The sequence below is a fragment of the Nocardia sp. CY15 genome, assembly GCF_009829295.1.
GTDB classification, from domain to species: domain Bacteria; phylum Actinomycetota; class Actinomycetes; order Mycobacteriales; family Mycobacteriaceae; genus Nocardia; species Nocardia sputi.
Map to the genome: position 1 here is coordinate 1 of NZ_VUOT01000006.1, position 57,671 is coordinate 57,671.

Here is a 57,671-nt window from a genome sequence, read left to right on the forward strand (position 1 = left end):
GGCACCGCCCTCGTACCCGTCGGCACCGCCCTCGTACCCGTCGGCACCGCCCTCGTACCCGTCGGCACCGCCCTCGTACCCGTCGGCACCGCCCTCGTACCCGTCGGCACCGCCCTCGTACCCGTCGGCACCGCCCTCGTACCCGTCGATGCCGGCTCCGGAGCCATCCGTTCCGCCCTATCCAGGACCATCCGCACCGCCGTATCCGCCGTCGCTCCCGGGTTGGCCCGGTCACTCGAACGGCCCGTGTCATCCCGACGGCACGGTCCCGCCGATGCCACCGGGTATGCCGGTGCCCCCGATCCCGCCCGGCATGCCGCCGCCACCGGCGGGCGGTAGCCGACGGACCAACGGCCGCGGGCCGCACGGAAACGGGCACAGCCAGGATTCGGCACGGGCTCTCTTCGTCCGCCCGTTCGCGGGCTTCGGTGTGCCCGCCGAGTTCGACCCGACGACCGGCGCGTTGCGTGCCAACCCGTCCGAGGCGAGCGGGCACAGCGGCGTCTACGGTGAACTCGGCGGGGTCTCGGTGGTGTTCTATCGGCACGGCGGCAAGCTCGCGCTGCGTGTCGGTCATCGCACTGTCGACCTCGACGGGCCCGTCGAGGTCGAATGGGGCACCGTCGGGTGGCGGACCACCCGCTTCGCGGTGGTCGTCGGTGGTGTCGTCTTCTGCGAGCTGACCTATCGCTCGGTGCCGGAAGAGATGGACATCGGCGCGCTGGTCCGAGCCGTGGTGGCCGACCCCTTGCGACGCACCGAGATCTTCGCCGGATGACCGGAAGCCGACGATGCGGAAAGGTAACCATCGACGTGAGGAGGAATGATGCGTATCGACCATCCGACCGATGACGAACTGCGGGAGAATTTCGACGAAATGCTCCGCTCCGTGCTGACCGGCGGTGGCATCCGCACGGAGACCGGTCTCGACATGAAGACCGAGGACGCGCTGTGGGCGATCGCCCGCGCGTATCCCGACGTGCCGGACGCGCTGGTCGACATTGCGCGCGCGGCCTTCGCCGGCCAGCTCGACGGCTCGAATGCCCGCGAGCGCAAGGAGGCGCTGGCCCGCAAGATCGAGGAGCTCAACCGGCGTCGGCAGGCGCGGTGATCGGCCGGTGGTCACCGATGTCACGACCTAAGGTGGGCTCATGACCGAATGGCGCGCGTTGACAGACAGTGAAATCGTCGACCTGGCCGTCGGCCTGCGGGCGCTGGACGCCTCCCAGCCGATGGACGCGATACCGCGCCTGGCGGAGTCTTTCGGCTGGAAAGTGCTGACCGTCCATCCGGACCGGGCGATGCTGGACGCCGGATTCGGGATGGCCAGCGGCAAGATCCATGGGCGTTCGGGCTCGATCGCCGACATCAAGTTGCGCGTCACCGATTTCGCCCCGAACGACGCGGAGGGGCAGGCCCGTTCGAGGGACGCATTCGTGGCGATGGTCGCGGCCTTGACCGGCGCTCTCGGTGAACCGACCGCTCGGATCCCCGGCCCCACCGCCGAGGTCCGGTGGGCGGGGCCGGAAGCGACTTTGGTGCTGGAGGATCTGGGACGATCGGTTCAGCTGTCCCTGGTGGCCAACTATTGGCTGAAGCTGCACGATCAGGCCGTTGAGTTGGAGGGGCAGGAACAGAGTTGAGCGGGTGGGGAGACCTTGCCGCAGGCCTGGCCGCGGAACTCGCCTCCCTGCGCGCGGGTTCCATCGTCAAGCTGGTTGAAACAGAGACAGGGGCGCGGCGGCGATACGCCCAATTCCTACAGCTCGACGACGCGCTCTCGGCCGAGTTGGTCGATGACGAATGGCTCGACCCCGCCTTGCGCGCCGGTGCCACGGGACGCGCGCTGATCGCCGATTCGGGTTGGCGGGCACGCGATGCCGACCACAGCAACTGGTGGGCCGAGCTGCCCTGGCCGAGTTCCTCGGCCGATTACCAGCGGCTGGCCGACATGGTCGTCACCGGGTTGCGCGACGGGTTCGGCATCCGAGCGCCCAGCGTCCTGGCCTACACCGCATGGAATGAACGCTTGGAAAATCGCAAGCTGGACCTGCCGCTGCTGGGCCTGCGGCAGGAGCCCTGACGCGCGCCGCGCGCGAACCGGCGCTGTGCCAGGATGAACGACGAACCAGGACGAACACAGCTCAGGCATCGTGGCGTGCGCGCCTGCTCCGATGCGGTAGATGAGGGGATTTCCGCGACGTGACCAGATCAGGCGGCGAGGCATCCGGTGACGAGCCCCGCGCCGCGTCGGCTCCGGACCACGACGATCCCGCCGATACTTCCGCGACACCGCCCGCAGGCGAGAAGCGGTCGGCCGAAGTGGTAGCCACCGGTCCGGCCGACCCGTCGGCGGAAGACGCCGAGTCGGGGGAAGAGCCCGATGTGGGCTTCACTCTCTCCGAAGCCCCGCCCGTGGCGGATGCCGCCGAGCGAGCCAAGGCGCTCATGCATCAACTCGCTCGCGAGCTGGGGGCGGGCGGTCCGCCGGGCTGGCAGCGGGTGGATGCGGTGTTCGCGCTGACGGTGGCCGCCGAGGTGGCGTTGGCCGTCTACTCCGCCGATCAGGAACGCGTCGTACGGGTGACCCCCGAGCCGGAGATCATGGCGCTGGTCCGGGAGCACCGGCAGTTGTCGGCCGGGATGGGCGACGGACCTTGGTGGCGTTTGCTGTTCACGCTGACCGGTACGGGCCGGATGGAAGTCGACTACGACTACGGCGACGAGCCGTTCCCGGATGATCAGCTGTTCCCGCCCGAGGTCTACCTCGCGGATCTGGTGGCGTTTCCCCGGAATTCGCTGCCCGTGTGGCTCGGCGCCTACCTCGGTCATGACGACCGTCAGTTGCGGCCTCCGCAGGTCGCCGCGGCGCAGGCGCGGGCGGACCGGGAGGCGGGTGTGCGCGCCGTACCGTGCGAGGACGACCTGCCCGCGTTCCCGTTGATGGCCGCCCGGTGGGCGGTGCTCGCCGCGGCGTTCGTGGCGGCCGGGTCGCAGTGGGGCCCACGTCTGCTGCCGTCTCTGAGCTGGTTCGAGGGCAGCAAGCGCAGCGGCTGTTCGCTGTACGCGCTGCCCGGTGGGCGGGCCGTCCTCTCGGGCGGAGTGTGGAACGCGCCGGAACTGGCGGCGGCGTACAACGGCGGCGTCCGGTTGCCCGACCTGTACGCGGGCGCGCCGGAGTGGGTGGCGAGTCAGGTGGTGAACCACCGCGCCGCCGGCGGCTTGCTGTCGTTCTGCTACTGGTGGGAGAAGGGCCGCTGGCACCGCGGCGAGTCACCGGGGCCGGACCGGTTCGTGGAAGCGGTGCCGGGCGTGTGGACCTCGGACACGGTTGTGGACATCGTGAGCGGCCTGCTCGGCGACGACTCGACCGCCGAGCAGCGCGTCGCCGTCGCCGGCCTCGTGTCCGCGGCCGAGGCGGGTGTCGTCACACGGGACATCCTCGCGGAGGTGTTCGGTGACGACGGCGAGTTCGACGTCGACGCCGCTTTCTTCCAGCTCACCATGGCCGGGGTGACCATGACAGCACCGGGGCCGATGGCGCGGGAGGATGCGATGGCCCGGGTCGAGCGATTCATCCGGCGCAGCGGCGCCGACACCGCGAACTATGCGCTGGAGGACTTGCGCGCCGATCGGATCAGCGTCGGCTGGATGGTGTACGTCCCGGTCCAACCGGGCGAGATCGCGATCGGCCGGGCGATCTACTACGTCGCGGACGACGGTGTGCTGGAACGGTCTTCGTCCTCGGTGGCGCCATCGGTATACATCGCCGAGTTCGAGCGCCGGTTCCGGGACCGGCACGGTCCGGTGGGAGCGTCGTGGTCGAACAGCGAAAAGCGTTGAGCCGCAATCGGTCGAACCCATAACCTCACGGTTTTTGCCCACCGCCGGTCATCCGGAGGTGCGCCCTGTGCCGGCGGATCCCGCGTTTCTTGCGGAGCGAAGTACGAACCCGCTGATCCGGCGTGGTGAGTCGCGCATGCGGCTACCGAGATTCGGGGCTGTACATGCGGGGTCGCCCCGAGTACCCATAGAATCGTTGGTGCGTCTTAAGACAATATTCGGTCTGCCGTAAGAACCGGCTGCCATATTGACGTGTGGCGCACCGCCGGTCGCGGCGCGCAGCGATGAGGAGGGTCATCAGCGTATGAGTTGCCGGGCGCAGAAGGGTGATCCCGTGCGCGGGGGCGGACGGGACCGCGTGCCGTGGCGCGCGCATAGCCGACGCCCACGTGGGGGGTGGATTCAGTTGTGCGGGTCGGAGTCTGTGTCTCCAGGGTCGGACCTCGGCATCATATCGCCGTTCGCTGTGCCGCTGTCCAGGAGCTATTCCCAGCAGTGGTGGTCTGCCTTCGCTGTTTCGGGATCTTCGAGTACCTGGTCAGGAGCGTGACCCATGCCGCCCCCGAGGCCTGAGACCGACAACCCGTGGACCCGCCTCAACGAGCAGGCCCACAATGGAACACTGAAGCTCAGCGACAGCGCGGCAGGGGAAGCGGCCGCACTCGCCGCCGCGGCGGCGAACGCCGTGGAGCTGGTCAAGCGCCATGTGGCAGATGTCCAGAATCCCAGGGGTTTCGGCGCCGCTCAGTCGAGTTACCTCCTGCAGGCGAAGTTCGCGAAGGCGGCCGGAGATCTGGACGACATCCTCCGGCGGTTCCTGGAGATCTTGAACGCCATGGGCGAGACCTTCCTGGCGGCGGGCAAGAAGTACAACGAGACCGAGACCGATTCGGGCGCCGAGTTCCGCAGAATCCGGGACAACACGCCTCGGCGAGGGGATGTGAACCAAGGGGGCAATCCCGCGACGCCTCCCACGGCCATAGAGAACGACATCCCGGGCTTCATGACCGATCGGCAGTATTACAACACCAAGGCGCCGGCCCCGAAGGATGCCGACAACAACGGCCGCGGCGACGAGTTCCGGGCGATGGAGGAATTTTCCGGCGCGCGGGAAGGGCGCGATTCGACTCCGATCGAAGTCGAGAACCCGCACGAGAAGGACCACCCGTTCTTCGAATCCTTCGAAACCGGCATCGATTCCATGGCGGTCATCCAGGACGCTCGAGTCTGGGAATGGATGGCCGTCGAGCTCGACGGAACGTTCGATGATCTGAACAACCGCCTGGCTCGGTTCCCGCTCGACGGTTCGTGGGAATCCCCGCAGGGCCAGGGCGGTATCAACGCGGCGATCGCGGCCGCGAACACGTATCGGTCCCAGGCCACCGCGCTGACCAACAGCATGCGGGTGATGAGTCAGAATCTGACCTACACCGCGGGCTGGCTGGCCGAGACCAAGAGGTTCATGCCCGGTGAGACCCGGGACCGGGGCGGATACGTCGACCGCGAAATCCAGGAAGACAGCTGCCTCACGCTGTGGCACCGGAGGGGCTTCGAGAACTGGTACGCGGAGGGGATCAAGCACACGAACTCGGCGATTCCGGTCCTTCCGGCTCCAACGGTGCGGCCCGCGCAGGCTCCAGCGCCGCCCGGCCCGCCCGGCCCGCCGGGCACGGCTTCACCCGGCACGGCCGCCCCGGGAGCGTCGCAGCAACAGTTGGCGGCTCTGCGGTCCGCGCAACAGCAGTCCGATCAGCAGCGGCAGGCACTGGAGCAGCAACAGAGAGCGCTGGAGCAGGCGCGCCGCACGGCCGAGCAGCAGGACCAGCAGCGCGCCGCCGCGCAACAGCAGCAGCAGGCCCAGCAAGCCGCCCAACAGGCGGTTCAGCAGGCCGCGCAGCAAGCCGCGCAGCAGGCGCAGCAGCTCGGGCAGCAATTGGCAGGGGCCGCGCAGCAGGCGGCGCAACAAGCCGCCCAGCAAATCGCGCAGCAGAGCGCGCTCGCCGGGTTGCCCGGTCTGCCACCAGGTTTGAAAGACATTCAGGACGCCGCCAAGAAGATGGGTGGGGCGGGGAAGGGGGCGACGGGCGGCCCCGGGCCGGGCATCGGCAGTGCCAACCCACCGGCCGGGCAGAACCTCGAGCGAGCTTCCAAACTCTTTCCCCGAGCGACGGCGGACATCGCCGCCACGGCGGCCGGTGTGCGCGCGGGTCTCGCGCAGGGAGCGGGAATGCCCGGCGCGCCGATGGGCGGCATGCCGATGGGTGGCCCCGGCGCCGCCGCGGGCGGACAGCAGAAGGAGCACAAGCGCGCCGACTACCTCGACTCCACCGAGCATCTCGAGGAGGCGATCGGTGAGGCTCCGGTCGTGGCGAAACCGGTGGTCGAGAAATGACGGCCGGGCTCATGACGCACACATGGCGGTTCACCGACCTGGAGTTCGTCGTGCTCTGGGAGGATTTCGGCGAGCCCGGCCCGCCCAGGCCGTTTTCCTTCACCAGCCGCACACCCTTGTTGGACGACTACCGCAACGAAAAAGCGGAGGTGCGTGCCGCTCTGCGCGCCTCGTCGACTCCGGCGATGCGGGAGATGCTGGCGGACCTGTATCGCCCGGACATTCGCGTCCGGGTACTGGGTTTCGACGGAAGGGATTACACCAACGTGGCGAACAACGTGCGGCTGATGGCGGCACGTCGTGCCGATCGCGGGTATCTGGTCACCCAGTTGCCGGGTGAAACCGTCGGCCACAGCGGCGGATTCACCGTCACGGAGTGCGCGGCGGTGGAGTTGGCCGACGTGGTCGTGCGTGCGCTGCCGGAAGCCGACCCGGGCAAGCGGGCCGATATCGTGCTCGCCGACGAGGACGAGGGCTTGGATCTGGATTACGACTACGGCTCCTCGTCGGTGCGGGATTCGTTCGAGGCGTCCGTGCACGATCGCTCGGCCGAGTTCCGGTCGGCTCCGGCCGAGCGTTTCGGATTCATCGACGTCCTCCAAGCGGACTCGATCTTCGGCCCGCGCGGCATGACCCGGCATCGCCTGAAATGGCGGGATCTCGTGGACGACGGCCGTTATGTGATCGATGACGGGCATCCTCCGGTCGCGATGGCGGCCGATAAACGCCGTGTTGTCTCGGTGATCAACGCGCGCATTGCCGAAGTCGTCCGCGCGATCAAAGACGAACGAGGATAGAGGGGGTGGAATTCCGATGACCGCATCGCAGCCCGGACAGCCGGGTGATTTCCCGGCGGAATTCACGGCGAATTCGCTCACCGGCTCGATTTCGGTGCGCACCACCGAAATGGGCCTGCCGTTGGGCATCGAAATAGACGCCGATCAATTGCGCCGCGATCCGGACGCGCTGGCCGGCGAGATCCTGCGGTTGTGCAAACAGGCGGCGAACCGTGCCGCTCTAGCTCGGCGAGCGCAGTTGCAGCAGTGGGGATGGACCTCGGAGATGCTCGCGCTGACCGGATTGCCCACCGAACAGCAGGTGGCGAGGCAGGAGATCATCGAGGAACAGGAGTACGACACCGAACCACAGAGCTGGCTCCGATCCGTCTGAGCAACAGCAGAATTCGCGAGGTTGTCATGGTCGAAACAATGGACGAGCTCATCGCTCGGGTGCAGAATCAGCTCTACCGGCTCACCGATCTCAACGATGCCATGAAGGGTATCCGGGTGAGTGAGACATCGCCCGACGGCGCGGTGACCGCGGAAGTGGACGGTAACGCCGCGTTGGTGGGACTGAGCTTTTCCGCCGCGATATCAAAACTTTCGCCGGACGAGTTCGAGAAAACGGTTGTGGACACCGCGCGGGCGGCCGCGCACAGGGCTTTCTCGGAGCGTGGTGAACTCATCACCACATTCAATGAGGAGGCCACCGGGTAGTCACCGGATGTTAACCACGTCGGGATCGTGATATGCGGTCTTCGCTAGGTAAAGTTGAATACGAAACGTCGGGGGATGTTTCGGGATCGGAAGATGATCATGAGCCACATTGCAGTAGTCCCGGATGCGCTGCGTGTCTACGGAAGTGAATCGGCGGCCATGGCTGCCGGCGTGGGAGCGATCGCGGCGGCCGACCAAGCCGCGACCGTCGCCGCGGTGGTGCCGGTGTTCGGGTTGATCGGCCAAGAGTTCCTCGTCTCGTATGCTTTCGCGCAGGCCAACCACTTGTCGTCGGTGGCGCAACTGGCGGCGGTGCACGCGGGTACGGCGCTGACGGCGCACCAGGCCGCCGCCACCTACGAGGGCGCCGACAGCGGTTCGGGGGCGGCCATCGGAGCGGTCCGCACGCAGTCATGACCACGCCAGGAGCCACTCCGCCGCCCGGCGCCGATCCGCTGGATCCGACGATCCTGGAATTGCTGCGGGGCAGCGCTCTTGCGCCCATGCTGGACATGCCGGTGAACGATGTCCTGCACAGCATGGGTTTACCGCAGCTGCCGGACATTCCGGCCTTCGTGCAGTTGCCGGACATGCCGCCGCTGCCGACGATCGATCTCGGCGCGCTCATGCGTCCGCTCGCCGATCTCGCCTCCGCGTTCGGCACCGGTCAGCTCGGCGCGCCACCTCCGCCCGCGCAGGCCGGTGACACCGCCGCGGCGCCACCCCCGCCGCCGGTCGACCCGACTCAGTTGCTGCAGAACGTGTCCACCGTGATGCAGACCGTGATGCAGGTCGGCTCGTCCCTGGTGCAGACCTTGATGACGGTCTGGCAGGGCATGGCGGCGATGGAGGCCGCGAAGAAGGCCGGTGAGGCGCGCACCGACGCCGACAAGCTGGCGGCGCAGAGCGCGCAGGAGAAGTCGGTGCTCGTCGACGCCGCAGGCAGCGTCTTCACGGGCGCGGGCCTGATGACGGCGGTGATGGCGAAGTTCTCCACCACCATGGCCTTCGCGCCGCTGCTGGCGGCTTCCCCTGGCGGACAGGGTTTCCTGGTCGCCTCCGCGATCGAGGCGATGACCGAGGCGCTGGCGATCACCGCCAAGACGAAGGCGGAGATGGTCGGGCACAGCGCGAGCATGACGCAAGCCGGGCAAAAGGTTCCGATCACCAACGCGCCGACGGGCGTGCAGTCGGCTGAACAGCTGACCCAGCTCATGAGCATGATCACGCCGCTGATCGGTACGGCCGGACAGGTCGTTCAATCGCTGGGGCAGCTGGCGGCGGCGAATCCGTCACTGCTCGCGCCGAAACCCATCAGCGCCCCTGGCGGGCACGAGGGCACAGGCGAGCCCGCGGAAGGCGAGGACGGCAAGAAGAGCTCGGCCGTCGGCGGCCCGGGCGGCGTGGGTGGCATCGGCGGTGGTATCGGCAGCGCGATCGCCGCCGCCGCCGCACCGCTGAACCCTTGGCCGGGAACCCGAGTGGCCGGCGGCTCGTTGGGCGGCATCGGCGTGGGAGCGCCCGGTACCGGCCCGGGAACGTCGTCGGCGATGTCCACTACAGCGGCGGGCACCGCTGCGACGGGGACCGGAACCGGTGGCGGATACATGCCGATGGGCGGCGGGGCCATGGGTGGCGCGGGACTGGCCCGCGAGGGCGAATCGACCACCGACGCGCTGCGCGGCCAGATGATCACCGGCCGGCACGGCGACGAAGTGGTCGGCCGGATCGAAGGGGTCTCGCTGCCGGTGGTCGGCGCGGCCGACACGACATCGGAACCACCGCCCGATAAGGAACTCACGCTCTGACGCGAGTGCCGAACAGTACACAGGAGGGTCTCATGAGTGACGGGAGGGGTGAGGTGTACGACAGCGTGCGATTCGACTCGGTCACCGCGGGCAAGGCGTCATCCGGACTGGACGCGCTGGCCGATCGGTTGACCTCGGACCTGCGCTCCGCCGAGGAAGCGCTGACCATCGTCCCCGCGGGCGCCGACGAGGTTTCCGGCCGGGCCGCGCAGACCGCGAACGACGTGGCGTCGTCGTATCTGGCGAGCGCGCAGGCCGGCGTGCACGAGATGCGCAAGCTGGCGGCCGCGTTGCGGCTGCACTCCAACCAGTTCGACGGCATGGAATCGGCCAACACGGCGGACTTCGACAGCACGGGCGACAGGCCCGCCTGACCGGTCTTTCGCGTCGTCGAGCAACCGAAAGGTCCTCCCCTGCAATGATCGAACCACCGCAGCCAGGTTTCACCGGCGTGGTGTGGACCGCGCGACCGCCCGAGCGGCTCGCGCGTGACCTCACCGCGGGGCCGGGCGCCGTGCCGATGGCCGAGGCCGTCGCCGCGTGGTCGCGCCTGGCCGCGTCGTTCGGCGCCGCTGTGGTCGAGTACGAGAAGGTGCTCGTGAACATGCGCGGCGCCTGGCAGTCGGGGCGCAGCGACGAAGTCGTGCAACGCGTCACGACCTTGCGGGACTGGCTGGTCGACGCGGCCGGCGCGGCGGCGGCCAACGCCGCCCGGTTCCAGGCCCAGGTGACCGCGTACGAGATCGCCCGGCTCGCGATGCCGAACACCGCCGACCTCGAGGTCATCCAGCAGGTACAGCGGATGTTGGAGTCGATGGGCGGGATGGTCGGTGCGCCGATCCGTGCGGTCGCGGCCGAGACCGACGCCGAGCAGGACGTGGCGAAGGCGGTGGCCTCGCGGGTCATGCAGAACTACGAAATGGCCACCGAACCCCTGGCCGCGCCGTGGCAGCAGCAGGAGCCGCCCGTGGTGGCGCCGGAGCAGGCGCTGACCGCCGAACAGACCGCCGCGCGGGCCGAGGTCCCGAAAACGACCGCAGCACCGTACGGTGCGGTGCGGATCGGGACGGTGCCCGTCCCGGCGATGCCCCGGGTGCCCACCGCCTACCGCGCACCGGTGTACGCGCAGTCTGCCGCCACAGCCGAAGTCGTTCCGCGTGCTACGCCCGCCGCCACGGTGAGCGCGAGCGGACAGCCCGCACCGCTCGTGCCCGGTGCGGTCGGCCAGGCCGGTCCGGCACCGGATACGGCTAGGTTCCCGCGCGCCGCCCTTCCCACGGAAGCAGGTGAGCAGATCGGGTTCGAGGGTGGCATCCAAGCGGCGCCCGCGGTACTCGGTGGCGCGGAGCCCGCACCTCACGCCGTCGCGCCGACGGAGACCAGGCCCGAGACGGGGGGTGCGGCGTGACGTCACTGACGAACGACGCGTTGCTCGTCGTAACCGAACGGCTGGGAGTGCAAACTCTCCCCTTGGCGCTCTCGGTTGCGCCACAACAGGATTCGATCGACGAGTACCTGGCCGCCCAGGAACACGCGCTGGCCGGATTGATCGGTGACGGCCTGCTCGACGCCGAGGGCGAAGTCGAATCAGAACTGGCCGCAGCGCTGTTCGTCCTGGCGCAGCCGGACCGTGAGCTGGTCGCGCGCATCTACACCGAGGACGGTCCTCGCCGCTTCTGTCTGGCGCGCCGCGGCGAACAGCACGCGCTCGCCGTGCGCTCGGGCGAGTGTTTCGAAGTGCGCTCGATCTGGGCCGACGGCTCGGACGTGACGCTGGCCGGTCCGCTGCTGGCCGCGCTCGGCTCGTGCGAACCCGCCGAGATCGCCGGATTCAGCGCGCTCGCCGCTGATCTGGCCGACCGGCTGGACGCGGCGGAGGACTCCAGCGGCTACGCCGACGCGATGTACGCGCTGGGCGTCGGCGAACGCGACGCCGCCGTGCTCGGGCTGGCGTTCGGCTCCTGCCGCGCCTACGCCGAGATCGTCGCCTACAGCCACCAGGACGGGCTGACCAGCCGGGCGCCCGGCGCGGTGGCGGTGTACGACACCGGCCGCGGGCGCATCGTCGTCGCTCCCATGGTCTCGCCGGATCAACAGATCTGGTCGACGGTCACGACGGGCACCGACCACCGGGTGACCCAGGCGGTCGCCACGTTGCTGGAAGGGCTACCCGGGGGGAGGTGGCTGCCACCGTAGCTCTCGGGTCGCCAGGCCCGGTAACCCCCTGCTCGGTGAGATCGCCCGGATCTCCCTATCAACACGAATTCTGACGGAAGGAAACGAAATGTCTTACACAACTCTCGGCGGTGGCTCGGGGCAGACCTACGGTGTCGAGGAGGGCGGCATCGACAGCGTCGTCAGCCGCATGGAGGACTCGATCTCGACGCTGCGCACCTCGATCAACCAGATCGACGAGTCGGTGCAGGCCGTCGCGCGCGGCTGGCAGGGTGACGCCCACCGCGAATTCAACACCGCGGCCGCCGAGTGGCACGACGAGGTCACCGCGCTCAACGGCAAGCTGGACCGACTCTCGCAGGCCGTGACCTCGGGTAAGAACACCATCGTCGGCTCCGACCAGGCAGGCCTGGCGTAACCCTCGACGGCGTCGCCGTCCAGTCGGATCGCCAATCTCTCACCAGAAGGAAACAGCAATGACGATCATGTACAACTCGCCGGCCATCACCGAGATGGTCAGTGACCTCAGCCAGTACGGTTCCACCATGAAGGCGCAGATCGACGAGCTCAACAGCGCCGCCGCCGCGTTCCGCGACAACCTGCAGGGTGAGCAGGCGGTCTCGAACTTCGACACCGCACACCGAAACCTGACTTCCGAGCTGGAGGACACCCTCCAGAAGCTCGACAACCTCGGCGTCAAGGTCGAGAACGCGCTCAATCGCGCCATCGAGGCCGACGGCAAGGTGGGCGACGGCTTCGCCGCCTTCTGATCGCGCGGAGCGACGACCAACGGCCGGCTGGAACGGTAAGGGTTCCAGCCGGCCGTTTTCGTGTGCGCGAGTTATCGCGCCGCGAGCGACTCACCGATGTAGTGCATCTCGTCCGGCGTGGTCACCATCAGCACGGTCGCGCTGCGCGCGGCCGTGCGCACCGTGATCCGGTTGGGGGCCTGGGGATCCTGCACCAGCGTCACGTCCGCGTCCACCGACCCGACGGGGTCCTCCGGCCGCCGCACGTGCACGATCGTCGCGCCGCCCGCGTGTGCGGTCGGCGGGATGCCGTCGAAGACCAGCACGGTCGTGCTCGGATACGGAGCGGCGGGCGGTGGCGGGGGAGCGGGCGGATGACAGCTGGCGCCCGCGGCGCGCGGAGCGATGGAAAGCACCTGCGGCGCAGCGAGATTCGCCACCATGGTGTGCCATGCCTCGGGCCGGGCGGTGTGCACGATGACATGTGCGCCGAGCGCGGTGGCGCGCAGGATCACCTGCTGGGCCAGGTCCAGGTTGCCGATGACTTCGAGGTGGCGGGTGCCCTCGCCGATCAACGGCACCGCGATGCCCTGGCCGCGCTCGTCCGCGCCGATGAGCTGGCCGCAGCCCGCTGTGGGCACCGCGAATCCGGTGAGGGCGGCCAAGGTGCCGCGGTATGCGATGTCGCTGCCCCACCGGCCCGCGTAGCCGATGGGCAGGGTGTCCAGCAGGATTCGCAGCTGGTTGCCCACCAGTTCACGCAGCCCGGGCAGCGGCGGCTCCTCGGGCGCGGTGACGGTGTCGAAGCGGACCACAGCATTGAGCACCACCGTGTCGGCGAGATCGGTGTGTCGATCGTGGCGGCCGGCTCCCGGCCGTAGACGCAACGTCACCGTGGTGGACAAGCTGGGCACCGCCCAGATGCCGGCCAGTCCGCGCGGTCCGATCATGTCGGCCGCGATCTGGTACTGCGTGAGGAAGCGGCCCTGGTACTCCAGCGATTTCGGCGACTCGACGAGCTGGTCGACATCGAAGCCGTGGGTGAGCTGGCGCACCGCGGTGTTCATCTCGGTGGCGGTCAGCACGGAGGCGGCGATGTCGTGGGCGGCGAGCCGGTTGGCGACCCGGCGGGTGGCGATGATCGCGGTGCGCAGCGCACCCGCGCCACCACCGCCCCGGTTGTCCACCGCCTCGGCGTTGGCCAGCGGATCCATCCGCAGCACCAGCCAGCAGGTGCGATGGGCTATGGCGGGCAGTGGGCCGAGGATGCGGTCGTACAGCTGTGCCGCGACACCGGTGCCCGCGGTGCGCGCGCCGGTGCTCACCACGTCGATGCCGGCCAGGGTCAGATCGAATTGATCGAGGCAGCGGGCGATTTCGGGGAGCGGGAGCAGCTGGTCGGTGCTGAGTGAACCGCGATCGAGCAGGGTCAGCGTGTCCGGCGGTGGATCGATCCGGAGCATGGTGAGCAGCAGATCGCCGTCCCAGCGCACGCCGTAACCACCCCCCTCGGTGAGCGGCACGTCGAGGGCGGGCGCCTGCGCGAGGCGTTCGGCGGGACGCAGGCCGGGACGCTTGCGGCTGATCGCGCTACCGATGCGCGCGGCGGGAGTGTGACCACGGATCGGCGTGAGACCGGCCAGCGCGATCACCACGCCCGCGGCGCAAGCCCCCCAGATCGAATCGCAGACCGCGAGAACAATCCACGCGACGGTCGCGGCCAGCAACATGACGGGCACGATCACGCGAAGCGGAAAAATGCGAAACAACCAGAATTCCGGATCACGCAATGTGTCATAGGCCGACCGGCGTCGATTTACCGCCCGCGACGCCTCCGATATTTCGCTGTCGGTTGGCCCGCCGTTCATCGTCTCGTCCACAGTTGTTTATTCCTGCCTCGCCTGCGTGCGACCGCCGTTGATCGGCTTCGGATTCCATCGGTTCAGAGCCGTCGGAGAATTACGGTACCGTGTCGAAAGAGATGGCGATCGATTGCTCGATGGAGACCATGTGCCGGCACAGCTGACAACCCGCGCCCAGGTCAACGGATACCGATTCCTGTTGCGCAGGCTCGATCACGCACTGGTTCGCCGCGACGTCCGCATGTTGCACGATCCGATGCGTTCCCAGATTCGCTCACTGCTCGTCGGCGCGGTGCTCGGCGTTCTCATGGTGGCGGGCGCCGCGATCCTGGCCTTCCTGCGTCCGCAGGGCGCGATCGGCGACGCCCTGATCGTGTCGGGCAAGCAGAGCGGCGCGTTGTACGTGGTGGTGCAGCGCCAGGACGGCGGCAAGACCCTGCACCCGGTGCTGAATCTGGCGTCCGCGCGGTTGATCACCGGGGCCGACGCCGAGCCGCACGCGGTGAAGGACGACAAGCTGAACGATCTGCCGCGCGGACCGCTGCTCGGCATTCCGGGCGCGCCGGGTGCGTTGCCCGAATCCAAGCAGGGCGGCAGCTCGGAGTGGTCGCTGTGCGAGACGATTCCGCTGTCGGAGGGCGGTAGCGCCGCCTCCTCCTCGGGTGCGACGACGACGGTGATCGCGGGCCGCCCCGCGCTCACCGACCGGATCAGGACCTCCGGTCAGGACGAGGCGCTGCTGGTCCGCCGCGACAACAAGACCTACTTGGTCTACGACGGTAAGCGCGCTGAACTCGACCCGGCCGATTCGGTATTGACCAGGGCGTTGAACCTGACCGCTCATCGGCCCCGGCCGGTCGGTACCGGATTCCTCGGCGCGACGACGCAGGTGCCCGCGATTGCCCCGCCGCAGATCCCGCGGGCGGGTGAGCGGGGGCCCGGCCCGCTGTCGGATCTCCCGATCGGCGGCGTCATCTCGGTGTCCGGCGTGGGGCCGGAGGGCGACTCCTCGCTGTATGTCGTGCTCGCCGACGGTGTGCAGCCGGTGTCGCCGTTCGCCGCGCAGGTGATCAGGTACGCCGATTCGCACGGCATGCGGGAGATCGCGACCATGCCACCCGACGTACTCGAGCGGGTGGCGGTGGTCCACCAGTTGCCCATCGACGACTTTCCGGTGCGCACCCCGAGGATCCTGCCCGCCGAGGACGCGCCCGTCACCTGTGTGGCCTGGGCGAAGTCGCCGGGCACCGCTCCGGCGCAGCGCGAGGCCGAGGCCGGCGACGGACCCGGCGAACGCGCCATGGTCAGTCTGCTCGTCGGCACCCGCCTGCCGATCGCCCCATCCGCGAAACCCGTCGATCTGTCCACCTCCGACGGCGCGGGCGACCGGGTCGACGCGGTCTACTTGTCGCCAGGCTCGGGTGAGTTCGTCCAGGTGACCGGCATGGAGCCGGGCAGTCCGCGCCGGGGCAGCCTGTTCTACGTCGCCGACACCGGTGTCCGCTACGGCATCCCGGACGCGGCCACCGCGAACGTACTCGGGCTCGGGAGCAGTCCGCGCCTCGCGCCATGGGCGATCATCGGCCAGATGGTCCCCGGGCCCACGCTGTCGGCGCGAGAAGCGCTGGTCGCCCACGATTCGCTGCCCACGCAATGACGTTCGGTGGACCGGTGATCCGGTCCACCGACGGTGTAGCGGGGTTGGTCGGCCTCAGTCGGTCCAACCGACGTTCAGCGAGCTGAGCAGGCCGGACAGGGCCAACTTCATATCCGACGCCTCGATGCGGCGCAGCACCGCCTCATCGATGTCGGTCAGGTCCAGCGATTCGTCGTTGGCCAACCGGAATTCGCGCTCTTCCTCGGCCGCCTCGATCACGTTGCGGACGAATCGCCCGTTGCCCGCGAGGTCCACGCCGCGGCGCGGCTGACCGCTCTGGTCGGTGCTCTGCATCGCGTACAGGCGCTCGCAGGCTTGTACCAGCTGCTCGAGCGCTCCTTCGGACAGGTCCGAGTCCCGCTTCTTCGCGATGACCTGGCCGATCTGCCCCAATTCCTCGGCGGTGTAGGACGGGAACTGAAGCCGCTTGGAAAAGCGCGACGCCAAACCGTCGTTGGCGGCCAGCAGCCGGTCGATCTCGCCGTCGTAGCCCGCGATGATCACGACGAGGCGATCACGGTCGTTCTCCATCCGCGCCAGCAGCGTGTCCACCGCCTCGCGGCCGAACGCGTCACCACCTTGCAGACCGGTCTGGATCAGCGTGTACGCCTCGTCGATGAACAGCACGCCGTCCATGGCGGTGTCGATCAGCTTCTCGGTCTTGATCGCGGTGCCGCCGAGGTTCTGGCTGACGAAGTCGACGCGTTTGGCCTCGACCACCTTGTCGGTCTTCAACAGCCCGACGCCGCAATAGATCTTCGCGACCACCCTGGCGATGGTGGTCTTACCGGTGCCGGGCGGCCCGGTGAAGGCCAGGTGCTGGCCGCGCGGTTGGCTCGACAAACCCTTCTCGGCCCGGATCTTCGCCAGCTGCGCGGACGACTGGAGCTTGGCCACCTGGGTTTTCACCGAGGCGAGGCCGATTTGCGAGTCCAGTTCGGCCCGGGCCTCGGTGAGGATCTTCTTCGCCCGGTCCTGGCTCTCGGCCTGCTCCATCTGCTCCATGGACGGCGAAGAGGCCGGATCCCACTTGTCGGTCCGCGCATCGATCACGTCGCGGCTGGTGACGGTGATGCGGTAGGTGCGGTCGCGCATCGCGGCCGCGTTGGCCTCGAAATCCGGCGCCTGCGAGTACACCTTCTCGAACAGCGCTTGGGCTTCCTCTTCATTGCCCGATTCCCGCAGGCACAGGCCGCGGCAGAACATCGCGGTGGAACGAGCCGCCGGGATCGGGCCCGCCTCCGCCTGCTGCATCCGCCGGATCGCCTCGCCGAACAAGCCGAGCTGGGCACACGCGGTGCCCACCATCACGTGCGCGCCTGCCGCCAGATACGGATCCTCCCAGTCGGCCGAACCGGCGAGCACCGTCATCACGTCGGGCCAGCGCTGGGTGTTGTAGTGCAGTACGCCACGGACATACGCGCAGATGCGGTTGTCGATCTCGGCGTCGGGATTGCTCAGCTGGCCCCGGCGGAATTCGTCGAGGTCGTCGAGCACCCGCTCGGCTTCGTCGTACTCCTTGTCGGCGATCAGGTGCGCCGCCCAGGCCAGCGTGATCTCGGTGTGGTTGGCCAGCGGGTAGTCGATGTACAGGCCGGGCAGGAACCGGCCCGCGAGCTCACGCGGGCGCAGACCGAGCCTGCGCTGCTCGCGATAGAGCGTGCTCGCACTGGTCTTGTGCAGATTGAACAGAACGTCCTTGGTCAGTTCGCCCGCGGCGGCGCGGCCGAGCCACGCGTCGCACATCGTGGGATCCCACTCCGTGGCGCGTTGAAAAGCCAGTTTCGCATAGTCGAGATCACGTGCGGATTCTTGCCCCTCGATGGACAATCCGAGCGACAGGATTCCGGCATCGAATGCGCGTTGTGCTTGGCGGTTGCCGGTCATTGCTGTCGAACCCCGAAATCTTCGTTTCTCGTAGTAGAGACGTTCATCTGGATACCAGACTACCGATCGCGCGTGGCCCGGTGCGTCCGTTACATTAGGTTCAGCTGCCGGGAGGTCGCAACGCAAGAGTCGTCTATGTGTGAAAGTGCTTGACGAGTGTTGAAATCGTTCACTCTGGACGTGTCGGGCAAATGTCGTCGGCGGGTCGTGAATCGTTGTTCCGGATGAGGGCGGGGGAAGATTGCCGTTGATCGAGTCGGCGAGCGGTACACGTACCACCGAGCCCGTTTTGAGTCGTGTTTCGGTCATCGGTGGCAATACTCAAGTCGATGTCGGGTTGCCCGCCACCGTGCCGATCGCCACGTTCATCGGCGAACTGGTGGCGCTGATCGAATCGCGCAACCCCGAGCGGCCGGACGCGGAGGAGGAGGCGGCGCCGCTGGAGGCGCGGCACTGGACCTTGGCTCGGCTCGGCCGGGAGGCGATCGCGCCGAGCCGTACGCTCACCGAGGCCGAGGTCTACGACGGTGAGCTGCTGGTCCTGCGGTCGGTGACCGCGAAGGAAGCGCCCGCGCTGTTCGACGACGTCATCGACGCCGTATCCCGGCTGACCGCAGAGGAATTCCACAGCTGGTCCGGTGTGGCCGCCCGCTGGATGGGTCTGATCGTCTCGGTACTGAGCGTGCTGACCACGCTGGCCGTGCTGGTGGTCTCTCGCGGGCACGGCGATCCGCTCGCGCCCGCCTTCGCCCTGCTCGGCGGCGGCGTCGCGGCATTCGTCGCGGCGGGCATCGCGGCGCGCCGATACACCGACTTGGTGACCGCCACGTGGTTGTCGCTGGACGGACTGCTGCTGCTGTTCGGCGGCGCCGCGCTGCTCGTCCCGGGGCCCCTCGGCAGTCCTCATCTGCTGCTGGGTTGCTCGGTGCTGCTGGTCGCCGCGGTGGTGGGATACCGGACGACCGGCACCGGCGCCACGCTGTTCTCCTGCGCCGCAACGCTCGCCGTGATAGCGGGCGTCGCCGCGGCCGTCTACCTGATCTGGCACCCGGGCCTGCCGAAACTGTCGGCCGGTCTGCTGGTGGCCGGAATCGCGATCATCTCGGCGGTGCCGCGACTGGCGGCCGTGCTCGCGCGGCTGCCGATCCCGCCGGTCCCGACCGCGGGCGGCGCGATCGACCCGGCCGACCACGAACCGAGACCGACCATCGAGGGCATCGGCGCCATCGGCGCCAGCGCGCTGCCCTCGGCGGCGGGGCTCGGGGTACGCGCCCGCGCGGCCAACCAGTTCCAATCCGGTCTGATCGCGGCATGCGCCGCGAGCGCGGTCGTCGGCGCGTTCGGCGTAGCCGATCCGCTGGGTTCGGCACGCTGGCAAGGGGTCACGCTGGCGATCGTGACCGCGATCATCCTCGCGTCGCGCGGTCGCTCGTTCGCCGACCTCACCCAGGCCGCGACGATGATCGGAGGCGGGTGCCTGGCCGCCCTCGCCATGACCGTCGGTTTCGCCGTGGGCGACTCCGAATACACCCTGTTCGCGGCGGGCGTGCTGCTCGCGTTCGCGACCGGTGTGGTCGGCTTCGGGGTGATCGGTCCGCACATCGAGGTCACGCCGGTGACCAGGCGGATGATCGAAATCTTCGAGTATCTGCTGATCGTGTCGGTGATCCCGCTGGTGCTGTGGGTCATGAACGTCTACTCGATGGCCCGGAACATATGACCGGCAGCGCCTTGCGCCGGAGACTCTTGCGGATGGTCTGCGCCGCAACGGTCATCGGCGCCGGGATGGGCGTGCCCTGGCCGAGTGCCCAGGCGATCGCGCCGCCGGCGATCGATCCCGGCGCGCTCGGCGCCGCGCAGGGTCTGAGCGTGCGCCCGGCGCCGCTGGAACCGACCGAACAGCGCGCCGTCTGCGCCGAACCCGTGCTCACCGGCGCGCCACCCAGCGAGCCCCCGATGGCGCAACGGGTACTCGATCTCCCGTCCGCGTGGCAGTTCAGCCGCGGCGCCGGACAGAAGGTGGCCGTCATCGATACGGGGGTGAATCCGCATCCGCGACTGCGCTCGCTGCAACCGGGCGGTGACTTCGTCTCCGACAGCGACGGAACGGTCGACTGCGACGGACACGGCACGCTGGTCGCCGGAATCATCGCGGCGCAACCGAGTCCGCGCGACGCCTTCGCCGGCGTCGCGCCCGATGCGGATCTGCTCACCATCCGGCAGCTGAGCCTGGCCTACGAGCCGAAGGACCGGGGCGGGCAAGGCGACCCGCCGGGCAAGATCAGCAGCGACGGTTACGGCAGTGTGCTCACGCTGGCGGCGGCTGTCGTCCGGGCCGTCGATCTCGGCGCCACCGTCATCAACATCTCCGAAGTCGCCTGCACCGCAGCAGGTTCCGACACGGCCGACGCCTCGCTCGGTGCGGCGGTGAAGTATGCCTACGACCGCAATGTCGTCGTGGTCGCGGCCGCGGGCAACCTCCAGCCCGACGGCGCGTGCTCGAAGCAGAACGAGGGCTCGGGGTGGGGCTCGGTGCTCACGGTGGCGAGTCCGGCCTGGTTCACGCCCTACGTGCTCTCGGTGGGCTCGGTGGACTCGACCGGCCAGGTGTCCGAACTGTCGCTGCACGGCCCATGGGTGGCCGTCTCGGCGATCGGCCGCAATATCGTGTCGCTGGACAGCAAGCCGGGTGGCACGGGGCTGGTCGACGGCGTGCAGACCACCGAGGGAATCAGGTCCGTCGAGGGCACCAGCTTCGCAGCGCCCTACGTGGCCGGGCTGGCGGCGCTGGTGCGTGCGCGTTTTCCGGAACTCACCGCGCAGCAGGTGATGGACCGTATCGTCCGCACCGCCCACGGACCGGGCACCGGACGCGACGACCGGATCGGCCACGGCCTGATCGACCCGCTCGCCGCGCTCACCGCGCAACTGCCGGAGAAGCCGGTGAGCGCCGGGGCCGACACTTCGCGAGTCGTCGCCGCGCCGGTGATTCCCCCCGGCCCGGACCCGCGGCCGCGCCGGATCGCTGTCATCGGCGCCATCGTCTGCCTGGCCTGCCTCGCGATCGGCGCGGCGCTGGCGATCCCCTTCCGCCGCTCCGGGCAGGACCTGAACGCGGAATTCGATCCGTAGCGCGGGCGACGTCTCGACCGCTCGTCGCCGACCGAACGAAGGAACCATGGTTACCGAAGGCTTTGTGCGCCGCCCCCGCATTGCACCGCCCCGGGCACCCGGCGGCGAGGTGGCGCTGACGGCTCCGCCGGAGATTCCGCGCGCACTGCCCGCGCCGCTGATGATGAAGCTGATGCCCGTCGTCATGGTGTTCGCGGTGGTCGGCATGATCGCGATGATGGCGATGATGGGCCGCAACCTGCTGGCCAATCCGTTCATGATGATGTTCCCGATGATGATGCTCATGTCGATGGTCGGCATGATGGCGGGCTACCGTGGCGGCGGTCCCAAACGCGCGGTCGAGCTCAACGAGGAACGCAAGGACTACTTCCGCTACCTCGACCAGGTCCGTAAGGACGTGCGCCGCACCGGCGGCAGGCAATTGGAGTCTCTGCGGTGGAGTCATCCCGAGCCGGCCGACCTGCCCTCCCTGATCGGGACAAGGCGGATGTGGGAGCGCAGGCCGAACGACCCGGACTTCGGGCACGTGCGCGTGGGCGTCGGTAGCCACCGGTTGGCAACCAAACTGGCGCGCCCGGAGACGGGGCCGCTGGAGGACCTGGAACCGGTGTCCACCGTGGCGCTGCGCCGCTTCGTGCGCACCCACTCGGTGGTGCACCGTTTGCCGACGGCGGTGTCGCTGCGCGCTTTTCCCGCGATCAACATAAGCGGTTCGAGCGAGGACGCGCACATGCTGGTGCGGGCGATGCTGATGGAGCTGGCCGCCTTCCACGGTCCCGACCATCTCGCGATCGCGATCGTCTGCGCCGATCCGGACGGTCCGGCCTGGTCCTGGGCGAAATGGCTGCCGCAGTTGCAACATCCGACGCTGCGCGACGGCATGGGGTCGGCGCGGATGATTTACCACTCGCTCGGCGAGCTGGAGACGGCGCTGGCGGCGGAGCTGCTCGAACGCGGCCGGTTCATGCGCAACCCGCAGCCGACCCAGGGACGGCTGCACCTGGTGGTCGTCATCGACGACGGCTACGTCAGCGGCAGCGAACGGCTGGTCAGCGAGTCGGGCTTGGATTCGGTAACGGTGCTCGACCTCACCGCACCGGAGGGCGGGCTCGCGGCGCGGCGCGGACTGCAACTGGTCGCTGCCGACGGCGAGGTGGCGGCACGCAGTGCCGCCGGAGTGGAGAAGTTCGCCACCGCCGACCGGGTGAGCACGGCCGAGGCCGAGTCCTTCGCTCGATCGCTGGGCAGATACCGGCTCGCCACGGCGGCGCAGATCGTCAGTCTCGGTGAGGGAACCGCGACCGATCCGGGACTGATGGCGCTGCTGAAGATCCCGGACGCGGCCCAGATCGATCCGGCGAGGGTGTGGCGTCCGCGCACCGGCCGTGAGCGCCTGCGGGTGCCGATCGGCATCACACCCGACGGCACTCCGGTGGAGATCGACATCAAGGAGTCGGCCGAGAACGGCATGGGGCCCCACGGGCTGTGCATCGGCGCCACCGGCTCCGGAAAGTCGGAATTCCTGCGCACACTGGTGCTTTCGCTGGTCACCACGCATTCACCGGACGCGCTCAACCTGGTGCTCGTCGACTTCAAGGGCGGCGCGACCTTCCTCGGCCTCGACTCGCTGCCGCACGTCGCCGCGGTGATCACCAACCTGGAAGAGGAACTCTCGCTGGTCGACCGCATGAAAGACGCGCTCGCCGGTGAGATGAACCGCCGCCAGGAACTGCTGCGCTCGGCGGGCAACTACGCCAACGTCACCGACTACGAGAAGGCGCGCGCCGCGGGCGTGCCGCTCGATCCGCTGCCCGCGCTGTTCATCGTGGTCGACGAGTTTTCCGAATTGCTGTCGCAGAAGCCGGATTTCGCGGAACTGTTCGTAATGATCGGACGCCTCGGCCGATCGCTGCACGTGCATCTGCTGCTGGCCTCGCAGCGCCTGGAGGAGAACAAACTGCGCGGCCTGGAATCGCATCTGTCCTATCGCATCGGCCTGCGTACGTTCTCGGCGAACGAATCGCGCGCGGTGCTCGGCATCACCGACGCCTACCACCTGCCGAGCGTGCCCGGTTCGGGGTATTTGAAGAGCGACGCGTCGGATCCGTTGCGGTTCAACGCGAGTTACGTGTCCGGACCGTACGTCGCGCCGCAAGGAGCGGTGACCGGTGCGGACGGCAGCCCGGTCGCCGGAGTGCGGCCCGCGTTGTTCACCGCCGCGCCGGTGGAACTGCCCGAGACGATCGAGGCCGACGCGGAGTCGGCGGCGCCGTCGAATCCACTGCTGGAGCTGCCGCCGCCGCCTTCGGCCGTCGCGGCCGTGCCCGGCGCCGATGACGGCATCCCGGACACGTTGCTCGACGTCGTCGTCAAGCGGCTCACCGGGCACGGCCGCCCGGCGCACGAGGTGTGGTTGCCGCCGCTGGAGGAATCTCCGACCGTGGACATGCTGCTGCCGGACCCGGACTGGCGTTCGCCGGTCAACCGGCACGGTCAGTTGTGGATGCCGATCGGCGTCATCGACAAGCCGTACGAGCAGCGGCGCGACGTGCTCACCGTCAATCTGTCCGGCGCGCAGGGCAACGTCGCGGTCGTCGGCGGCCCGCAGTCGGGCAAGTCGACCACCCTGCGCACCATCGTCATGGCGACCGCCGCCACGCACACCCCCGAACAGGCGCAGTTCTACTGCCTGGACTTCGGCGGCGGCAGCATGGCGGGCCTGTCCGGCGTGCCGCACGTGGGTTCGGTGGCAGGTCGCCTCGACGGTGACCGCGTGCGTCGCACCGTCGCCGAACTCACCACGCTGATGCGTCAGCGCGAGGAGCGGTTCGCCGCGCTGGGCATCGAATCGATGGCCGAGTTCCGCCGCCGCAAGTTCGCCGACGGGCAGCGCGTCCCGGACGGCACGGCTGGGCCCGCCGGCCCGTTGGCCGAGGACAAGTTCGGTGACGTGTTCCTGGTGATCGACGGCTGGGCCGCGGTCCGTGAAGAGTTCGACGTGCTGGAACCGCAGATCAACGCCATTGCCGCGCAGGGCTTGTCGTTCGGCATTCACCTGATCATCGCCGCCTCGCGGTGGGCCGAGATCCGTCCGGTGGTCAAGGACCAGATCGGCACCCGTCTCGAGTTGCGGCTCGGCGATCCCTCGGACTCGGAGATGAGCAGGCGCACCGCGCACCAGGTTCCGGTCGGCCGCCCCGGCCGCGGCCTCACCCCCGACCAGCTGCACATGTTGATCGCGTTGCCACGCCTGGATTCCGACTCCGATCCGGGCAGTGTGGCCGAGGGCGTCGCGCGAGCGCGGACCGAACTCGAGCAGCTCTACCCGAGCCGCCGCGCGCCCGAAGTGCGCATGCTGCCCCTGCGGTTCGGCCGGGACGAGCTGCTGGCCTCGGCGAGGGCCCAGGGGATCGAACTGAGCCCCACTCGGGTGGTCGTGGGTCTCGGCGAGTCCGAATTGCAGCCATTGGTCCTGGATTTCGGTGTCGAACCGCATTTCATGGCTTTCGCTGACGTGGAATGCGGCAAGACCACTCTGCTGCGCAATATCGTGATGGGTGTGGTCGAGCAGTCGACCACCGAGCAGGCCAGGATCATCATGGTCGACTACCGCCGCACAATGCTGGGCGTGGTCGAGGGTGACCACCTGGCCGGGTACTCCACCTCGTCGCAGACCTGCGGTCCGATGATCCAGGAGGTGGCCGGATATCTGGCCAAACGAATCCCCGGTTCGGACATCACCCCGCAGCAACTGCGGGAACGCAGCTGGTGGAGCGGCCCGGAGATCTACATCGTCGTCGACGACTACGACATGGTGGCCACGGGCAGTATCAATCCGTTCGCGCCGCTACTGGAGTACCTGCCCCAAGCCCGCGACATCGGCATGCACCTCGTAGTCACTCGCCGCAGCGGCGGCGTGTCCCGCGCGCTGTACGACCCGATATTGGGCACCATGAAGAACCTGTCGGTCGAGACTTTGATCATGAGCGGATCGCGCGACGAGGGCAAGCTGATCGGCGACGTGCGACCGAGCAAATTGCCTCCCGGACGCGGAACCCTGGTCTCGCGCAGCAGAGGCATCGAGATGGTGCACATCGCGCACCTGCCACCGGTCTGACCAACTGTGGTCGGGTAGCCACGACGAGGCGGGCGGCGAAGCGTGGTCCAACTCGCCCGGCCCGTGTGGCCGCTCGGGCGGACGCGATCCGCAAGGGTCACCTGCCCGCGCTGTGGCGTACCGGTCAGTTGTTCGACCGGGGGGATCGCAGAATCGCCGACGTAGCCGATCGTGTGACCGCCGGGACCGGTACGGGCAGTGCGCGATCCCAGCTGTCGGCTCGTCGCTCGAACAGCGCGCGCGACGGTCCCACCGCGAGCGGCCCCGCGATGCGAACCAAACGGAAACCGGCGGACCGATAATAGTCGTGCAGGTCGGAATTGGTGGTCCACGCATCCAGCCGGACCCATCCGCGTTGCTGTCGGCGGGCGAGCATCCCCGCGTGGGCGAGCATCCGGTGACCGACGCGTCGCCCCGCGAAACGCAGATCGACGATCATGAAATGGACGATCACCGAGTCATCGAGTTCCCATTGCGACCACAGACCCGCATCGGCGCGGTCGTTGACCGTGATGGTGCCCGCGGGCTCGCCCGAGACCTCCGCGATCCAGGTCTCGCCCGCGTCCAGCGAACGTCCGACGGCACGGGCGAAGATCTCGATGGGCAGGCCGCGCCCGGCGACCGTCCACTGATCGGAGCCGCGCGCGGTCAGCCACGCCGTGCGCTGCACACGCAGGCGGCAGATCAGGCCGAGATCGCCCCCCGTAGCCTGGCGCAGCGCGATCGTCATGGGCTAGGCCGGACCGGACCCGTGGGAGTTGGCAAGCGTCGCCCGAATTATCGCGGTGCCTTGGGCATCGCCGAGTTCGTAGGCGAGCCGATTGCCGGTGGCCAGCGAACGATGCCGGGTGGCACGGGTGACGCGCTCGTGCGTGGCTCCGATGCGCAGATGGTCGAGCAGGATGGTGCCGGTGGCGACGCCGAGCACCGAGGCCTCCTCCGCACTGGCCGGACGAGCGACCAGAGTGTCGCGGTGCGCGGTCTCGGCATGGCCGCGGTCGGCGAGGCGGCGAGTGGTTCCCTCCGGAATGTCGTGCGGGGAGTCGATTCCCGTGGCCTCGGCCAGGTCTCGGGGATAGAAGCTGACCTCCCATGACCACGGTTCGTGATCGAGATACTGGACCACGGTCCTGGCCAGTACCCAGGAATCCGGCGGTATGCCCAGCCACGACGCGACCTCGGGACTGGCCGGCTCCATTCTCGCGCTGAACTCCTTCGACGGCTCCCGGCTCGCGGCCCGCGCGATCTCCTCGAAGATGTCGTGCGGGGTCTGCGGCCGGTCGGGGCGAATGGAGTCGGTGACAACGGATTCGAGAACCTCTTGGTTTCGAACGATCGTCCCGCGGGAAGTTGCTGTGTAGACCAAATTCTCGGTCACCAGCACCTGGATCGCGTTGCGGGCGGTGGTTATCGAGACCTGCATCTGATCGGCAAGCTCGGAGTGACTGGGCAGTCGATCGCCCGGCTTCCACTTGGCTGCGCGGATCTCCTCGCGGAGGAGGTCTGCGATCCGGTGATACGTCGGACCGTCCGCCATCTTGCTCCTCGGTTGGTCGTGCAGGTAACGAAGTGTACTCTTCGTGACTCCCTACGGCCGGGTAACGCTTGACAGGGGCCTTCAGAGGTTTATTGTAATGAACGTCCTGATCCGGTGTTGTGCGGCGATGACGGCGAGGCAACGTGGCAGGTTCGGATACAACGGTCGTAATGGCCCTTCCCGGCACACCGAGGTGTGTCGATCCCTCGGTGCGCTCTTCGGCGCCGGGATTGCTTCCCACGTCCGACCTATTGGTCCGGGCGTGTCGCGGGCACCGTGTGGTCGGTGGTCCGCTCCTGTGGTTCGCTCGCGATCTGGCAGTGCTACACGAGCGTCGCCTGGTCGGCCGTGGTGGTTCGGTGGATACCGCCGTGGCGGTGGTTCGCGAAATCGAGCGTCGCAGAGTCGAATTGGTGATGGCCATCGACGACTGGGTGATGCGCAGCGTGCCGCAGCATCGGCTCGGTGCCACTCTGCACACCGAAACGGTGGGCGCGGTGATCGATCGCCTGGCCGAGTCCTCGGTGCGCGCGCACCACGCGTTGATGACGCTGAACGCGCACGACGAGCTGCTGCACAACGCGTGGCATCATCTCGCCGAACTCGCCGACGCCTACGACGATCTGGTGCGCGACGTCATGGCGGGCAGGCGGCGTCTGCCCGAGTGGTGAGCGGCTGATCCGCTCGCCCTTCTTGCCCGCCGGGCCACGGCCCCGGCGGGTATCACGGGTGATAACGGCGGTGATCGGTGGCGAAGTCGTCCGCGACGGTCGCCGCCAGCTCGACGTAGGCGCGCTTGGTCTGCTTGTGCAGCCGGTGCAGATCGATTTCGGCGCCCTCGGACATGTGCGGGTCGAACGGGATGATGTGCACGGCGCGGCACCGGGACAGGAAGTACTCCCGTAGTTGCTGGATACCGACATTCGGCGATCCGGCGCGCGGAGAGTTGATCACCACCACCGCATTGCGCACCAAGTGGTCGTGACCGTGCAGCGACAACCAGTCCAACGTCGCGGCGGCGCTGCGGGCTCCGTCGATCGCGGGGGAGGAGATCAGCACCAGCGAGTGCGCCAGGTCCAATACCCCGGACATGGCCGAGTGCATGAGTCCGGTACCGCAGTCGGTGAGGATGATGTTGTAGAACCGCTGCAGAATTCGGGCGACAGCGCGGTACTCCTCCTCGCTGAACGCCTCCGACGCGGCCGGATCGCGTTCGCTGGCCAGCACTTCCAGGCGGCTCGTCGCCTGTGAGGTGTGCCTGCGCACATCCGAATAGCGCTGGATGGACGAGTCGAGGAGCAGGTCGCGCACGGTGGACCTGGTCTGTAGCGGCACCCGCTGCGACAGCGTGCCGAAATCGGGATTGGCGTCCACCGCGATCACCCGGTCGCCCCGGATGGAGGCGAAGATGGAGCCGATACCCATTGTGGTGGTGGTCTTTCCGACACCACCCTTGAGCGAGAGCACCGCGATCCGGTAATCGCCGCGGACCGGCTGCCTGATCCGCGCGACCAGTTCTTGCAGCCTGCGTTCCTCGGCGGACATGCCGGGGTTGATCGCGCCGCCGGACACGTGATGCACCGCCTTGCGCCACCCGGAGCCCGGCGCCTTCTTGGCCCGCCGCAGCGGCACGTTGTCCAGCGAAGGCTGGAACGGCACGCCCGGCTGCTGGGCCTGCGGTTGCGCGTAGCCCTGCGGCGTGCCCCACTGCGGGCTTGCGTGCGGGGCGGGCTGGGCGTGGGGCTGCTGATCGGCCTGGTACTGCGGAGGCGCGGAATACGGCGCCACCGGGGCGGATTCGGGCGCGGCGACCGGTTCGGCGGTGTTGCGCCACTGATCGGCGGGGGCCTGCGGTGCGGTACCCGGCAGCTGCCCACCCGCGAACTGTGGCGGGTGACTGGCGTGTTCACCGATCGGCGCGTGTGGTGCCGGCTGCGGATCGCCCGCGTAGGCGGGGCCCGGCCGGTGCTGAGGTACCGGCTGCTGGTCGAAGTCAGGCGCCGGTGCGATCGGCGCCTGCGCAGCAGAGGAGGCGCTCGTCTCGGCAGGCAGCCGGTGTCGTCCGCCGCCCACTGGGCGCGCCGACGCGGAATCGGCTCCGGCCGTGCTCGTCCAACTCGGCGCCGTGAAACCCGGATCAGGCTGCGGGAGAACCGGAGCAGGTTGCGCGGGAACCGGACCAGGTTGCGCGGGCGGAGGGCCGACAGGGCCGACCAGGTTCACAGGACCAGGTTGCGCGGGAACCGGGCCAGGTTGCGCGGGAACCGGATTCGCCGCCCCGGCCGTCTTCGGTCGAGCGGTGAACGTGGTCGGCTGCGCGGCGATATCCGGTGTAACCGGAGCGCCGGTCGCGGAGGCGCTATCGGGGGCGGGCAGCACCGGACCGACCGCACCCTGTTCGGTGTGCGGAGGGGGCACGGACGCGGCCGGTTGCGCGGCACCGAGATCCGCGGGCTGCGGGTTCGACGCCGGTCCGCGGTCGGCGGGCAGCCGCGGTGCCTGCCCCGAATGCTCGACGGGCACTCGGCCGCTCTGTGCGGCGACTTCGTTCGGCACAGGCGGAAGTCCGGGTCGGCCCGGCTGACCGGTTTGCTCCGGTGCGGTGTGACCGAGCCAGGGCGGCGGACCGTCCGCGCTGCGCGGCGGCGGGCGGTGCTCGTCGTCGGTCGGCGCGACGTGTGCCCGCTCGTGCGGCGCGGGCGGATCGGGTAGCGGCGGGAGACGCCGAGGCGGGTCCGTCGCGGGTGCCTCGTTCTGCTCGGGCCGCGGCGCCGCGAGCCAGGGCGGCGGACCGCCGGAATCCGCGACGGTGGGACCGGATGGGCCGGCCTGCGTTGCGGGCGCGGGAATGCCACCTGCGGACGGCCGTGCGGATGGCACATGGTGCGCCACTGCGGGATCGTCTTCGGCGGACGACGTTACCGGGCCGGGATCTGCGGGGCGGTCTGCCACGGGCGTCCGTCCGGCATCCATCGTGGATGCGGCGCCGATCGTATCGGCTGCGGGGCGCTCTCCGGATTCCGCAGCCGCCGACCTCGGGTGGTCGGCTGCGGACGATGGCACTGCGGGGTGTCCGCCGTCTACCGGCGCAGTGGGCGTGTGGCCGCTGGACGGAGTCGGCGGCTGGTTGCCGGTCGGCCACGTCTGATTCGGACCGCTCGGCGGGATCTCCCGCTGCTCGGCAACCGGCGCTGCCGCGGTGTTCCTTGTCGTGTCCGTGCCCACCGGTGGTGCGAAGGGGTGGTTGCTCGGCGACGCGGATTGGCTGCTGGGCGACGCGGATTGGCTGCTGGGCGCGGACTGGTTGTTTGGCGGCGCGGCCGCAGGCCAATGGTTCGGCAGCACGGCCGACAGCGCGGCGTCGAGCCGAGGGTTGCCGGTGGATGGCCATCCGCCGTTCTGCGGCGCGAGCGGAGGGCGGGTGGTGCCCGCGTCCTGGCCGGGCGCGCTCTCGCCGCGGGGCGGCCGGGCCTGCTCGTCGGTCGGCATCGGAGCGGACCTCTCACCGTCCGGCTGCCGCGGCGGGACGGGCAGTGGCGGCGGGGGCGGGAGATCCGGCCTGCGGGCCTGCGGAGGCGCGGGCTGATCGTTGCGCACGGACGCGTCCGCGGGCCTGCTGCCCAGCGGCTGGAATCCGGGAGAGGGCTGCGAGGGGTTACGGGTGGGCAGGCCGCGCTGCGGCGAATTGTCGCGCGGGGGTGGCGCCTGCCACGTGTTCTCCTGCTCCGGCGGTATCCGGTCGTAGCCGGTGGATGGCATCTGACCCGGTACGGGCTCGACCGGCGCAGGCATCGGCGCGCGGTTCGGCTCGCTCTGCCGCGGTTGCTCGTCGGAGGGTCCGTCGTGCTTGTCGCGGCGCCAGCCCTTGCGGCGCTTCTCCGGCCGCGCGGCCTCCGGGCGTTCCGCCTCGGGTGCGCGATTCTTGAAACGTCCGCGTCTGCGGCCGAGGGATTCCTCGATGAGTTCCTCGTGCGGGAGGTTCTGCACCGGCGCTTCGTAGCCGCTCTGTGTGACGTCGCTCTCCGACAGCCACGGCGGCAGCATGGGAAGGCCGTCATTGCTACGGCTCACGGCTGCGCCTCGCTGCGGCTCGGTGTGCCGATGACTCGCTCGCTGCGTTCACTCACGACTTCCCTCGCTGCTGCTCGGCTCGGTCGTGGCCAGGGGCGCACTGCCGGTGACTCGCTCGCTACGCTTACTCACACGGCCTCGCCTCCCTGCCGCTCGCTCGGCCCAGACCGAGGGCGCCTCCGCCGGTGCCTCGCTCGCTGCGCCGGCTCACGCATCCCCCTCGATCTGCTCGACCCAAATACCTGGACAGCGGCCAGTTTACGCGACAACCCGGTCCCGTCGCGGCGCAGGACCAGACGCCCGCCACCGGTGGGAAGGCGGCTGCGAAACGGCAGGCGACACGGGTATACAGGGAGGCATTTTTGCCCGAACGGGAACGGGTCGGTAAGCTGGAGCGGCGGTGCACCTATGCGCCGCCTGTTTGTGTGCGAGCGGTCCGCTCAGGCGACCGGTCCATCCGAGCAGAACCAGGCAAACAAACCAGGTTGAGTGTAACCGGGATCGCGGAGGACATGGCGAAGAAAGACGGGGCCATCGAGGTCGAGGGTCGGGTTGTCGAGCCGCTGCCCAATGCGATGTTCCGGATCGAGCTCGAGAACGGGCACAAGGTTCTCGCGCACATCAGCGGGAAGATGCGGCAGCACTACATTCGCATCCTCCCCGAGGACCGTGTGGTCGTCGAGCTCTCGCCCTACGACCTGTCGCGTGGCCGGATCGTTTACCGCTACAAGTGATCGCGCCCGGCGCGATCGGGTCGGCGCGGCCGGTTGTCCCGGCGTACGCCGGGACCGAGTCGAAACGACTCACCACAGAGCTTCCCCAGTCGCCGACTGGGGAAAAACTGTGTTCACACCCGTGTGAACCACAACAGATTGGACGGACGTGAAGGTTCAGCCGAGCGTCAAGAAGATCTGCGAGAAGTGCAAGGTGATCCGCCGTCACGGCCGGGTCATGGTGATCTGCGACAACCTGCGCCACAAGCAGCGCCAGGGCTGAGCGGAGGCGAGGGAGACCTCGCTTCACCCGCCCGAGGCATGCCGACGGCGCCGCTCGACGCAACACCAGCCAAGCACCGAACCGCAGTTCGGATTGGCAAGAAGAACTCCCAGCACCAGCCGCACGCTGCGGATATCAGGGTTCGCCCTGGGGCGTGCGCGCCTACCACCGGTTCGGAGGCCGGTGCCCCACAAGACGAGGGGACGGACAGGGAGCAGACCTCCGCAACGATTAAGGAAACTGCCAGATGGCACGTCTCATGGGCGTCGACCTCCCGCGCGAGAAGCGCATGGAGATCGCACTGACCTACATTTTCGGCATTGGCCGTACCCGCTCCAAGGAGATCCTCGAGGCCACCGGCGTCAGCCCGGACCTGCGTTCGAAGGATCTCAGCGACGACGATCTGACGAAGCTGCGTGACTACATCGAGGCTTCCGAGTTCAAGGTCGAGGGTGACCTGCGCCGCGAGGTGCAGGCCGATATTCGCCGCAAGATCGAGATCGGCTGCTACCAGGGTCTGCGCCACCGTCGTGGCCTGCCCGTCCGTGGCCAGCGCACCAAGACCAACGCGCGCACCCGCAAGGGCCCGAAGCGCACCGTCGCCGGCAAGAAGAAGTAGGGATAACCGATGCCTCCGAAGAGTCGGGCCGCGGGCCCGAAGAAGACCCAGAAGTCGCGTCGCAGGGACAAGAAGAACGTCCCGCACGGCAACGCACACATCAAGAGCACGTTCAACAACACGATCGTGTCGATCACCGACCCGAACGGCAACGTCATCTCCTGGGCGTCGTCGGGTCACGTCGGCTTCAAGGGCTCGCGCAAGTCGACCCCGTTCGCCGCGCAGCTCGCCGCCGAGAACGCCGCCCGCAAGGCGCAGGAACACGGCGTCAAGAAGGTCGACGTGTTCGTGAAGGGCCCCGGTTCGGGCCGTGAGACCGCGATCCGCTCGCTGCAGGCCGCGGGCCTCGAGGTGGGCACGATCTCCGATGTCACCCCGCAGCCGCACAACGGCTGCCGTCCGCCCAAGCGGCGTCGCGTCTAGCGGGAAAGGAACAGCGAACAATGGCTCGTTACACAGGCCCCATCACCCGCAAGTCGCGTCGTCTGCGCGTCGACCTCGTCGGAGGCGACCAGGCGTTCGAGCGTCGCCCCTACCCGCCCGGCCAGCACGGCCGCGCGCGGATCAAGGAGAGCGAGTACCTGCTCCAGCTGCAGGAGAAGCAGAAGGCCCGCTTCACCTACGGCATCATGGAGAAGCAGTTCAGCCGGTACTACAAGGAGGCCAACCGCCTCAAGGGCAAGACCGGTGACAACCTGCTGCGTCTGCTCGAGACCCGGCTGGACAACGTGGTGTACCGCGCCGGTCTGGCCCGTACCCGCCGTCAGGCTCGCCAGCTGGTCTCTCACGGCCACTTCCTGGTGAACAACAAGAAGGTCGACGTTCCCAGCTTCCAGGTCACCCAGTACGACATCATCGATGTCAAGGAGAAGTCGCTGGGCACCCTGCCGTTCCAGGTGGCGCGTGAGACCGTCGGCGACCGCCCGGTTCCGGGCTGGCTGCAGGTGATCCCGGGCCGACTGCGGATTCTGGTCCACCAGTTGCCCGAGCGCGCCCAGATCGATGTGCCGCTGCAGGAACAGCTGATCGTCGAGTACTACTCGAAGTAATACTTCGACGAGTACAGCACTGTGCTGCTGGTGCGTGGTCGCCCGACATGGGCGGCCACGCACAACCCCTGAGACGAGGCGTCAAATAGCGGGCGCCCAAAAAGGAGGATGATCCCCATGCTGATCTCACAGCGTCCGACGCTGACCGAAGAGGTCGTCGCCGAGAACCGGTCGAAGTTCACCATCGAACCGCTCGAGCCGGGCTTCGGTTACACCCTCGGCAACTCCCTGCGGCGTACCCTGCTGTCCTCGATTCCGGGGGCCGCGGTCACGAGCATCCGCATCGACGGCGTCCTGCACGAGTTCACCACCGTTCCCGGCGTGAAGGAGGATGTCACCGACATCATCCTGAACCTCAAGGGCCTGGTCGTGTCCTCGGAGGAGGACGAGCCGGTCACGATGTACGTGCGCAAGCAGGGCCCGGGCACCGTCACCGCCGGTGACATCGTCCCGCCGAGCGGTGTCGTGGTGCACAACCCGGACATGCACATCGCGACCCTGAACGACAAGGGCAAGCTGGAGATCGAGCTCGTCGTCGAGCGCGGTCGCGGCTACGTCCCCGCCGTGCAGAACAAGGCCTCCGGTGCGGAAATCGGCCGGATCCCGGTGGATTCGATCTACTCGCCTGTGCTCAAGGTGACCTACAAGGTCGAGGCCACCCGCGTCGAGCAGCGCACCGACTTCGACCGTCTCATCCTCGACGTGGAGACCAAGAACTCCATCAGCGCACGGGACGCGCTCGCTTCGGCGGGCAAGACCCTGGTCGAACTCTTCGGCCTGGCTCGTGAGCTGAACGTCGAAGCCGAGGGCATCGAGATCGGCCCCTCGCCGGCCGAGGCGGACCACATCGCCTCGTTCGGACTGCCGATCGAGGACCTGGACCTCACCGTCCGGTCCTACAACTGCCTCAAGCGCGAGGGTGTGCACACCGTGGGCGAGCTGGTCGCCCGCACCGAGTCGGATCTGCTGGACATTCGCAACTTCGGCCAGAAGTCCATCGACGAGGTCAAGGTCAAGCTGCACGCGCTGGGCCTCTCGCTCAAGGACAGCCCGGCGTCGTTCGATCCGTCCAGCGTGGTCGGCTACGACGCGAGCACCGGCACGTGGAGCGACAGCGGCACGTTCAGTGACACCGATGGCGGCGAGCAGGACTACGCCGAGACCGAACAGCTCTAGGCCGCCGGGGGAGGCGCCCCGGCCCGGCCTCGCGCCCGCGGCGTAAGCGACGCGCCCGGGAGCGCCGAGAAAAGACACAGGAGAACATCACAATGCCCAAGCCCAAGAAGGGTGCCCGCTTCGGCGGGTCGGCGTCGCACCAGAAGGCGATCTTCGCCAATCTGGCGACGGCGCTCTTCGAGCACGGCCGGATCACCACCACCGAGGCCAAAGCCAAGGCCGTGCGCCCCTACGCGGAGAAGCTGATCACCAAGGCGAAGGCCGGCACCCTTGCCGACCGTCGCGAGGTGCTGAAGGTGATCCGCAACAAGACCGTCGTGCACGAACTCTTCGCCGAGATCGGCCCGTCGTTCGAGGGGCGCGAGGGTGGCTACACCCGCATCACCAAGACGCTGCCGCGCAAGGGTGACAACGCGCCGATGGCGATCATCGAGCTGGTCCGGGAGAAGACCGTGACCAACGAGGCCGATCGCGCCCGTCGCGTCGCGGCGTCGAAGCAGGCGGAGGAGGCTCCGGCCGCCGAGGTCGTCGAGGCGCAGGCCGACGAGGCCGCCACCGAGACCGCCGAGGCCGAGGCTCCGGCCGCCGAGGAGCAGCCCGCCGAGGAGAAGAAGGACGCCTGACGCTGAGCGTCGGAGTTTCACGTACGAGCCCGCCACCCGCACTGGGTCGGCGGGCTCGTTCGTTTCGACCGGAGGATCATGTGACCGTGGAGGAATCGGTGGGATCGATGTCGGACCGGCCGCGCGAGGACACGCCCGGCGAGCCCGTGACCGGCCTGTCCCGGGTCCGGCTGGACATCGCCTACGACGGCACGGATTTCGTCGGCTGGGCGCGTCAGCCGGGTCTGCGCACCGTGCAGGGCGTGCTGGAGGACTCGCTGAGCAAGGTGTTCCGCGAGCCGATCCAGCTGACGGTGGCGGGCCGCACCGACGCGGGCGTGCATGCGGAGGGACAGGTCGCGCACTTCGACACCTCCGGCGAACTGGATGCGGGCAAGCTGGTGCACCGGATGGCGCGATTCCTGCCGAAGGACGTGCGGATCAAGGACGCGCGCCTGGCCGCGCCCGAGTTCGACGCCCGGTTCTCCGCCGTCCGCCGCCACTACGCCTATCGATTGACCACCGCACCGTACGGCGCGGAACCGCTGCAGGCCCGCGGCGTGGTCGCCTGCCGATCCGGCGTCGACGTCCCAGCCATGCGCGTGGCATCGCGGAAGCTGCTGGGGCTGCACGATTTCGCCGCGTTCTGCCGGCGTAGGGAGGGCGCGACGACCGTCCGCGAGTTGCAGCGCTTCGATTGGGTGCGCGACGGCGATCTGCTGGTCGCCTATGTCAGCGCGGACGCGTTCTGCTGGTCGATGGTCCGCAGCCTGGTCGGCGCGGTCCTCGCGGTCGGCGAAGGTCGCCGCACTCCGGAATGGGTCGCCGAGCTCTTGCGTGAGCGGGAGCGTTCCAGCTCGGTGACCGTCGCTCCCGCCCACGGTCTGAGCCTGATCGGCGTCGACTATCCGGCCGACGGGGAACTCGCCGCCCGCAACGCGCAGACCCGCGAGATGCGGTCGGTCCCGGTCCCGGACGCGGGTTGTTGCGGCGATTGAGAATGGGGACTACCCGCACCCGTGCTCGGGTGCGGGTGCGGGTGCGGGTAGCGACCCGGTCACTTGGATGACCCGGGGTATTGCTGCTGGGACTGTTCGGACTGCTGGGATTGTTCGCGCTGCGTCGGCGACAGTTGTTCGGTCTGCCTCGTCTGCGCTTCGATCGTCCTCGGCTCTTGGGATGCCCCGGAGATCTGGATGCGACGCGGCTTCGCGCGCTCCGCGATCGGGATCGTCACCGACAGCACGCCGTTGTTATAGGTCGCGCCGATGTTGTCGACGTCGACGTTCTCGCCGAGGGACAGCTGGCGCATGAAGGCGCCCGCGAAGCGTTCCGAGGCGATCCACTGGACGCCTTCCTCGCTCGGCACGGTGCGTTGCGCCCGCAAGGTGAGCGTGCCGTTGTCGACGCTGACATCGATCGAACCGGGATCGACGCCGGGCAGGTCCGCGTTCAAGACGTAGTGATCTCCCGCCTTGAACAGATCCATCGGCATGAATCGGGGTGCGCGAGCGGTTCCGGCGCTCTCACCGAGCAATTGGCGGGTGACGGTGTCGATGTCATGGAATGGATCGAATCTGAGCACAGCGATCACCTCCATTTCGTAGTGGTGACGCCTGCCACGGCGGCGGGCGCCGATAGCTGTGCAATTGCCACAGTAGCCCTCTTGGAGCGGCGCGGCACAGATCCGACGGGGGTGAGAAGCCCGGGATCCGTCCGCGCGGAATAGCCGCCCGCGAGCACATGTTGGGTCCGGACATGGCATTCGACAGTCTCGGGCGGTTCGGAGTGTGGCGGGCGTACAACGGGTTCAGCCCGGAGGACGCGCGGGAATTGGAGCAGCTGGGATACGGCGCGCTGTGGTTGGGGGCCTCGCCCCCGGCGGATCTGCCAGTGGTCGAACCACTGCTGGAGGCGACCGAAACGATCACCGTGGCCACCAGCATCGTGAACATCTGGGCGGCCCCGGCGAAGGAGGTTGCCGACTCCTATCACCGGATCGAGGCGCGCTTCCCCGGCCGGTTCCTGCTCGGCGTCGGCGCGGGACATCCGGAGCACACCGGCGAATACCGCAAGCCGTACGACGCGCTGGTCGAGTATCTCGACGAACTCGACGCGGCGGGCGTGCCCGCCGAACGTCGCGCGGTGGCAGCGCTGGGCCCGCGGGTGTTGAAGCTGGCCGCCGAGCGGTCGGTGGGCCCGCTGCCCTACTTCGTGCCGACGGCGCACACCGCGAAGGCTCGCGAGATCATCGGCCCGGACGCGGTGCTGGCGACTGAGCACAAGGTGGTGCTGACCGATGACGTCCGGGCGGCGCATACCGTCGCCGACGAGACCGTCGGGTTCTACCTGGGCCTGACCAACTATGTGTCCAACCTGCGCCGGTTCGGTTTCACCGACGCCGACCTCACCGTCCCGCCCGGCGACCGGGTGTTCGACGCCGTCGTCGCGCACGGCACGCCCGAGCAGATCGCCGACCGGCTGTCGGGGCACCTGCGGGCCGGCGCCGACCACGTCGCGGTGCAGATCCTCGGCGACAACTACCTACCCGCGCTGCGTACTCTCGCTCCGCTGCTCGCCGCGCGTTCCTGAGCATTCCGATTCGAGCCAACCCGGCCCCCGGCTTCCCGCCGGGGGCCGGCGATGTTTCGCCGCCGCGGCGATCGTCCTAAGGGACTGTTAGGAAGCGTCGAGAGCCGTTCCGAGAGCTTGTGACTGCCGACACACTGATCTGCGACGACGCGATGAGGCGTCGAAGAAGGAGATCTTGTGACTACGCCACAGCCACAGACACAGACACAGCCCGTGGGCGAGCGCCGGGTGGTCGCGAACGTTTTGCGCGGATCCATCGGCAACCTCGTCGAGTGGTACGACTGGTATGTCTACGCCGCGTTCAGCGTGTACTTCGCGAAGACGTTCTTTCCCAAGGACGACCCGACGGCGCAGCTGTTGTCCACCGCCGCCGTGTTCGCGGTCGGCTTCCTGATGCGCCCGATCGGCGGCTGGGCACTGGGCCGGTACGCCGACCGGTTCGGCAGGCGCTCGGCGCTGACCCTGTCGGTGACCGTGATGGCGGCCGGTTCGCTGATGATCGCCCTGACCCCCGGTTACCAGACCATCGGTCTCGCCGCTCCAGCCCTGCTGCTGGTGGCCCGGCTGCTGCAAGGCCTTTCGGTCGGCGGCGAGTACGCCACCAGTGCGACGTATCTGTCCGAGGTGGCTTCGGCGGGCAGGCGCGGGTTCTACTCGAGCTTCCAATACGTGACCCTGGTGGCCGGCCAGCTCGTCGCGCTGGGAGTGCAGATCGTGCTGCAGCAGTTCCTCGACGCCGACCAGATGAACGACTGGGGCTGGCGGATTCCGTTCGTGATCGGCGCCGCCGGGGCGCTGATCGTGATGTGGCTGCGGCGCGGCATGGACGAGTCCGAGCAGTTCCGCGCGGAATCCGGGCGGGCAGCGGAGCAGGGCGCGGCGGGTGGAGGACAGTCGCGTGGTTCGCTGCGCATCCTGTTGCAGTACCCGCGCGAGTGCCTGCTGGTCGTCGGGTTGACCCTGGGCGGAACCGTCGCGTTCTACACCTACACGACCTACATGCAGAAGTTCATGATCAACACCTCCGGCATCTCCAAGTCGACCGTCGCGTGGATCAATTTCGTCGCGCTGCTGGTCTTCGTGGTGCTGCAGCCGCTGGCGGGCGCGCTGTCGGACCGGGTGGGCCGCCGCAAACTGCTGATCTTCTTCGGTGTGGCGGGCAGCCTGCTGACCGTGCCGATCATGACCGTGCTCGCGCGCACCACCGATCCGGTCGCCGCGTGGGGCCTGATGATGGTGGCCCTGCTGATCATCACCGGATACACCTCGATCAACGCGATCGTGAAGGCCGAGCTGTTCCCGACGAAGATCCGCGCGCTCGGCGTCGGGCTGCCCTATGCCCTGACCGTCGCCATCTTCGGCGGCACCGCGGAGACGATCGCGCTGGCATTGAAGAAGGGCGGTCACGAGTCGCTGTACTTCTGGTACGTCGCGGGCTGCATCGCCATCTCGCTGGTCACCTACTACTTCATGCGGGAGACCTCGACCTCGTCGACGATCGACGCGCCCGAGCCCACCGCGACCGCCGACACCGGGTCCGGCGCCGCGGCGGCCGAGCCGGGACCTCCGTTGGTCACCGTGCGTGACTGACCGCCCGGCACACGCGCCGGTCCATCCCCTGTGGAAGGATCGGCGCGTGCGGCTTGCGGTGGTCGAGGACGACGACGGCGTGGGAGACGCGCTGGTCGAGGCGCTCAACGCCCGCGGTTACCGCGCCGAACGCAAGCGACGCGGCGCGGACCTGCTGATCGCGCATCGCGACTACGACGCGGTCATCCTCGATCTGGGCCTGCCCGACGGCGACGGTTTGCAGGTGCTGCGCCGACTGCGCGAGGTGAGCTCGGTGCCGGTGGTCATCCTGACCGCGCGCAGCGACGAACGGTCGATCGTGCGCGGCCTGCGTGGCGGCGCCGACGACTATCTGGTGAAGCCGCCGCGGATCGCCGAGTTGGTCGCGCGGTTGGAGACGGTGACCAGGCGGGCGGCCGCCGCGGCGCAGCAGGCGCAGACGGTGGTCGTCACCGGTGATGTGCGGGTCGACCTCGGCGCACGCGTGGTCGAGGTCGCGGGTGCACCGGTGCCGCTGACGCAGAAGGAGTTCGAACTGGTCGAGGCGCTGGTGGAACGACCGGGCGCGGCGGTGAGCAGGCAGCAGTTGATGGATCGCATCTGGGGCGACGCGTTCGTCGCGGTCTCGCGCTCGCTGGACGTGCACATGACCGGTTTGCGGGCGAAGCTGAATCGGCCCGGCCTCATCACCACCATCCGCGGATACGGGTACCGGTGGGGGGAGTGAGCGTGGTCCGGCGGTGCGGAGGTAGGTCATGCGGCGTCGCCTGCTCGTCGCGCTGACGGTGTTCGCCGCCATCGCGGTGCTGGCGTTCGCGGTGCCGCTGTCGCTGACCATCGCGACCAGCCGCACCCAGGCCTTGGTGCTGGCACGGTCGGGCGACGCCGACCGGTTCGCCACCCTCGCCGACAACGCCGTCACTGCGGGGGACAGCCGCGCGCTGGCCGACGAGGTGCTGCGCTATCACGAGCTCTACGGCGAGAACGTGCTGGTGGTCGACGCCAGGGGCGCGACGACGGTGAACGCGGGCGCCGACGTGAACGACCCCGGCATCCTCGCGGCGGTGGCGGCCGCGCGCCGCAATCAGCGCCCGCACTCGGTGGACAAGCTGACACCGTGGGGCGCGCCGACCATGCTGGTGGCGCGGCCGGTCGGCACCGGCGTGCAGGTGAACGGAGCCGTGGTGATCGAGGCGTCGACCGCGCGCGCCCGTGGCGACATCGCGCGGGCCTGGGCGGTGATCGTGCTCGGCGGCGTCGTCGCGATGGCGCTGTTCGTGCTGCTGGCGGTGACCATCGGCCGCTGGGTGCTGCGGCCGCTCGCGGCGCTCTCGCACGGCGTGGCGGAGTTGACCGCGACGCTGCCCAAGCCACGCGCAGGCACCGTCGCGCCGGTGTCGATCGCGGGCCGGTATGGCGGGCCGCCGGAGATGCGGGCGCTGGCGGAATCCTTCGACGCCATGGCCGCGGCCGTCGCCGATTCGGTGGACGCCCAGCGCCAACTGGTCGCCGACACCGCCCATGCGATGCGCAACCCACTGGCCGCCCTGACCATCCGGCTCGATTCCCTGGAGCCCGCGATCCCGGCGAGCGCGGCGAGCACCTTTCGCGGCGCCGGCGCCGAGGTCGACCGCCTGACCGCGCTGCTCGACGGCCTGCTCAGCCTGGCCGTCGCCGAGACGCCCGCGGCGTTCGACCTCGCTCGGACCGCCGAGGACGAGGACCGGTGTGACGCCGTGCAGGTGGTCGCCGACCGATTCGATGCCTGGTGCTCGGCGTTCGACTCGGCCGGGCAGCACCTGCGCGTCGCGCCGACGGTAGAGCGCGCCGATGTCGCGGTCCCGGCCGACGTGCTCGCTCAGATACTCGACGTACCGCTGAGCAACGCCACCCGCTACGCGGGGGCGGGCGCGCACACCGATCTGGTGGTCGAGACCGAGCCGGGCTGGGTCACGGTGAGCGTCCGCGACGACGGAGCCGGTGTTCGCCCCGACGAGATCGACAAGCTCACCACGCGTTTCTTCCGCGGTTCCGCGGCACGAGCAGGCGGCTCGGGGCTCGGCCTGCCGATCGCCGCGGCGTTGGCGCAGGCGCGCGGTGGCGTCCTGACCGTGGCGGCGGTGCGTCCGCACGGTCTCGCGGTGCGGGTGCGTTTGCCCGCGGGGGAGGCCCGATGAGCCGGGAAACGATCGTCCGTCGCGGCTTCGGTCGTCGCGGGTTCCTCGCGCTTGCCGTCGCGGCGGGTGTCGCGGGTTGCGCACCGCGCGGCGCCGGCGCGACGGTGCGGCTGGCTTCCGGCGAGGTGGGCGGCTTCTATCACGCCTTCGCCGGGTTGCTCGGCCTGGCCGCCGCGGCGGCCGCGGACGTGCGGATCGAGCGGGTCACCACCTCGGGATCGCAAGCCAACCTGGCGTTGCTCGCCCGCGGCGAGGTCGACGCCGCGCTCGCGCTCGTGGACTCGGTGCCCGACAGCGCCGATCGAGTGTCGGCGCTGGGGCGGGTCTACGAGAACTATCTGCAGTTGGTCGTGCGCTCGGACAGTTCGATCGGCTCGGTCGCGGACCTGCGCGGCGCCCGGGTGAGCCTGGGCGCGGCGGGGTCGGGCGCGGCGCTGACCGGTGCACGGATCCTGCGCGTCGCGGGACTGGATCCGGCCGCCGACGTGGCGATTTCGCATCGCCCGCTGCCGGAGGCGGTGGCCGCCCTGACCGCGGGCGAGGCGGACGCGCTGTTGTGGGCGGGTGGCGTGCCGACCGCACTGCTGGCGGTGCCCAGCCGGATGCGGCTGGTGGACATGGGCGAGCTGGCCGCGCCGATGCGGGAGTGGTTCGGCCCGGTGTACGACCGGGTCGCGATCCCCGCGGACGCCTACCCCGGCGGGGTCTCGGTGCACACCATCGGGGTGGCGAACCTATTGCTCGCCGCCGACACCATGCCCGAAGACGTGGCCGCCGCGATCGTCGAACTGCTGGTGTGGCACGCCGACGCGCTGGTCCCCACCGAGGCGGCGGGCACCCAGTTCCTCGACGGCCGGTCGCTGATCAGCACCGGGCCGATCCCGCTGCACCCCGGCGCGGCCGCGGTCTACCGCCGCTGGCACGGATAGCCCGCTCAGGATCGGACCAGGCGCGCGATGGCGTCGGTGGCTTCCTTGATCTTGGCTTCGGCCTCCGGCCCGCCCGCGACGGCCGCGTCCACCACGCAGTGGCTGATGTGGTCCTCGAGCAGGCCCATCGCCACGGCTTGCAAGGCTTTGGTCATGGCGGACACCTGGGTGAGGATGTCGATGCAGTACTTCTCCTCCTCGACCATCCGCTGCAGACCGCGCGCTTGGCCCTCGATCCGGCGCAGCCGCTTCAGGTAGTCGTCCTTCGCGGTGATGTAGCCGTGCGCCGAGTGGTCGGTCGCTGTGTGGTCGTGCGGGGAATCCGCCACCGATGTCTCCTCGCTGCCTGTCGGTCCCGCGAAGCGGGATCAATACCCCCCTAGGGTACAGTTTCCTGCCGGGATTGTCAGGTCCGGCGCCGCGCCGACCGCACGGCGCGGCAGGCTCGCGACCGGCCGGACCAGTCGGAGGACCGGTCCGGTACCGCCACGCGAGCAGCGTAACGCCGATCCCGGCGCGCGACGGACACCCCGGGACGAGACAATCGGGGTATGAGTTCGCACCCCCGGCCCGCGCTCGCCGTCATCGGCGGCAGCGGCTTCTACGATTTCTTCGACAACGAGGCGACCACCGTCGAGGTCGAGACACCTTATGGCGCCCCGAGCGCGGGTATCGCGGTCGGAGAAGTCGAGGGCAGGCCGGTGGCATTCCTGCCGCGGCACGGCAAGAACCACGAATTCGCACCGCACACCCTGCCCTACCGGGCGAACCTGTGGGCACTGCGCTCGCTGGGCGTGCGCCGGATCTTCGCGCCTTGCGCGGTCGGCAGCCTGCGGGCGGACTGGGGCCCCGGCACGGTCGCGGTCCCGGACCAACTGGTCGACCGGACTTCCGGCCGCCCGCAGACGTACTTCGGCGGCGGCGGCATCCACGTGTCCTTCGCCGACCCCTACTGCGAGGAACTGCGCGCCGCCGCCATCAAGGCCCAGTCCGACGCGCTGCGCATGATGCACGAGGCGACCATGGTCGTGGTCGAGGGACCGCGCTTCTCCACCCGCGCCGAGAGCCGGTGGTTCGCCGCGCAGGGCTGGGAACTGGTGAACATGACCGGTCACCCGGAGGCGGTGCTCGCCCGGGAACTCGAAATGTGCTATGCCGCAGTCGCTCTCGTGACCGATCTGGACGCCGGCCTGGAGGAGGGCGAGGGAGTGCACGCGGTCGACGTCTTCGCCGAGTTCAAACGCAACCTCGCACCGTTCAAGGAACTCATCCGCCGCGCGGTGGCCGCGGTGGACGGCACCGGCACTTGTGACCGGTGCCGCGTCCACGCGGGAGTGTCATTGCCGTTCGAACTGCCCTGAGCGCGCGGGTGCTGGTCACGAGGCGGCCGGGTCGCCCGGCGGGCACCTGCGCCGGGCGCTGCTCGCCGCGCGACATCGAGTGACCGAGGCGGCGACAGTGGCGGCCGCACAGGGCCTGGCCGAGTTCGCGGCCGCCGAGTTATACGTCACCCGGACGGCCGCGCGTGGTCGGTCAGCTCGGCGCCGTCGCGAATTCTTCTGCGTGAGCAGTCGCCCACTGCTCGAAAGTGCGCGGCGACCGGCCGGTCACCTGCTCGACGGTCGGATAGAGCGTCTCCTCGTCCAGCGTCCCCCCGACGAAGAAGCTGAGAAACGCGTCGACGTACTCCCTCGGCATGGTGGCGGCCAACTCGGCTTCGGTCTCCTCGTCGTCGAGTTCGCGCGCCACCAGCGGCCGGTTGAGCACCGCGCCGAGCACCGCGACCTGCTCGGCCGGTCGCAGCGCCTGCGGGCCGGTGAGCTCGAGCGCCTGTCCTTCCAACCCGTCCCTGATGAGCGCCGCGGCCGCGGCCGCCGCGATATCGGCGGGGTCGATCACTCCTGCCCGGATACCCGGGAACTGGACGCGGACAACGTCGCCCGAGGCCAATTGCGGCAGCCAGCGCAGCGCGTTCGACATGAACTGCCGCGGTCGCAGCAGAGTCCACGTCAGTTCGGATGCTCGCACCGCGTCCTCGGACAGCGCCATGTAGCGGGACACGGCATTGTCCATGTCCCGCAGCGCGGCCGAACCCCCGGACAGCAGCACGACCCGGCGTACTCCGGCCTTGTGCGCGCGATCCAGCAGATCCGGCAGGTCGTCGTAGCCGGGGAGCAGGAACATGCCGTCCACGCCGTCGAGGGCGTCGGCCAACGTCTTCGGTCGGTTGAGATCGCCGGTCACGGCCTCGGCGCCCGGCACGAGCGCGGCCTTGGCGGGATCGCGCACCAGCGCTCGCACCTGCTCACCCGCTTCGCTCAGAGTCCGCACCAGTTCCGCACCGACATTCCCGGTGGCGCCGGTTACCAGAATCATCCTGTCTCCGTGTTCGATCGACTGCCCGTCCGTCTCAGTTGCACTCCATTGCGCTCATAGGCACTGGCTTCGTCCCGTGGCGCTCGCGGCGCCGCGAGGAGATGGGCCTGTCGACCATAGGATATTCGGCAGGCTCGTCGGTCCGCACTCGCTCGTCAATGGCGGGAAGACAGCTCGTGCTCGGCGTTCGGTCGACCCGACGGAGTCGGTGGCTTCGGGTGGGTGCCCGTTGCCGACGGGAGCAGAGTTCACGGGGAGTATCCGAGCGCGCCGGGGGCTGGGGCGGTCAGGTCGCGAGTTAGGCTCGCGCGGTGGATACCCCGTTGCGGCTCGAGGTCATCGTGGCCAGTGTGCGTCCGGAGCGGTTCGCGCCGGTGGTCGCGGATTGGTTCCTGCGTACGGTGCGCGCTCGCCCCGAATTCGACACGGGCGTCATCGATCTTGCACACACACCGTTGCCGGTCGAGCTCACCGAGAACGAGCACACCACGGCCTATCGCGCGCGACTGCGCGACGCCGACGCGTTCGTCGTCGTCACCTCCGAGTACAACCACGGCTATCCGGCATCGCTGAAGACGGCGTTCGACACCGCGAAACACGAGTGGCGCGCAAAACCCATCGCTTTCGTCTCCTACGGGGGCCTGTCCGGTGGCTTGCGGGCGGTGGAGCAGCTGCGTCAGGTCGTCGCCGAGATCCACATGGTGTCGGTCCGCGAGACGGTCAGCTTTCACCAGGCCAAGAAGCGGTTCGACGAGGCGGGGGACACTCGCGACGGCGCCGCGATCGATGCGGCGGACCGCATGTTGCGCCAATTGGCCTGGTGGGCCCGCACGTTGCGAGCCGCCAGAAGCGCCGACCCGTACCCAGGCTAGCCGCGATGACGCCCGGCTCGGCGGGTGGGCCTGACGTCGAATCGGTAAGTTCGGTCGATGGTGACACCCGCGGCCTCTCGACCCGAACCGCGCGCTCTGCCACAGGAGGCACGACTCGATGACCACCCCCGAACACAACGACGAGCTGCGCCGTCAGGGTGAACCCGCTCGGACCGCATCCCGGTGGTGGCGCGTGTCGGTCGCGGTGATCACACTGTTGGTGAGCCTGTGTTGCGTAGCGACGCTGTGGTTGCTGATGTCGGACGCCGCGTTTCCGTATCTCGTGCTCGCCGGCTGGGCGCTGGTGCTGCTGGGCGCGCTGTGGCTGGTGATCGGGCTGTTCGGTGCGATCCGCTACCGCCGCTACCTGCGGCTACTCCTCGCGCCCGGCGCGGTCGCACTGACCTGCGCGCTGGCGTGGGCCGACCTTCCCGAGGACTTCGGATGGCGGGTTTCCGCCGGCAGTCTCGAACGCCTCGCAACCAGTTGCGACGCCTCGGCCCACGGCCGGTACGGCGTCTACACCATCACCTCGGTGGTAGAACGCGACGACGGCTGCCTGCTCTATACCGACGGAGGCCTCATCGATCCCGTCGGATTCGCCTATTTCCCACACGGCGCACCCAGACAGGGCCCACCCCGCTCCGACGGCGACGTCGGCTACACGCCCCTCGAAGGCAGCTGGTACCGGTTCGTCCAACGGTTCTGAATCATGCTGCGCCGACTCGACATCGGACCCACCCGCCGAACTGCGTCGGCATCGGGTCAGCCGCTACTGGGCCGCAACGGCGCGGCGGCCGCGTGGGTGGCCGATGTAGGTGGCCTCGCTGGGAATCGACACCAGCGTCAGATCGACCTGCGCGGTGCCGGTGCGCAGCACGACGTGGTTGCCGATCGCGCCGGGCTGCTGGATGGCCAGGTCGGGACGGCTGGCGGGCCAGCCCATCGGGTCCCCTGTGACGTAGATGGTGGTGACGCCCGCGTGCGGGGCGGGCGCGAGCACGCCGTCCACCACCGTGGCGGTGAATCCCGCGTCGGATTGGTGGATTTCGACGGCGATGGTCAGCCGCTCCGGGTTCCCGATCGTGGTGACCAGATTTTCCCATGCCCGCGCCCGGTCGGTGCGGATGAGGATCCGTTCGCCGACCGCGAGCGCGCGGAACACCAACTGCTGCGCCAGGTACAGCTCACCCGCGACGTACACCGTCGAGATGCCGGCGCCGACGATGCGGACCGCGACACCGTTGCCTTCGTCGTCCGAGCCGATCAGCTGGCCGCAGCCGGACGAGGGCAGGTGCAGGTCATCGATCACGTCGATGAAGTGCTCGATCATCGGGACGGTGTCGTCCACGCCGGGAACCGCGATCGGCAGGTGGGCGAGCAGTCCGTCGCGGTGGCGTCCGTTCATCGAGATCATGCCCGGCAGTTCGGACCCTTCGGGCAGCTCGCGTGCGGTCAGCCGCCACGCGGCGCCGATGCTCACCGACTCGGCCGAACTGCCGGGGCGCAGCCGCACGGCCACGGTGGTGCCGCGCGACGGCGCGACCCACAGCTGCGCGAGCAGATCGGAGTCCAGGCGCTTGGGATCCACCGCGCTGCCGACGTTCACGCTGTTGCCGATTTCGGCGTAGCGCCAGCGGTGTTCGAGCGTGCGCGGGTCGTAGCCGCTGGTGATCTGCAAGACCGCCTTGCGGATCTCGGGCGCCGTCAAGATGCGGGCGTTGCAGCCGGCGTCCTCGAGTGTGCGCATGATCCGCTGGGTCGCGATGGTGACCGCCCGCGATGCGCCTTCGGCTCCGCCGCCGCGCCGGGCCGTCGCCTCCGGGCAGGCCACCGCGTCGAAGCTGATCGCCAACCACACCGTGCGGTGCGCGGTGGCGGGCAGCGGGCCCAGCAGCGATTCGTAGATCTTGCCCGCGGGCGTGCCCGAACGGCTGCGGTGCCCGTGGCTGATGATGTCGATGCCGCTGAGCAGGATGTCGTGCTGATTAAGACATTTGGCCAGCTCCGCCAGCGGGAGCAGGTGCGAGGCGTGCACCGTGGTGCGGGCGATCCTGGTCAGCCCGCCGGGCGGGGGCAGCACCTCGACCACCGTCGCCACGCGGCTGCCGTCCCAGAACAGGCCGAGCGAGCGTCCATCCGCGCCGCGGAAGTCGACGGTGTCGCCGAGCTCGTAGTCGCGGTGGGTCAGATAACGCCACCACGTGGCGACCCAGTCCAGCAGAGTGCGTTTGGCGACCGGGATCAGCGGTATCAGCGCGACGACCACCGCCACGCCGAGCGCGGGAAGCCCGGGCAGACCGGCGAACAGTGCGACGACTCCGGCGAACAGCCCGATGATCTGCGCGATCAGCAGGTTCTGCATCGAGATGCGCCCCAGCAGCGCTCGTGGTCCCGCGCCTGCCGGTTCCGCCATTGTCGTCCCCCAAGTACCCGGTGTCGGCCGGTTCGCTGTGGCCGAGCTGAACAAGAATCCTCGGGAACTGTACTGTGTTCGGCGGACGTGAGCACTGTTCGGGGGAGGAATAATGCCTTCAAAACCCACCACACGCTGGCAGGTGAGCGGCTACCGCTTTCTGGTCCGGCGGATGGAGCACGCCTTGGTGCGCCGGGACGTGCGAATGCTGCACGACCCCATGCGTTCTCAGTCCCGCGCGTACGCGGCGGGCCTGATCCTGGCGTGTGTCGTTCTGGCGGGATGCGGCGTGCTCGCGTTGCTGCGCCCGCAGGACAAGATCGGTGACGCCAAGATCCTGGTAGGCAAGGACTCCGGCGCGGTCTACGTGATGATCGACGACGTGGTGCACCCGGCTCTCAACCTCGCTTCGGCCCGCCTGGCCGCGGGCGAGGCCGCCAAGCCCGCGATCGTGAAGGAGTCCGAGCTGGGGAAGAAGGCTCGCGGTCAATTGATCGGCATCCCAGGCGCTCCCGGGTCGGTGCACTTCGACAAGGAGGGCAAGGGCCGCGCCTGGACGGTGTGCGACTCGTTGAAGACCGACGGCACCGACGACCGCAGCACCTCCGTGTTGATCGGCGACGTGGAACTCGGCGACAAGGCGTCGGCGACGGGCTCGGACAAGGCGCTGCTGGTCAAGGGTAAGGACGCGACCTACCTCGTCTGGAACAAAACGCGCGCCCGCGTGGACATGAACGACCCGTCGGTCGCGGGCCCGTTGGGCATCCGAGGCATGACCCCGCGCCCGATCAGTGAAGGTCTGCTGAACGCTATTCCAGAGGTGAACGCGATCGTGCCGCCGAAGATCGACGATCCGGGCGGGCAGCCGTCCGGCTACTCGATCAACGGCCTGAAGATCGGCACCGTTGTCCAGGTGACCGGCAAGGCGAACCAGAACTTCGTCATTCTGCACAACGGTTTGCAGGCCATCAGCCCGTTCACCGCCGACGTGATCCGCAGTTCGCAGCGCAACCCCGATCACGGCACCGCCATCGGCGATTACGAGCAACAGCATGCGCCGGTGTCGAACGCGTTGAACGTGGATACCTACCCCGAGACCGCACCGACCATCATCCAGCCCAAGGCCCGGCCCGTGAGCTGCTTGTCCTGGAAGCCCATTCCGGGAGTCGCGGGCAACGCCGACGTCGCCTTGCGTGCCGAACTGACCGTCATCGACGGCAGCGACCTGCCGATGCCCGGTAGCGCCAAGCTGGTTCCGCTCGCCCAGGCCGACGGCAAGGGCGACAACGTGGACTCCGTGTACTTCAAGCCGGGTTCGGGCGCGTTCGTCCAGACCACCGGCATCGAACCGGACAGCAGGCGCAAGGACAGCATGTTCTACATCGCCGACACCGGTGTCCGCTTCGGCATCAAGGACAGCGAGGCCGCCAAGGCACTCGGGATGGACAAGGAATCGGGCGTGACACCCGAGCCCGCGCCGTGGCCGATCGTCGGGCTGCTCGCGAGCGGACCGACGATGGGCCGCGACGCCGCCATGGTCGCCCACGACGGCGTCGCCGCGGACCCGGCGCCCGCCAAGCAGCCGATCGCCGCGAGATAGTCCCGCCGTTCAGCGGTGCGCGTCGGCGAATCACCGCAGTGCGCGCGCCTACTCGCACCGAAAGGCCCAGCCCCGCAGCGGATGCCGGGATTCCCGAGTCATATATCGTCGTCGGACACACCGAGTCGTCGGCGGATCGGGAACGAGGCGAGCAAGCCCAAGGCGAGCAGTGCCGCGATGGTTCCGCTGCCGATCAAGGCCACATCGCGCGCGCTGTGGTCCGGCGGCGGGGCCGGAGCGGGTACCGCGAGTTGCACGCTCTTCGACGGCGACGGCCGTTTGGGCGGCAATATGTCGCCCACCTCGGCGGTCAGCGCGGCCACCGGATCGACCGCGCCGTAGCCCACGTACGGGTTCCACCCTTCCGCCGGGGCGTGGGCGGTGGCCTGAATGCGTTCGACGACCTCCAGCGCGCTCAACTCCGGGAAACGAGCCCGCACGAGTGCGGCGACACCGGACACCAGGGGCGTGGCGAAACTGGTGCCTTGAATCGGCCCGAGCTGCCCCTGCTGACGGATGCTCCCGACCTGGACCGCGGTTCCCCTGCTGTTCGGATCGTTGAACAACGGATCGAGCGAGGTGATGTTCTCACCGGGCGCGGCTACGCCCAGCCATGGCCCCGGCACCGTGAACGTCGACGGCTGGCCTTGCCCGTCGATGGAACCGACGGCGAGCACGTAGTCGTCGTAGCGGGCGGGCGACACGTTCAAATCCACCTTGCTCCACGGGTCGGCGGCCGGGTCGAGCGGATCGATGACCTGGTTGGAGCCCTTGCAGGCATCGGCGCTGTTACCGGCCGCGACCACGACGACCACGTCCTTCTCGATCGCGGCATATCGCACCGCCGCACCCAGATCGGTGTCTTCGAAGGGCTCCGATGTCGGCCTGCAAGCTACCTCGGACACATTGATGACGCTGGCTCCCATGTCCGCCGCACGACGGATCGCCGAGGCCATCGTGCGAGTGGTGCCGTACCCCTCGGGTAGGGCGTCGGGCCCCTTGTCCCGATTCGCGCCTTCCTTCTGATACAGCTTGCTGGTCTGGCGGATAGTGAGGATCTGCGCCTCGGGCGCGACCCCGGAGAAGCCCTGACCGTCGACCTTCGTCGCCGCGATGAGTCCCGCGACGAACGTCCCGTGCGCATCGCAGTCCTCGGTTCCGTCACCGCTGCTCACATAGTCGCCGCCCGCGATCAGCCCGGGCAGGCGGGGGTGACGGGCGACACCGGTATCGATGACCGCCACGAGTTGGCCTGCGCCCCGGGAGAATCGCCAGGCGTGCTCCAGGTTGAGCGAGCGCTGGGCCTCCGGGATGGACGGTCCGCTGCCGCCGGACCCGGTGCTGACGCACGGAGTGTTCGTCGCCCGCTCGGTCTTGTCCGGCGGAGCGGCTGGCTCCCCCGGGGGCGGTGGCGTATTCGGGCTCACGGTCGGCTTCTCCGCGTGCGCCGGGTTGCTCGCGGTCGCACCGAACCCGACGGACACCCCGAGCGCGAGAACGCATGCCGCCGCTCCGGTCCGAACAACACGAAAACGCTGCGAGCCCAGATGTTTCGGAGTCATCGAGCCGAGCTCACAGACCCCGGACGAGGGAATAGAGATCCGAGACCCAGAAGACCAGCGGCAGCACGGCGGCGACGAAGGTGTACTCGAGCAGTTCGACGCCGCGGCGCATCGGCGGGGTGGCCGACTGGTTCGGGATGATGATGCCGAGGATCAGCGCCGCGACCAGAACGATCATCGCAGCGCCGAACACGGCCAGCGGCTGGTGCATCGCGAAACCGGCGCCGACCAACATGATCAGCACGATCCCCGCGCCGCCCGCGATGAGCACGACGGCCTGCTCCGCGCCCGCGTAGGTGCGGCTGCGGAACATCAGCACCGCCGCGCAGACCAGCGCGAGCGCGACGCCCTGCCAGTACGGGTCGTCGGATGCCGGGTCGGTGGCCGCGAGCGCTCCCGCGGCGGTGACCAGCGTCGTCGCCGCGACGAGACCGGCGAGGTACATGCGGGCGCGTTCGGACTTCACCCGCAGCACCTCCATGGTCGGCAGTGCGCGGTGATCGTCCGGGTCGTCTTCGGTCGGGTCGATCGGGGTGCCCGGCGACGGGACAGGCGGCAGCGGCAGTTTCGCCAGCAGCATGGAAATCCGCGGGGCCAGGGAGAGCCCGCCGAGACCGAGCGCCGCCGCCCCGGCGCCGATCGCGCGCTCCGGTTGGTCGGTGAGCAGGCCGACCAGCGCCGCGGGCACCGTGTACGTGGCTAGCGTGGCCATGCCGATGAACAACGCGAGACCGACGCCGGTGACCCGCCAGGCCAGGATCGCCGTCGCGCCCGCCAGGACCGACCCGAGCAGGATGTGCGCCCAGCCGTAATGGTCGGGTACATAGAGCATGCCCGCGCTGAACGCGGCGGGCAGCGCGCAGCCGCCGAGCACCAGCGCGGTGCCGGTGTCGCCGTACATCCTGCTCAGCACCATCGCCGTGACGACGAGCAGGATCGCGACCACCAGCGCGATCGAACCGCCCACCGCGATCGGCAGCGAGCCGGGGGACAGCAGCAGACCCAGGCAGCCGACGACCATGGTGATCGCCGCGAGCACCGAGCCGGTGATCCGCGCGACCCGCGGGGTCCAGCTGCGGTAGTGATCGGTGTCGGCGATCGCGACGTTGTACATGATGTCGTCGAACAGCGGCGTAGGCGCGGTGTGCGAGGCGCTTTCCAGCATCAGCAGTTCGCCGTCGCGGACACCGTGCTCGCCGAGGCTGAGCGAGTTGGAGAACGGCGGATGGCCGATTCGGGCGAGCACCCATTCCGCGGGCTCGTAGCGCTCGCCCTCGTTGTCGAAGTCGTTGGTGCGGCTGTGCTGGGCGACCATGTCGACCACGCTCGGAATGACCAGGGCGACCGGCACATCCACCGGTATGGCCATGTCGACCTGGGTGTGCTTGGCCAGAATCGTCACCCGGGCGAGGTCGGGAGCGCGGACGATCCCGCGCGAGGATTCTTCGTCGATGTGGTCAAGTCGCGCGTGCGTCAAGCTTCCCCCAACTCGGTCTTCTACCTCGTGATTCCGCAGCCTCGCGGGCCGAATGCGAGCTTGCGAACCCACGGTCCGGGCAGCAGAATGCTGGTCGAACTGTACGACATGTCAGCGGTGACCTCTACACTGAGGCCGAATCACAGCTGGCCGAAGGGGGATTTCTCGTCGATGAGCACTGTCCGCTTCCAGCGCCGTGCGCGCCGCGAGATGCCTCGAACGCCGGGGGGCGAGGTCACGCTTCAGCCGCCGCCCGAAATCCCCCGGGTCACACCGGGAAACCTGGTCATGAAGCTCATGCCGGTCGTGATGGTGATCGGCATGGTCGGCATGATGGCCCTGCTGTTCACCCAGGGTGGCGGCATCGCCTCCAATCCGATGAGCATGATGTTCCCGCTCATGATGCTGTTCTCCATGGTCGGCATGTTCGCCGGTCAGGGCGGCGGCAAGGGGCAGAAGGCCGCCGAGGCCAACGAGGACCGCAAGGACTACCTGCGTTACCTCGACCAGGTTCGCAAGGACGTCAACGAGACCGCCGCGCAGCAGCGCGCTTCCGTCGAGTGGAGCCACCCGGAGCCCGGCCTGGTCTGGATGCTGGCGGGCACCAGCCGCATGTGGGAACGCCGCGCGGGAGACAAGGACTTCTGCCACGCCCGCATCGGTCTCGGCGGGCAGCGCTTGGCCACCAGGCTGGTCGCCCCCGAGACCGGCCCGGTCGAGGAGCTCGAGCCCATCGCGGCTGTTTCGCTGCGCCGGTTCGTGCGCGCGCATTCGACCGTGCCGGACCTGCCGACCGCTATCGCGGTCAAGGGCTTCGCCACCATCGCGCTGGACGGCGACCGCGGCCAGGCGCGGGACATGACCCGCGCGATGCTGGTGCAGCTGTGCATGTTCCAGGCGCCGGACCAGGTTCTCGTCGCGGTCGTCTGCGGGCCGGACACGGCGGCGGAGTGGGAGTGGACCAAGTGGCTCCCGCACACCCAGCACCCCGACTCGCAGGACGGCATCGGCACCGAGCGCATGTTCTACGGTTCGATCCGGGAGGCCATGGCCGGGCTGCATCCCTTGCTGGGCAACCGGGTCCGGTATTCGCGAAACCAGCCGGCCAACGCGAACATGGTGCACATCGTCATCGTGGTCGACGGCGGTCTGCTCGAGGCGGAGGACGATCAGCTGCGCGAATCCGGCTACGAGGGCGTGACCATCATCGACTTGTGCGGTTACGCGCCGCGCTTGGCGGTCTCTCGCGGCATCAAGATGATCGTGGAGAACGGCGAGTGCGTCGGCCGCGGCGCGACCGGCAATCAGGAGCGCTTCGCGCTGATCGACCGGATCAGCCCCGAGCAGGCGCAGCAGGTGGCGCGCAGGCTCGCGCCCTACCGCGCCGCCACGCAGCGCAGCAGCGACGTGGAGAACGACGACTCCGAGGTGATCTCGACCTGGGCCCAGCTGATGGGTCTCGGCGACATCGGCTCCTTCAACCCCGAGCACGCCTGGCGGCCGCGCTACGGGCGGGAACGCCTGCGCGTCCCGTTCGGTGTCGGCGCCGACGGCCTGCCGGTGGATCTGGACATCAAGGAGGCCGCCGAGAACGGCATGGGGCCGCACGGTCTCTGCATCGGCGCCACGGGTTCCGGTAAGTCGGAGTTCCTGCGCACCTTGGTGCTGAGCCTGCTGGCCACGCACTCGCCCGATCAGCTGAACCTGGTTCTGGTCGACTTCAAGGGCGGCGCGACATTCCTCGGCCTGGAAGGGGTTCCGCACGTCGCCGCCGTCATCACCAACCTGGAGGAAGAGGCCGACCTCGTCGACCGCATGAAGGACGCCCTGGCCGGTGAGATGAACCGCCGCCAGGAAGTGCTGCGGGCCGCGGGCAACTTCGCCAACGTCTCCGAGTACGAGAAGGCCAGGGCCGCGGGCGCCGACCTGGATCCGCTGCCCGCCCTGTTCGTGGTGCTCGACGAGTTCTCCGAACTGCTCACCCAGCATCCGGATTTCGCCGAGCTGTTCGTCATGATCGGCCGTCTGGGCCGTTCGCTGCACGTGCATCTGCTACTCGCTTCGCAGCGCCTGGAAGAAGGCAAACTCAAGGGCCTCGAGGCCCACCTGTCCTACCGGATCGGCCTGAAGACGTTCTCCGCCAACGAATCCCGGCAGGTGCTCGGTGTGCCCGACGCCTACAACCTGCCGAACAACCCCGGTGGCGGCTACCTCAAGGCGGATTCCGGTGAGATCCAGCGCTTCCAGGCTTCCTATGTCTCCGGACCGTACGTCGGCGGGGGCTCGCAGCGCGACATGATCGTGGCGACGCAGTCCGGCGAAATCGACGTCAAAGCACGGCCGTTCACCGCGACGCATGTCGACTTCCGTGCCGCTGACCGCGTTCCGCTGCCACCCGAGCCGACTCTGGAGCAGGAGCACCAGGACGAGGACGGCGAGCAGGTGTCCAACCTGAACATGCTGGTCTCCCGGATCCGCGGCCACGGCCGCCCGGCGCACGAGATCTGGTTGCCCCCCTTGGACGAGGCGCCCACGCTCGACCAGCTCCTGCCGCGCTCCCTCCTCACCGGCGAGTACTCCGCGGTGTCCACGCTGCGCGCCCCGATCGGCATCGTCGACCGGCCCTACGACCAGCGCCGCGACCCGATGATCATCGACCTATCCGGCGCCCGCGGCAACGTCGCCGTCGTCGGCGGCCCGCAATCGGGCAAGTCGACCGCGCTGCGGACACTGATCATGTCGATGGCGTTGACGCACACCGCCGAACAAGTGCAGTTCTACTGCTTGGACTTCGGTGGCGGCACCCTGGCGGGCCTACAAGGGTTGCCGCACGTCGGCTCGGTCGCGAGCCGGTTGGACGAGGACCAGGTCCGGCGCACCATCGCCGAGATGACCACCATCGTCCGTCAGCGTGAGGCGCGCTTCCGCCAGCTCGGCATCGAATCGATGGCGGACTTCCGCAGGCTGCGCGCGATGGACCCGGCGAGCAGTCCGGGCGCCGCGGGTGCGCACGAGGATCCGTTCGGCGACGTGTTCCTGGTGATCGACGGCTTCAGCTCGATCCGCCAGGACTTCGAGATGCTCGAGCAGACCATCATGAACCTCGCCGTGCAGGGTCTGTCCTACGGCGTGCACGTGGTCATCGCGCTGAATCGCTGGGCGGAGGCACGGCCCGCGCTCAAGGATCAGATCGGCACCAGGATCGAGCTGCGCCTGGGTGATCCGATGGACTCCGATCTGGGACGCAAGTTCGCCTCCCTGGTCCCGCAGGGGCGGCCGGGCCGCGGCATGACCCCCGAGTGCCTGCACATGCTGACCGGCCTGCCCCGCATCGACGGCAATCCCGATCCGACCGACCTCGCCCAGGCCGTCGCCGACGCGGTCGCCGCCATCGCCCGGCTGACGCCGGGCCGTCATGCTCCGCAGGTCCGCATGCTGCCCGAGCAGCTTGCGCGCGAGCAACTGCTGTACCTGGCGGGCGATTGGCCGTCGCAGGTCGACCCGAACACCAAGTGCCTGCGCATTCCGTTCGGCATCAACGAGTCGGAGCTGGCTCCGGTCTACATCGACTTCGTGGAGAGCCCGCACTTCATCATCATCGGCGACACCGAGTCGGGAAAGACGACATTGCTGCGCTCGCTGATCGAGGGCATCGCCGCGTCCAACACCCCCGATCAAGCCCGCTTCATCCTCGGCGACTACCGGCGCAGCATGCTCGGCCTGGTCCCGGAGGGGTACCTCGCCGGTTACGGCTCGACGGCGCCTCAGTTCACCCAGAACATGAACGACCTGGCCGCTTACGTCAACAAGCGCACGCCGGGTTCGGATGTCACGCCGCAGCAACTGCGGGATCGCTCGTGGTGGAGCGGACCGGAACTGTACGTCATCATCGATGATTACGACCTGGTCGCCACGTCCGCGGGCAACCCGGTCCAGGCGCTGCTCGAACACCTGCCCCATGCTCGCGACCTCGGCTTCCACGTGATCATCGCCCGGCGTTCGGGTGGTGCGAGCAGAGCGATGTTCGAGGCGACGCTGGCCAGGATGCGGGATCTGGGCTCCGCCGGCCTGATCTTGAGCTGCAGTAAGGACGAGGGAGTCCTGATGGGCACCAAACGACCGAGCCCGATGCCCCCGGGCCGGGGCACCTACGTCACCCGCAACCAGGAGGGCCTGGTACAGACGGCGTGGATGCCGTCGCCCTGATGTCCGAGGTCGAGCTCGTCGTCACGGAAGCGCGCATCTGGGCGCGCGGCGCCGACACCCACTGGGACGCGCCGCCCTCGGTCGTTCTGGGCAGCAATGGCTTCGACCTCGTCGTGGGGCAGCCGCTGACCCCGCCTACCCAGGTGGGGTCGGTAGTCCAGTTCGTGCCCGCCGCCGCCATGGCCTTACCGCCTCGAACGCCGTCGGTGGTGGACGCGATGGGCGCCGTTTTCGCGAGTGTGCTCGAGAATCTTCGCGTTGCCGCACCGTGCGCCCGGATGACGGTGATCTGCCCTACCGAATGGGGCGCCGCCCGTCGCGGCGTACTCGAGGAGGCGGCGCGGCGCTGGACGTCGGAGGTCGTGTTCGAGGGGATCGCGGTGCGATCGGTGGCGTCGGACGAGGGCACCAGCCACAGTCGGCGAACGCTGGTGCTGGAATTCGGAACGTTGACCACCACGGCCTCCGCGGTCATCCGAAGCCATCGCGGCGTACATGTCGAATCCTGTGAACACGACCCCGCACTCGCGCTCGCTGAAATCACCGAGGAATCACCGGCTTTCGATGCTTTGCGCGGGCTCGTCACTCGGCTGCTCGAAGGCGGCCCGATCGACCTCGCCCAGGTGGTGGGTATCGCCGACCCCACGAAGCTCGGCCTGCTCGGTGCGGCGATCGAGCAGGCCGCGGGCGCCGCTGTCGAGCTGCGCTCGGTCGCCGGTAACGATCT

The 57,671-nt window shown here is 69.0% G+C and carries 51 protein-coding genes and 1 pseudogene (1 of these 52 running past the window's edge); 41 read left to right on the forward strand and 11 right to left on the reverse strand.

The window, feature by feature from the left end:
* From GVY39_RS34320 to GVY39_RS09970, 17 genes are all read left to right on the forward strand, one after another.
* A partial coding sequence (locus GVY39_RS34320) for a hypothetical protein (protein ID WP_236565376.1) occupies positions 1 to 339 on the forward strand: 339 nt, incomplete at its 5' end.
* Complete coding sequence (locus GVY39_RS09895; RefSeq protein ID WP_236565377.1) at positions 287 to 778, forward strand: hypothetical protein; 492 nt, start codon at positions 287 to 289, stop codon at positions 776 to 778. The genes GVY39_RS34320 and GVY39_RS09895, both read left to right, overlap by 53 nt.
* 48 nt (positions 779 to 826) lie before the next feature.
* Positions 827 to 1,111, forward strand: a complete 285-nt coding sequence (locus GVY39_RS09900) for a hypothetical protein (protein WP_159923184.1) — start codon at positions 827 to 829, stop codon at positions 1,109 to 1,111.
* Between the two features lie 40 nt (positions 1,112 to 1,151).
* Positions 1,152 to 1,643: a DUF6301 family protein gene (locus GVY39_RS09905; protein WP_159922864.1), complete on the forward strand. Its 492-nt coding sequence runs from the start codon at positions 1,152 to 1,154 to the stop codon at positions 1,641 to 1,643.
* Positions 1,640 to 2,083, forward strand: coding sequence for a hypothetical protein (locus tag GVY39_RS09910; RefSeq protein WP_159922866.1), 444 nt, complete (start codon positions 1,640 to 1,642; stop codon positions 2,081 to 2,083). Before GVY39_RS09905 ends, GVY39_RS09910 begins: the two co-directional genes overlap by 4 nt.
* A 119-nt stretch (positions 2,084 to 2,202) precedes the next feature.
* Positions 2,203 to 3,843: a hypothetical protein gene (locus GVY39_RS09915; protein WP_236565379.1), complete on the forward strand. Its 1,641-nt coding sequence runs from the start codon at positions 2,203 to 2,205 to the stop codon at positions 3,841 to 3,843.
* Between the two features lie 553 nt (positions 3,844 to 4,396).
* Complete coding sequence (locus GVY39_RS09920) at positions 4,397 to 6,235, forward strand: hypothetical protein (protein ID WP_159922868.1); 1,839 nt, start codon at positions 4,397 to 4,399, stop codon at positions 6,233 to 6,235.
* Positions 6,236 to 6,246: 11 nt separating this feature from the next.
* A complete protein-coding gene (locus GVY39_RS09925) occupies positions 6,247 to 7,032 on the forward strand; it encodes an ESX secretion-associated protein EspG (RefSeq protein ID WP_159922870.1) in 786 nt (261 codons plus the stop codon).
* Positions 7,033 to 7,048: 16 nt separating this feature from the next.
* Positions 7,049 to 7,405 carry a hypothetical protein gene (locus GVY39_RS09930; RefSeq protein ID WP_159922872.1) on the forward strand — a complete coding sequence of 119 codons (357 nt, stop codon included), beginning with the start codon at positions 7,049 to 7,051 and terminating at the stop codon, positions 7,403 to 7,405.
* Positions 7,406 to 7,443: 38 nt separating this feature from the next.
* Complete coding sequence (locus tag GVY39_RS09935) at positions 7,444 to 7,731, forward strand: YbaB/EbfC family nucleoid-associated protein (protein WP_236565381.1); 288 nt, start codon at positions 7,444 to 7,446, stop codon at positions 7,729 to 7,731.
* 99 nt (positions 7,732 to 7,830) lie between these two features.
* Positions 7,831 to 8,148, forward strand: coding sequence for a type VII secretion target (locus GVY39_RS09940; RefSeq protein ID WP_159922876.1), 318 nt, complete (start codon positions 7,831 to 7,833; stop codon positions 8,146 to 8,148).
* Entirely contained in the window at positions 8,145 to 9,539 is a 1,395-nt protein-coding gene (locus tag GVY39_RS09945) for a hypothetical protein (RefSeq protein WP_159922878.1), read from the forward strand. The genes GVY39_RS09940 and GVY39_RS09945 overlap by 4 nt, the downstream gene beginning before the upstream one ends.
* Positions 9,540 to 9,571: 32 nt before the next feature.
* Complete coding sequence (locus tag GVY39_RS09950) at positions 9,572 to 9,913, forward strand: PE family protein (RefSeq protein WP_159922880.1); 342 nt, start codon at positions 9,572 to 9,574, stop codon at positions 9,911 to 9,913.
* 44 nt (positions 9,914 to 9,957) lie between these two features.
* Positions 9,958 to 10,947, forward strand: coding sequence for a PPE domain-containing protein (locus GVY39_RS09955; RefSeq protein ID WP_159922882.1), 990 nt, complete (start codon positions 9,958 to 9,960; stop codon positions 10,945 to 10,947).
* Positions 10,944 to 11,735: an ESX secretion-associated protein EspG gene (locus GVY39_RS09960; protein WP_159922884.1), complete on the forward strand. Its 792-nt coding sequence runs from the start codon at positions 10,944 to 10,946 to the stop codon at positions 11,733 to 11,735. Before GVY39_RS09955 ends, GVY39_RS09960 begins: the two co-directional genes overlap by 4 nt.
* Positions 11,736 to 11,823: 88 nt before the next feature.
* On the forward strand, positions 11,824 to 12,132 hold the full coding sequence (locus tag GVY39_RS09965) for a WXG100 family type VII secretion target (protein ID WP_159922886.1): 309 nt from the start codon (positions 11,824 to 11,826) through the stop codon (positions 12,130 to 12,132).
* A 58-nt stretch (positions 12,133 to 12,190) separates the two neighbouring features.
* Positions 12,191 to 12,484 (forward strand): WXG100 family type VII secretion target, encoded by a 294-nt coding sequence (locus tag GVY39_RS09970; protein ID WP_159922888.1) that lies wholly within the window; start codon positions 12,191 to 12,193, stop codon positions 12,482 to 12,484.
* A gap of 71 nt (positions 12,485 to 12,555) precedes the next feature.
* On the opposite strand, the gene eccE (GVY39_RS09975) is transcribed toward GVY39_RS09970, so the two are convergent.
* A complete protein-coding gene (eccE, locus tag GVY39_RS09975; protein WP_159922891.1) occupies positions 12,556 to 14,331 on the reverse strand; it encodes a type VII secretion protein EccE in 1,776 nt (591 codons plus the stop codon).
* 142 nt (positions 14,332 to 14,473) lie between these two features.
* On the opposite strand from eccE (GVY39_RS09975), the gene eccB (GVY39_RS09980) reads away from it, so the two are divergent.
* Complete coding sequence (gene eccB / locus GVY39_RS09980) at positions 14,474 to 15,982, forward strand: type VII secretion protein EccB (RefSeq protein ID WP_159922893.1); 1,509 nt, start codon at positions 14,474 to 14,476, stop codon at positions 15,980 to 15,982.
* A 54-nt stretch (positions 15,983 to 16,036) separates the two neighbouring features.
* Here eccB (GVY39_RS09980) and eccA read toward each other — a convergent pair whose 3' ends face one another.
* Positions 16,037 to 17,869 (reverse strand): type VII secretion AAA-ATPase EccA, encoded by a 1,833-nt coding sequence (eccA, locus tag GVY39_RS09985; protein WP_159922895.1) that lies wholly within the window; start codon positions 17,867 to 17,869, stop codon positions 16,037 to 16,039.
* Positions 17,870 to 18,158: 289 nt separating this feature from the next.
* Here eccA and eccD (GVY39_RS09990) point away from each other — a divergent pair, with 289 nt between their 5' ends.
* The 3 genes from eccD (GVY39_RS09990) to eccCa (GVY39_RS10000) are packed head-to-tail and all read left to right on the forward strand — an operon-like array spanning position 18,159 to position 25,118.
* On the forward strand, positions 18,159 to 19,589 hold the full coding sequence (eccD, locus tag GVY39_RS09990; RefSeq protein ID WP_236565384.1) for a type VII secretion integral membrane protein EccD: 1,431 nt from the start codon (positions 18,159 to 18,161) through the stop codon (positions 19,587 to 19,589).
* Between the two features lie 32 nt (positions 19,590 to 19,621).
* Entirely contained in the window at positions 19,622 to 21,001 is a 1,380-nt protein-coding gene (gene mycP, locus GVY39_RS09995) for a type VII secretion-associated serine protease mycosin (RefSeq protein ID WP_283779529.1), read from the forward strand.
* Positions 21,002 to 21,047: 46 nt separating this feature from the next.
* On the forward strand, positions 21,048 to 25,118 hold the full coding sequence (gene eccCa, locus GVY39_RS10000; protein ID WP_159922901.1) for a type VII secretion protein EccCa: 4,071 nt from the start codon (positions 21,048 to 21,050) through the stop codon (positions 25,116 to 25,118).
* A gap of 124 nt (positions 25,119 to 25,242) precedes the next feature.
* Here eccCa (GVY39_RS10000) and GVY39_RS10005 read toward each other — a convergent pair whose 3' ends face one another.
* Complete coding sequence (locus GVY39_RS10005) at positions 25,243 to 25,848, reverse strand: GNAT family N-acetyltransferase (RefSeq protein ID WP_159922903.1); 606 nt, start codon at positions 25,846 to 25,848, stop codon at positions 25,243 to 25,245.
* A gap of 3 nt (positions 25,849 to 25,851) precedes the next feature.
* Positions 25,852 to 26,655 carry a GntR family transcriptional regulator gene (locus tag GVY39_RS10010; RefSeq protein ID WP_159922905.1) on the reverse strand — a complete coding sequence of 268 codons (804 nt, stop codon included), beginning with the start codon at positions 26,653 to 26,655 and terminating at the stop codon, positions 25,852 to 25,854.
* Positions 26,656 to 27,014: 359 nt separating this feature from the next.
* Between GVY39_RS10010 and GVY39_RS34325 the strand changes: the two genes are divergently transcribed.
* Positions 27,015 to 27,326 carry a DUF4254 domain-containing protein gene (locus GVY39_RS34325; protein WP_223518746.1) on the forward strand — a complete coding sequence of 104 codons (312 nt, stop codon included), beginning with the start codon at positions 27,015 to 27,017 and terminating at the stop codon, positions 27,324 to 27,326.
* 52 nt (positions 27,327 to 27,378) lie between these two features.
* On the opposite strand, the gene GVY39_RS34330 is transcribed toward GVY39_RS34325, so the two are convergent.
* Positions 27,379 to 30,726 carry an AAA family ATPase gene (locus GVY39_RS34330; RefSeq protein WP_236565386.1) on the reverse strand — a complete coding sequence of 1,116 codons (3,348 nt, stop codon included), beginning with the start codon at positions 30,724 to 30,726 and terminating at the stop codon, positions 27,379 to 27,381.
* 512 nt (positions 30,727 to 31,238) lie between these two features.
* Here GVY39_RS34330 and infA point away from each other — a divergent pair.
* The 8 genes from infA to truA all read left to right on the forward strand — a co-directional run bounded on the left by infA (position 31,239) and on the right by truA (position 36,166).
* Complete coding sequence (infA, locus tag GVY39_RS10025; protein WP_003418601.1) at positions 31,239 to 31,460, forward strand: translation initiation factor IF-1; 222 nt, start codon at positions 31,239 to 31,241, stop codon at positions 31,458 to 31,460.
* Positions 31,461 to 31,608: 148 nt separating this feature from the next.
* Positions 31,609 to 31,722, forward strand: coding sequence for a 50S ribosomal protein L36 (rpmJ, locus tag GVY39_RS10030; RefSeq protein ID WP_011207363.1), 114 nt, complete (start codon positions 31,609 to 31,611; stop codon positions 31,720 to 31,722).
* Positions 31,723 to 31,969: 247 nt separating this feature from the next.
* Positions 31,970 to 32,341: a 30S ribosomal protein S13 gene (rpsM, locus tag GVY39_RS10035; protein WP_039795645.1), complete on the forward strand. Its 372-nt coding sequence runs from the start codon at positions 31,970 to 31,972 to the stop codon at positions 32,339 to 32,341.
* Positions 32,342 to 32,350: 9 nt separating this feature from the next.
* Positions 32,351 to 32,764 (forward strand): 30S ribosomal protein S11, encoded by a 414-nt coding sequence (gene rpsK, locus GVY39_RS10040; RefSeq protein WP_039795647.1) that lies wholly within the window; start codon positions 32,351 to 32,353, stop codon positions 32,762 to 32,764.
* A gap of 20 nt (positions 32,765 to 32,784) precedes the next feature.
* Positions 32,785 to 33,390, forward strand: coding sequence for a 30S ribosomal protein S4 (rpsD, locus tag GVY39_RS10045; RefSeq protein ID WP_159922909.1), 606 nt, complete (start codon positions 32,785 to 32,787; stop codon positions 33,388 to 33,390).
* A 117-nt stretch (positions 33,391 to 33,507) separates the two neighbouring features.
* The gene (locus GVY39_RS10050) at positions 33,508 to 34,566 is read left to right on the forward strand and encodes a DNA-directed RNA polymerase subunit alpha (protein WP_039796155.1); all 1,059 of its coding nucleotides are present in this window, start codon (positions 33,508 to 33,510) and stop codon (positions 34,564 to 34,566) included.
* Positions 34,567 to 34,658: 92 nt separating this feature from the next.
* Positions 34,659 to 35,189: a 50S ribosomal protein L17 gene (rplQ, locus tag GVY39_RS10055; RefSeq protein WP_159922911.1), complete on the forward strand. Its 531-nt coding sequence runs from the start codon at positions 34,659 to 34,661 to the stop codon at positions 35,187 to 35,189.
* Positions 35,190 to 35,296: 107 nt separating this feature from the next.
* Positions 35,297 to 36,166, forward strand: coding sequence for a tRNA pseudouridine(38-40) synthase TruA (gene truA, locus GVY39_RS10060; protein WP_159923188.1), 870 nt, complete (start codon positions 35,297 to 35,299; stop codon positions 36,164 to 36,166).
* Positions 36,167 to 36,321: 155 nt separating this feature from the next.
* Here truA and GVY39_RS10065 read toward each other — a convergent pair.
* Positions 36,322 to 36,753, reverse strand: a pseudogene (locus GVY39_RS10065) (Hsp20/alpha crystallin family protein); the annotation flags it as partial.
* Between the two features lie 173 nt (positions 36,754 to 36,926).
* On the opposite strand from GVY39_RS10065, the gene GVY39_RS10070 reads away from it, so the two are divergent.
* From GVY39_RS10070 to GVY39_RS10090, 5 genes are all read left to right on the forward strand, one after another.
* Positions 36,927 to 37,760, forward strand: a complete 834-nt coding sequence (locus tag GVY39_RS10070; RefSeq protein ID WP_159922913.1) for an LLM class F420-dependent oxidoreductase — start codon at positions 36,927 to 36,929, stop codon at positions 37,758 to 37,760.
* A gap of 177 nt (positions 37,761 to 37,937) precedes the next feature.
* The gene (locus tag GVY39_RS10075) at positions 37,938 to 39,350 is read left to right on the forward strand and encodes an MFS transporter (protein WP_223518744.1); all 1,413 of its coding nucleotides are present in this window, start codon (positions 37,938 to 37,940) and stop codon (positions 39,348 to 39,350) included.
* A gap of 46 nt (positions 39,351 to 39,396) precedes the next feature.
* Positions 39,397 to 40,056, forward strand: a complete 660-nt coding sequence (locus GVY39_RS10080; RefSeq protein ID WP_159922915.1) for a response regulator transcription factor — start codon at positions 39,397 to 39,399, stop codon at positions 40,054 to 40,056.
* 28 nt (positions 40,057 to 40,084) lie between these two features.
* Positions 40,085 to 41,506, forward strand: coding sequence for a sensor histidine kinase KdpD (locus GVY39_RS10085; RefSeq protein WP_159922917.1), 1,422 nt, complete (start codon positions 40,085 to 40,087; stop codon positions 41,504 to 41,506).
* Positions 41,503 to 42,435 carry a TAXI family TRAP transporter solute-binding subunit gene (locus GVY39_RS10090; RefSeq protein ID WP_159922919.1) on the forward strand — a complete coding sequence of 311 codons (933 nt, stop codon included), beginning with the start codon at positions 41,503 to 41,505 and terminating at the stop codon, positions 42,433 to 42,435. The genes GVY39_RS10085 and GVY39_RS10090 overlap by 4 nt, the downstream gene beginning before the upstream one ends.
* A gap of 5 nt (positions 42,436 to 42,440) precedes the next feature.
* Here the strand turns inward: GVY39_RS10090 and GVY39_RS10095 are convergent, their stop codons facing one another.
* A complete protein-coding gene (locus GVY39_RS10095; RefSeq protein WP_159922921.1) occupies positions 42,441 to 42,764 on the reverse strand; it encodes a metal-sensitive transcriptional regulator in 324 nt (107 codons plus the stop codon).
* Positions 42,765 to 42,986: 222 nt separating this feature from the next.
* On the opposite strand from GVY39_RS10095, the gene GVY39_RS10100 reads away from it, so the two are divergent.
* The gene (locus tag GVY39_RS10100; RefSeq protein WP_159922923.1) at positions 42,987 to 43,796 is read left to right on the forward strand and encodes an S-methyl-5'-thioadenosine phosphorylase; all 810 of its coding nucleotides are present in this window, start codon (positions 42,987 to 42,989) and stop codon (positions 43,794 to 43,796) included.
* 172 nt (positions 43,797 to 43,968) lie between these two features.
* On the opposite strand, the gene GVY39_RS10105 is transcribed toward GVY39_RS10100, so the two are convergent.
* Positions 43,969 to 44,811 (reverse strand): NAD(P)H-binding protein, encoded by an 843-nt coding sequence (locus GVY39_RS10105; protein WP_159922925.1) that lies wholly within the window; start codon positions 44,809 to 44,811, stop codon positions 43,969 to 43,971.
* A 311-nt stretch (positions 44,812 to 45,122) separates the two neighbouring features.
* Here GVY39_RS10105 and GVY39_RS10110 point away from each other — a divergent pair, with 311 nt between their 5' ends.
* Both GVY39_RS10110 and GVY39_RS10115 read left to right on the forward strand, forming a co-directional pair.
* A complete protein-coding gene (locus GVY39_RS10110) occupies positions 45,123 to 45,683 on the forward strand; it encodes an NADPH-dependent FMN reductase (protein WP_159922927.1) in 561 nt (186 codons plus the stop codon).
* A gap of 118 nt (positions 45,684 to 45,801) precedes the next feature.
* Entirely contained in the window at positions 45,802 to 46,392 is a 591-nt protein-coding gene (locus tag GVY39_RS10115) for a hypothetical protein (RefSeq protein WP_159922929.1), read from the forward strand.
* 63 nt (positions 46,393 to 46,455) lie between these two features.
* Here GVY39_RS10115 and eccE (GVY39_RS10120) read toward each other — a convergent pair whose 3' ends face one another.
* Complete coding sequence (eccE, locus tag GVY39_RS10120) at positions 46,456 to 48,099, reverse strand: type VII secretion protein EccE (protein WP_159922931.1); 1,644 nt, start codon at positions 48,097 to 48,099, stop codon at positions 46,456 to 46,458.
* A gap of 112 nt (positions 48,100 to 48,211) precedes the next feature.
* On the opposite strand from eccE (GVY39_RS10120), the gene eccB (GVY39_RS10125) reads away from it, so the two are divergent.
* Positions 48,212 to 49,699, forward strand: a complete 1,488-nt coding sequence (eccB, locus tag GVY39_RS10125) for a type VII secretion protein EccB (RefSeq protein ID WP_159922933.1) — start codon at positions 48,212 to 48,214, stop codon at positions 49,697 to 49,699.
* A 98-nt stretch (positions 49,700 to 49,797) separates the two neighbouring features.
* Here eccB (GVY39_RS10125) and mycP (GVY39_RS10130) read toward each other — a convergent pair whose 3' ends face one another.
* Positions 49,798 to 51,261, reverse strand: coding sequence for a type VII secretion-associated serine protease mycosin (gene mycP / locus GVY39_RS10130; RefSeq protein ID WP_159922935.1), 1,464 nt, complete (start codon positions 51,259 to 51,261; stop codon positions 49,798 to 49,800).
* A 10-nt stretch (positions 51,262 to 51,271) separates the two neighbouring features.
* Positions 51,272 to 52,738 carry a type VII secretion integral membrane protein EccD gene (eccD, locus tag GVY39_RS10135; RefSeq protein ID WP_159922937.1) on the reverse strand — a complete coding sequence of 489 codons (1,467 nt, stop codon included), beginning with the start codon at positions 52,736 to 52,738 and terminating at the stop codon, positions 51,272 to 51,274.
* Positions 52,739 to 52,909: 171 nt separating this feature from the next.
* On the opposite strand from eccD (GVY39_RS10135), the gene eccCa (GVY39_RS10140) reads away from it, so the two are divergent.
* Together eccCa (GVY39_RS10140) and GVY39_RS10145 are read left to right on the forward strand one after the other, a co-directional pair.
* The gene (eccCa, locus tag GVY39_RS10140) at positions 52,910 to 56,944 is read left to right on the forward strand and encodes a type VII secretion protein EccCa (protein WP_159922939.1); all 4,035 of its coding nucleotides are present in this window, start codon (positions 52,910 to 52,912) and stop codon (positions 56,942 to 56,944) included.
* Positions 56,944 to 57,671, forward strand: partial view of a type VII secretion-associated protein gene (locus tag GVY39_RS10145; RefSeq protein WP_159922941.1) — the 5' portion only. It continues 715 nt past the right edge of the window; the window shows 728 of its 1,443 coding nt (coding positions 1-728); its start codon is at positions 56,944 to 56,946; its stop codon lies off the right edge, out of view. The genes eccCa (GVY39_RS10140) and GVY39_RS10145 overlap by 1 nt, the downstream gene beginning before the upstream one ends.

Coding starts and splice junctions, on each gene's coding strand:
- GVY39_RS10070 (WP_159922913.1), top strand. CDS start 36,927: ATGGCATTCGACAGTCTCGGGCGGTTCGGAGTGTGGCGGGCGTACAAC.
- mycP (WP_283779529.1), top strand. CDS start 19,622: ATGGTCTGCGCCGCAACGGTCATCGGCGCCGGGATGGGCGTGCCCTGG.
- GVY39_RS09970 (WP_159922888.1), top strand. CDS start 12,191: ATGACGATCATGTACAACTCGCCGGCCATCACCGAGATGGTCAGTGAC.
- GVY39_RS09900 (WP_159923184.1), top strand. CDS start 827: ATGCGTATCGACCATCCGACCGATGACGAACTGCGGGAGAATTTCGAC.
- GVY39_RS09925 (WP_159922870.1), top strand. CDS start 6,247: ATGACGCACACATGGCGGTTCACCGACCTGGAGTTCGTCGTGCTCTGG.
- eccB (WP_159922933.1), top strand. CDS start 48,212: ATGCCTTCAAAACCCACCACACGCTGGCAGGTGAGCGGCTACCGCTTT.
- GVY39_RS10105 (WP_159922925.1), bottom strand. CDS start 44,811: ATGATTCTGGTAACCGGCGCCACCGGGAATGTCGGTGCGGAACTGGTG.
- eccE (WP_159922891.1), bottom strand. CDS start 14,331: ATGAACGGCGGGCCAACCGACAGCGAAATATCGGAGGCGTCGCGGGCG.
- infA (WP_003418601.1), top strand. CDS start 31,239: ATGGCGAAGAAAGACGGGGCCATCGAGGTCGAGGGTCGGGTTGTCGAG.
- GVY39_RS09905 (WP_159922864.1), top strand. CDS start 1,152: ATGACCGAATGGCGCGCGTTGACAGACAGTGAAATCGTCGACCTGGCC.
- GVY39_RS09940 (WP_159922876.1), top strand. CDS start 7,831: ATGAGCCACATTGCAGTAGTCCCGGATGCGCTGCGTGTCTACGGAAGT.
- GVY39_RS09935 (WP_236565381.1), top strand. CDS start 7,444: ATGGACGAGCTCATCGCTCGGGTGCAGAATCAGCTCTACCGGCTCACC.
- GVY39_RS10050 (WP_039796155.1), top strand. CDS start 33,508: ATGCTGATCTCACAGCGTCCGACGCTGACCGAAGAGGTCGTCGCCGAG.
- eccE (WP_159922931.1), bottom strand. CDS start 48,099: ATGGCGGAACCGGCAGGCGCGGGACCACGAGCGCTGCTGGGGCGCATC.
- GVY39_RS10005 (WP_159922903.1), bottom strand. CDS start 25,848: ATGACGATCGCGCTGCGCCAGGCTACGGGGGGCGATCTCGGCCTGATC.
- eccCa (WP_159922901.1), top strand. CDS start 21,048: ATGGTTACCGAAGGCTTTGTGCGCCGCCCCCGCATTGCACCGCCCCGG.
- GVY39_RS10100 (WP_159922923.1), top strand. CDS start 42,987: ATGAGTTCGCACCCCCGGCCCGCGCTCGCCGTCATCGGCGGCAGCGGC.
- truA (WP_159923188.1), top strand. CDS start 35,297: ATGTCGGACCGGCCGCGCGAGGACACGCCCGGCGAGCCCGTGACCGGC.
- GVY39_RS10115 (WP_159922929.1), top strand. CDS start 45,802: ATGACCACCCCCGAACACAACGACGAGCTGCGCCGTCAGGGTGAACCC.
- rpsK (WP_039795647.1), top strand. CDS start 32,351: ATGCCTCCGAAGAGTCGGGCCGCGGGCCCGAAGAAGACCCAGAAGTCG.
- GVY39_RS09950 (WP_159922880.1), top strand. CDS start 9,572: ATGAGTGACGGGAGGGGTGAGGTGTACGACAGCGTGCGATTCGACTCG.
- mycP (WP_159922935.1), bottom strand. CDS start 51,261: ATGACTCCGAAACATCTGGGCTCGCAGCGTTTTCGTGTTGTTCGGACC.
- eccCa (WP_159922939.1), top strand. CDS start 52,910: ATGAGCACTGTCCGCTTCCAGCGCCGTGCGCGCCGCGAGATGCCTCGA.
- GVY39_RS09965 (WP_159922886.1), top strand. CDS start 11,824: ATGTCTTACACAACTCTCGGCGGTGGCTCGGGGCAGACCTACGGTGTC.
- eccA (WP_159922895.1), bottom strand. CDS start 17,869: ATGACCGGCAACCGCCAAGCACAACGCGCATTCGATGCCGGAATCCTG.
- GVY39_RS09895 (WP_236565377.1), top strand. CDS start 287: ATGCCGGTGCCCCCGATCCCGCCCGGCATGCCGCCGCCACCGGCGGGC.
- GVY39_RS09955 (WP_159922882.1), top strand. CDS start 9,958: ATGATCGAACCACCGCAGCCAGGTTTCACCGGCGTGGTGTGGACCGCG.
- GVY39_RS10010 (WP_159922905.1), bottom strand. CDS start 26,655: ATGGCGGACGGTCCGACGTATCACCGGATCGCAGACCTCCTCCGCGAG.
- rpsD (WP_159922909.1), top strand. CDS start 32,785: ATGGCTCGTTACACAGGCCCCATCACCCGCAAGTCGCGTCGTCTGCGC.
- GVY39_RS09920 (WP_159922868.1), top strand. CDS start 4,397: ATGCCGCCCCCGAGGCCTGAGACCGACAACCCGTGGACCCGCCTCAAC.
- rpsM (WP_039795645.1), top strand. CDS start 31,970: ATGGCACGTCTCATGGGCGTCGACCTCCCGCGCGAGAAGCGCATGGAG.
- GVY39_RS09945 (WP_159922878.1), top strand. CDS start 8,145: ATGACCACGCCAGGAGCCACTCCGCCGCCCGGCGCCGATCCGCTGGAT.
- GVY39_RS10085 (WP_159922917.1), top strand. CDS start 40,085: ATGCGGCGTCGCCTGCTCGTCGCGCTGACGGTGTTCGCCGCCATCGCG.
- GVY39_RS10090 (WP_159922919.1), top strand. CDS start 41,503: ATGAGCCGGGAAACGATCGTCCGTCGCGGCTTCGGTCGTCGCGGGTTC.
- GVY39_RS09930 (WP_159922872.1), top strand. CDS start 7,049: ATGACCGCATCGCAGCCCGGACAGCCGGGTGATTTCCCGGCGGAATTC.
- rplQ (WP_159922911.1), top strand. CDS start 34,659: ATGCCCAAGCCCAAGAAGGGTGCCCGCTTCGGCGGGTCGGCGTCGCAC.